Source organism: Belliella baltica DSM 15883 (assembly GCF_000265405.1).
Taxonomy (GTDB): domain Bacteria; phylum Bacteroidota; class Bacteroidia; order Cytophagales; family Cyclobacteriaceae; genus Belliella; species Belliella baltica.
The window spans coordinates 228,185-285,855 of record NC_018010.1 but is presented as its reverse complement, the minus strand read 5'-3'; the positions used below and the strand labels follow the sequence as shown (position 1 = coordinate 285,855).

Annotated in this window: 50 protein-coding genes and 1 pseudogene (1 of these 51 cut by a window edge); 31 read left to right on the top strand and 20 right to left on the bottom strand. The window is 37.7% G+C overall.

Annotated features, from left to right (window positions below; genetic code table 11):
- Both BELBA_RS01325 and BELBA_RS01320 read right to left on the bottom strand, forming a co-directional pair.
- Positions 1–4,403, bottom strand: partial view of a CusA/CzcA family heavy metal efflux RND transporter gene (locus BELBA_RS01325; RefSeq protein ID WP_014770950.1) — the 5' portion only. Its footprint begins 13 nt before the window's first position; 4,403 of the gene's 4,416 nt are visible here — the first part of the coding sequence; it begins with the start codon at positions 4,401–4,403; its stop codon lies beyond the left edge, outside the window.
- A gap of 119 nt (positions 4,404–4,522) precedes the next feature.
- A complete protein-coding gene (locus BELBA_RS01320; RefSeq protein WP_041779176.1) occupies positions 4,523–4,915 on the bottom strand; it encodes a hypothetical protein in 393 nt (130 codons plus the stop codon).
- 162 nt (positions 4,916–5,077) lie between these two features.
- Here BELBA_RS01320 and BELBA_RS01315 point away from each other — a divergent pair, with 162 nt between their 5' ends.
- Complete coding sequence (locus tag BELBA_RS01315; RefSeq protein ID WP_014770852.1) at positions 5,078–6,316, top strand: IS256 family transposase; 1,239 nt, start codon at positions 5,078–5,080, stop codon at positions 6,314–6,316.
- A 196-nt stretch (positions 6,317–6,512) separates the two neighbouring features.
- Here BELBA_RS01315 and mobC read toward each other — a convergent pair whose 3' ends face one another.
- Positions 6,513–8,183 carry a conjugal transfer protein MobC gene (gene mobC, locus BELBA_RS01310; protein ID WP_425358377.1) on the bottom strand — a complete coding sequence of 557 codons (1,671 nt, stop codon included), beginning with the start codon at positions 8,181–8,183 and terminating at the stop codon, positions 6,513–6,515.
- Positions 8,184–8,351: 168 nt separating this feature from the next.
- Between mobC and istA the strand changes: the two genes are divergently transcribed.
- Genes istA through istB form a run of 3 tightly spaced genes read left to right on the top strand, consistent with a single transcriptional unit; the run spans position 8,352 to position 10,666 of the window.
- Positions 8,352–9,341 carry an IS21 family transposase gene (gene istA / locus BELBA_RS20045; protein WP_245531117.1) on the top strand — a complete coding sequence of 330 codons (990 nt, stop codon included), beginning with the start codon at positions 8,352–8,354 and terminating at the stop codon, positions 9,339–9,341.
- Between the two features lie 23 nt (positions 9,342–9,364).
- On the top strand, positions 9,365–9,907 hold the full coding sequence (locus BELBA_RS20040; protein WP_245531116.1) for a Mu transposase domain-containing protein: 543 nt from the start codon (positions 9,365–9,367) through the stop codon (positions 9,905–9,907).
- Between the two features lie 15 nt (positions 9,908–9,922).
- Positions 9,923–10,666 (top strand): IS21-like element helper ATPase IstB, encoded by a 744-nt coding sequence (istB, locus tag BELBA_RS01300; protein ID WP_014770947.1) that lies wholly within the window; start codon positions 9,923–9,925, stop codon positions 10,664–10,666.
- 21 nt (positions 10,667–10,687) lie between these two features.
- Here istB and BELBA_RS01295 read toward each other — a convergent pair whose 3' ends face one another.
- Positions 10,688–11,539, bottom strand: coding sequence for a gluzincin family metallopeptidase (locus tag BELBA_RS01295; RefSeq protein ID WP_014770946.1), 852 nt, complete (start codon positions 11,537–11,539; stop codon positions 10,688–10,690).
- A gap of 152 nt (positions 11,540–11,691) precedes the next feature.
- Here BELBA_RS01295 and BELBA_RS01290 point away from each other — a divergent pair, with 152 nt between their 5' ends.
- Complete coding sequence (locus tag BELBA_RS01290) at positions 11,692–12,948, top strand: alkaline phosphatase family protein (protein WP_014770945.1); 1,257 nt, start codon at positions 11,692–11,694, stop codon at positions 12,946–12,948.
- Positions 12,938–13,342, top strand: coding sequence for a group III truncated hemoglobin (locus BELBA_RS01285; RefSeq protein WP_014770944.1), 405 nt, complete (start codon positions 12,938–12,940; stop codon positions 13,340–13,342). The genes BELBA_RS01290 and BELBA_RS01285 overlap by 11 nt, the downstream gene beginning before the upstream one ends.
- 88 nt (positions 13,343–13,430) lie before the next feature.
- Here BELBA_RS01285 and BELBA_RS01280 read toward each other — a convergent pair whose 3' ends face one another.
- The 4 genes from BELBA_RS01280 to BELBA_RS01265 all read right to left on the bottom strand — a co-directional run bounded on the left by BELBA_RS01280 (position 13,431) and on the right by BELBA_RS01265 (position 16,196).
- Positions 13,431–14,048, bottom strand: coding sequence for an NADPH-dependent F420 reductase (locus BELBA_RS01280; protein WP_014770943.1), 618 nt, complete (start codon positions 14,046–14,048; stop codon positions 13,431–13,433).
- Positions 14,049–14,420: 372 nt separating this feature from the next.
- Positions 14,421–15,020: a hypothetical protein gene (locus BELBA_RS01275; protein ID WP_014770942.1), complete on the bottom strand. Its 600-nt coding sequence runs from the start codon at positions 15,018–15,020 to the stop codon at positions 14,421–14,423.
- Positions 15,021–15,155: 135 nt separating this feature from the next.
- Complete coding sequence (locus BELBA_RS01270; RefSeq protein WP_014770941.1) at positions 15,156–15,497, bottom strand: hypothetical protein; 342 nt, start codon at positions 15,495–15,497, stop codon at positions 15,156–15,158.
- A gap of 69 nt (positions 15,498–15,566) precedes the next feature.
- Positions 15,567–16,196: a Uma2 family endonuclease gene (locus BELBA_RS01265; protein WP_014770940.1), complete on the bottom strand. Its 630-nt coding sequence runs from the start codon at positions 16,194–16,196 to the stop codon at positions 15,567–15,569.
- A 142-nt stretch (positions 16,197–16,338) separates the two neighbouring features.
- Here BELBA_RS01265 and BELBA_RS01260 point away from each other — a divergent pair, with 142 nt between their 5' ends.
- Positions 16,339–17,193 carry an alpha/beta hydrolase gene (locus BELBA_RS01260; RefSeq protein ID WP_014770939.1) on the top strand — a complete coding sequence of 285 codons (855 nt, stop codon included), beginning with the start codon at positions 16,339–16,341 and terminating at the stop codon, positions 17,191–17,193.
- 139 nt (positions 17,194–17,332) lie between these two features.
- Here the strand turns inward: BELBA_RS01260 and BELBA_RS01255 are convergent, their stop codons facing one another.
- Together BELBA_RS01255 and BELBA_RS01250 are read right to left on the bottom strand one after the other, a co-directional pair.
- The gene (locus BELBA_RS01255; RefSeq protein WP_014770938.1) at positions 17,333–17,887 is read right to left on the bottom strand and encodes an REP-associated tyrosine transposase; all 555 of its coding nucleotides are present in this window, start codon (positions 17,885–17,887) and stop codon (positions 17,333–17,335) included.
- Between the two features lie 227 nt (positions 17,888–18,114).
- Entirely contained in the window at positions 18,115–21,063 is a 2,949-nt protein-coding gene (locus BELBA_RS01250; protein WP_014770937.1) for a DNA polymerase III subunit alpha, read from the bottom strand.
- Between the two features lie 289 nt (positions 21,064–21,352).
- Between BELBA_RS01250 and BELBA_RS01245 the strand changes: the two genes are divergently transcribed.
- Complete coding sequence (locus BELBA_RS01245) at positions 21,353–22,258, top strand: mechanosensitive ion channel family protein (protein WP_014770936.1); 906 nt, start codon at positions 21,353–21,355, stop codon at positions 22,256–22,258.
- Positions 22,259–22,264: 6 nt separating this feature from the next.
- Here the strand turns inward: BELBA_RS01245 and BELBA_RS01240 are convergent, their stop codons facing one another.
- Positions 22,265–23,041 carry a CDP-alcohol phosphatidyltransferase family protein gene (locus tag BELBA_RS01240; protein ID WP_014770935.1) on the bottom strand — a complete coding sequence of 259 codons (777 nt, stop codon included), beginning with the start codon at positions 23,039–23,041 and terminating at the stop codon, positions 22,265–22,267.
- A gap of 251 nt (positions 23,042–23,292) precedes the next feature.
- On the opposite strand from BELBA_RS01240, the gene BELBA_RS01235 reads away from it, so the two are divergent.
- Genes BELBA_RS01235 through BELBA_RS01220 form a run of 4 tightly spaced genes read left to right on the top strand, consistent with a single transcriptional unit; the run spans position 23,293 to position 26,016 of the window.
- Positions 23,293–24,153, top strand: a complete 861-nt coding sequence (locus BELBA_RS01235) for an ABC transporter ATP-binding protein (protein WP_014770934.1) — start codon at positions 23,293–23,295, stop codon at positions 24,151–24,153.
- A complete protein-coding gene (locus tag BELBA_RS01230) occupies positions 24,146–24,943 on the top strand; it encodes a hypothetical protein (RefSeq protein WP_014770933.1) in 798 nt (265 codons plus the stop codon). The genes BELBA_RS01235 and BELBA_RS01230 overlap by 8 nt, the downstream gene beginning before the upstream one ends.
- Position 24,944: 1 nt before the next feature.
- Entirely contained in the window at positions 24,945–25,322 is a 378-nt protein-coding gene (locus BELBA_RS01225; protein ID WP_014770932.1) for a GntR family transcriptional regulator, read from the top strand.
- Positions 25,309–26,016 (top strand): hypothetical protein, encoded by a 708-nt coding sequence (locus tag BELBA_RS01220; RefSeq protein WP_014770931.1) that lies wholly within the window; start codon positions 25,309–25,311, stop codon positions 26,014–26,016. Before BELBA_RS01225 ends, BELBA_RS01220 begins: the two co-directional genes overlap by 14 nt.
- A 174-nt stretch (positions 26,017–26,190) precedes the next feature.
- Here BELBA_RS01220 and dinB read toward each other — a convergent pair whose 3' ends face one another.
- Entirely contained in the window at positions 26,191–27,384 is a 1,194-nt protein-coding gene (gene dinB, locus BELBA_RS01215; RefSeq protein ID WP_041779460.1) for a DNA polymerase IV, read from the bottom strand.
- A 277-nt stretch (positions 27,385–27,661) separates the two neighbouring features.
- Here dinB and BELBA_RS01210 point away from each other — a divergent pair, with 277 nt between their 5' ends.
- From BELBA_RS01210 to BELBA_RS01170, 9 genes are all read left to right on the top strand, one after another.
- Positions 27,662–28,360, top strand: coding sequence for an XRE family transcriptional regulator (locus tag BELBA_RS01210; protein ID WP_014770929.1), 699 nt, complete (start codon positions 27,662–27,664; stop codon positions 28,358–28,360).
- Between the two features lie 165 nt (positions 28,361–28,525).
- On the top strand, positions 28,526–29,017 hold the full coding sequence (locus BELBA_RS01205) for a methylated-DNA--[protein]-cysteine S-methyltransferase (protein WP_014770928.1): 492 nt from the start codon (positions 28,526–28,528) through the stop codon (positions 29,015–29,017).
- A 113-nt stretch (positions 29,018–29,130) separates the two neighbouring features.
- Positions 29,131–29,592, top strand: coding sequence for a GNAT family N-acetyltransferase (locus BELBA_RS01200; protein WP_014770927.1), 462 nt, complete (start codon positions 29,131–29,133; stop codon positions 29,590–29,592).
- Between the two features lie 110 nt (positions 29,593–29,702).
- A complete protein-coding gene (locus tag BELBA_RS01195; RefSeq protein WP_014770926.1) occupies positions 29,703–30,329 on the top strand; it encodes a 7-carboxy-7-deazaguanine synthase QueE in 627 nt (208 codons plus the stop codon).
- 8 nt (positions 30,330–30,337) lie between these two features.
- Positions 30,338–32,257: an OmpA family protein gene (locus BELBA_RS01190; RefSeq protein WP_014770925.1), complete on the top strand. Its 1,920-nt coding sequence runs from the start codon at positions 30,338–30,340 to the stop codon at positions 32,255–32,257.
- 538 nt (positions 32,258–32,795) lie between these two features.
- Complete coding sequence (locus BELBA_RS01185) at positions 32,796–35,774, top strand: SusC/RagA family TonB-linked outer membrane protein (RefSeq protein ID WP_014770924.1); 2,979 nt, start codon at positions 32,796–32,798, stop codon at positions 35,772–35,774.
- Between the two features lie 11 nt (positions 35,775–35,785).
- Positions 35,786–37,141 carry a RagB/SusD family nutrient uptake outer membrane protein gene (locus BELBA_RS18960; protein WP_014770923.1) on the top strand — a complete coding sequence of 452 codons (1,356 nt, stop codon included), beginning with the start codon at positions 35,786–35,788 and terminating at the stop codon, positions 37,139–37,141.
- A gap of 201 nt (positions 37,142–37,342) precedes the next feature.
- Entirely contained in the window at positions 37,343–37,879 is a 537-nt protein-coding gene (locus BELBA_RS01175; RefSeq protein WP_157466041.1) for a hypothetical protein, read from the top strand.
- Between the two features lie 89 nt (positions 37,880–37,968).
- Positions 37,969–38,388: a 6-pyruvoyl trahydropterin synthase family protein gene (locus BELBA_RS01170; protein ID WP_014770921.1), complete on the top strand. Its 420-nt coding sequence runs from the start codon at positions 37,969–37,971 to the stop codon at positions 38,386–38,388.
- 169 nt (positions 38,389–38,557) lie between these two features.
- On the opposite strand, the gene BELBA_RS01165 is transcribed toward BELBA_RS01170, so the two are convergent.
- Together BELBA_RS01165 and BELBA_RS01160 are read right to left on the bottom strand one after the other, a co-directional pair.
- Complete coding sequence (locus tag BELBA_RS01165) at positions 38,558–39,658, bottom strand: trans-sulfuration enzyme family protein (protein ID WP_014770920.1); 1,101 nt, start codon at positions 39,656–39,658, stop codon at positions 38,558–38,560.
- A gap of 185 nt (positions 39,659–39,843) precedes the next feature.
- Entirely contained in the window at positions 39,844–40,323 is a 480-nt protein-coding gene (locus tag BELBA_RS01160) for a DUF4293 domain-containing protein (RefSeq protein WP_014770919.1), read from the bottom strand.
- Positions 40,324–40,430: 107 nt separating this feature from the next.
- On the opposite strand from BELBA_RS01160, the gene truA reads away from it, so the two are divergent.
- The 7 genes and pseudogenes from truA to BELBA_RS01125 all read left to right on the top strand — a co-directional run bounded on the left by truA (position 40,431) and on the right by BELBA_RS01125 (position 47,124).
- Positions 40,431–41,183 carry a tRNA pseudouridine(38-40) synthase TruA gene (gene truA, locus BELBA_RS01155; RefSeq protein WP_014770918.1) on the top strand — a complete coding sequence of 251 codons (753 nt, stop codon included), beginning with the start codon at positions 40,431–40,433 and terminating at the stop codon, positions 41,181–41,183.
- A 12-nt stretch (positions 41,184–41,195) separates the two neighbouring features.
- Positions 41,196–42,968: an ABC transporter ATP-binding protein gene (locus BELBA_RS01150; protein WP_014770917.1), complete on the top strand. Its 1,773-nt coding sequence runs from the start codon at positions 41,196–41,198 to the stop codon at positions 42,966–42,968.
- Positions 42,969–43,129: 161 nt separating this feature from the next.
- Positions 43,130–43,708: a hypothetical protein gene (locus BELBA_RS01145; RefSeq protein ID WP_014770916.1), complete on the top strand. Its 579-nt coding sequence runs from the start codon at positions 43,130–43,132 to the stop codon at positions 43,706–43,708.
- A 1-nt stretch (position 43,709) separates the two neighbouring features.
- Positions 43,710–44,222 (top strand): GyrI-like domain-containing protein, encoded by a 513-nt coding sequence (locus tag BELBA_RS01140; protein WP_014770915.1) that lies wholly within the window; start codon positions 43,710–43,712, stop codon positions 44,220–44,222.
- Between the two features lie 116 nt (positions 44,223–44,338).
- A complete protein-coding gene (locus BELBA_RS01135) occupies positions 44,339–44,881 on the top strand; it encodes a hypothetical protein (RefSeq protein ID WP_014770914.1) in 543 nt (180 codons plus the stop codon).
- A 99-nt stretch (positions 44,882–44,980) separates the two neighbouring features.
- Entirely contained in the window at positions 44,981–46,006 is a 1,026-nt protein-coding gene (gene hemE / locus BELBA_RS01130; RefSeq protein ID WP_014770913.1) for a uroporphyrinogen decarboxylase, read from the top strand.
- Positions 46,007–46,365: 359 nt separating this feature from the next.
- Positions 46,366–47,124, top strand: a pseudogene (locus BELBA_RS01125) (DUF6733 family protein).
- A gap of 49 nt (positions 47,125–47,173) precedes the next feature.
- Here the strand turns inward: BELBA_RS01125 and BELBA_RS01120 are convergent.
- Entirely contained in the window at positions 47,174–47,977 is an 804-nt protein-coding gene (locus tag BELBA_RS01120) for an MOSC domain-containing protein (protein WP_014770912.1), read from the bottom strand.
- 507 nt (positions 47,978–48,484) lie between these two features.
- Here BELBA_RS01120 and dnaK point away from each other — a divergent pair.
- Positions 48,485–50,401, top strand: a complete 1,917-nt coding sequence (gene dnaK / locus BELBA_RS01110) for a molecular chaperone DnaK (RefSeq protein WP_014770910.1) — start codon at positions 48,485–48,487, stop codon at positions 50,399–50,401.
- A gap of 449 nt (positions 50,402–50,850) precedes the next feature.
- Here the strand turns inward: dnaK and hemB are convergent, their stop codons facing one another.
- From hemB to BELBA_RS01090, 4 genes are all read right to left on the bottom strand, one after another.
- Positions 50,851–51,822, bottom strand: coding sequence for a porphobilinogen synthase (hemB, locus tag BELBA_RS01105; RefSeq protein WP_041779458.1), 972 nt, complete (start codon positions 51,820–51,822; stop codon positions 50,851–50,853).
- 29 nt (positions 51,823–51,851) lie between these two features.
- Entirely contained in the window at positions 51,852–52,358 is a 507-nt protein-coding gene (locus BELBA_RS01100; protein WP_014770908.1) for a TlpA family protein disulfide reductase, read from the bottom strand.
- Positions 52,359–52,468: 110 nt separating this feature from the next.
- Positions 52,469–53,680, bottom strand: coding sequence for a porin (locus BELBA_RS01095; RefSeq protein ID WP_014770907.1), 1,212 nt, complete (start codon positions 53,678–53,680; stop codon positions 52,469–52,471).
- 264 nt (positions 53,681–53,944) lie between these two features.
- The gene (locus tag BELBA_RS01090) at positions 53,945–54,595 is read right to left on the bottom strand and encodes an HAD family hydrolase (RefSeq protein ID WP_014770906.1); all 651 of its coding nucleotides are present in this window, start codon (positions 54,593–54,595) and stop codon (positions 53,945–53,947) included.
- A 202-nt stretch (positions 54,596–54,797) separates the two neighbouring features.
- On the opposite strand from BELBA_RS01090, the gene BELBA_RS01085 reads away from it, so the two are divergent.
- The gene (locus BELBA_RS01085) at positions 54,798–55,946 is read left to right on the top strand and encodes a hypothetical protein (protein WP_014770905.1); all 1,149 of its coding nucleotides are present in this window, start codon (positions 54,798–54,800) and stop codon (positions 55,944–55,946) included.
- Positions 55,947–56,064: 118 nt separating this feature from the next.
- Here BELBA_RS01085 and rocD read toward each other — a convergent pair whose 3' ends face one another.
- Positions 56,065–57,342: an ornithine--oxo-acid transaminase gene (rocD, locus tag BELBA_RS01080; protein WP_014770904.1), complete on the bottom strand. Its 1,278-nt coding sequence runs from the start codon at positions 57,340–57,342 to the stop codon at positions 56,065–56,067.
- 89 nt (positions 57,343–57,431) lie between these two features.
- On the opposite strand from rocD, the gene BELBA_RS19810 reads away from it, so the two are divergent.
- Positions 57,432–57,599: a C1orf53 family protein gene (locus tag BELBA_RS19810; RefSeq protein WP_014770903.1), complete on the top strand. Its 168-nt coding sequence runs from the start codon at positions 57,432–57,434 to the stop codon at positions 57,597–57,599.
- Positions 57,600–57,671 lie beyond the last annotated feature (72 nt).

The window sequence follows — 57,671 nt, the reverse complement described above, 5'->3', positions numbered from 1 at the left end:
AATTGATATTGCATATCAATGGTCTGCTGGTTAAACTGATTGATGTACTGTAAATGGTTTTGTTTAATACGGATGGCACTGTTGAGAATCGTGATGTAATTGACATAATCTATTTCGCCTTCCTTGGATGCCAATTGCGCTGTGGTAATTTGTTGTTCTGCCAACAATAGTGCGCCTTCTTCGTAATATTGCAAAATCTTCTTTGTTTTTTCAAGGGATTTGGCCAATTGCGACACGCGACTTTCTGTAACAGCCTTTTGCTCCAAATACTGATTCTCTGCTACCATTGCGTCTGCCTTGGCCGCCTTTACCCTTGACTTCTGGGGAAAAAACCACAACGGAATACTAATACCTGCCTGATAGGTGTAGAAGCCTGAAACATCATCCACAACCTGTCTGCCATACGATAAACTGAATTTCGGCAGGAATTGTGATTTCTCAACACCTACGTTTGCCTTGCTTACTTCGGCATTTTGCAACGCATATTGAAGCAAAGGATTATTGTCTACGGAAGCCGAGTCCAAAGTGGCCAAAAAATCCATCGGTTCATAGGTTTGACCAACCGTTTCAATTTCTTGTTCGATGCCCAAATATTGTTTCAATGCCCTTTTTGCGATTTCTATATCATCATAGGCTTGTTGCCTTAAGACTTGAATCTGCTGATATTCGGAAGAGGCGGCAATAAATTCCAGTTTGCCCGTTTCCCCGGTATCATAGCGAAGTTGGGCAGCAGTCTTAAAATTGACATAAATACTGTCCAATTGGTCTGCAAAACGCAACTGTGCCTTGTAATAATTAATTTGGTCATACGCCTGCATCACATTACGCACCAATTGTTGTTCACTGGCCACATAAAACTTTTCTCCCAAGGCAATACGCTCTTTGTAAAACTTCGATTTTGAAAACCCGGAAAGCAAATCAATGTTGCCCTGTTGCACACCAACGGTTGTCTGCACTCCAGAAAGATTATTTCCATATTCTTCTTTGCCAGTGAAAACTTGAGTGCTACCAAGGTCAAAACTCGTTCCCTTTAGTGCCTTTTCCCGTTCAATAAATGCCTGACTCTCCTTAAGCGATGGATAATTCTGCTTTGCCATCGCAATAGCCTCATCTACAGTCAAGGTTTTTGGAATTGTGCCATTTGGACTGGTGTTTTGGGCAATAGCAGTTCCCGAAGCCATCAAACCACCAACCATCAATAGTACGGTTACAATGTTCGTGGATTTGTTGATGTAGCTTACATCTCCACCAGTATTGTTTCGTTCCTTTCTCGATTCAAGCCAAAAATAAAGAATAGGTATAACCACCAAGGTCAGAAATGTTGCCGTAAGCATTCCACCAATGACTACTGTTGCCAAGGGGCGCTGTACTTCTGCACCACCAGAGGTGGAAACCGCCATGGGTATAAAACCCATAATTGTTGTAATGGCTGTTAATAAAATTGGACGTAAACGTTCATGTGTAGCTTCGTATATACGTTTTTTTATATCTGTCATTCCACTGTCTTTTAGTTCATTGAATTTGTTTATGAGTATGAGTCCGTTTAATACGGCAACTCCGAAGAGCACGATAAACCCGACTCCCGCAGAAATACTGAAAGGCATTCCACGAATCAACAAGACGAAAACGCCACCAATGGCTGCCAAAGGCACTGCCATATAGATCATCATAGCTTGTTTAAATGAATTCAAAGCAAAGTAGAGCAGAACAAATATTGTTAATAGAACTATTGGGACTACAATCATCAATCGGTCTGAAGCACGTTGAAGGTTTTCGAAAGAACCTCCGTAGGTTACAAAATAACCTGGTGGCAGTTTCACGTCCGTTTCCAATTTTTGTTGAATTTCCTCGACCATCGATTTTACATCGCGTCCACGAACATTGACCCCTACCGAAATACGACGGGAGGTATTGTCCCTTGAAATCTGCATCGGACCTGGCTTATAGCTGATATCTGCAACCTCCTTTAAAGGTACTTGTGCACCGTTTGGCAGGTCTATGAAAAGGTTTTTTAAGCTATTGATGTCTTGTCGATATTCCTCTGCCAAACGAATGACCACATCGAATCGTTTTTCCCCTTCAAAAATGACTCCTGCCTGTTCTCCAGAAAATGAAGCACTTACATAATCATTCAGCTTGTCAACGGTTACACCGTATTGTGCCATTTTTGCCCGGTTATACACCACTGTCATTTGTGGCAAACCGCTTGTAGCTTCTACATTGAGGTCAGCCGCTCCGGGAACGGTTCTGATGACCGCTGCGATTTCCTGTACCTTGTCTGCCAAAACGCCTAAATCTTCTCCGTACAGTTTGATTGCCACGTCCTCACGAACCCCTGTAAGCAATTCATTAAAACGAAGTTCTACAGGTTGGGTAAACACGAAATTTACGCCGGGAACTACTGAAATTTTTTCCTGTATTTTTTCTATCAGTTCTTCTTTACTATCTGCGGAAGTCCATTTACTCTTATCTTTTTCAAGAATAATATAACTATCGGCAATATCCATAGGCATCGGGTCTGTCGGTATTTCGGCCACACCAATCCTAGAAACTACTGTTTTTACTTCCGGAAACTCATTGATTAACTTCTGAAGTTTCTCTGAAGCCTCAATAGATTCTGTAAGACTGCTCCCCGGTTTTATCAATGCTTGAAATGCAATATCGCCTTCATCAAATTTAGGGACAAATTCTGCTCCCATATTGCTGAAAATAAATCCTGAAATCAAAAGCAAGGAAACCGCGCCTATAACCACACCTGCCCGAAAGCGAAGTGCAAAATTTAATATAGGCAGATAGATACGATTCAGAACATCCATAATTTTATCACTGAACCTATCAATCTTGTTTTCAAACTTGGCGAACCAACTATTTTGATTTTTAGCAGGTTTTAAAAATAATGATGACATCATTGGCACGTAGGTAAGACAAAGGATAATCGCTCCTAAAACGGCAAAACCAAATGTAAATGCCATTGGCCGGAACATTTTCCCTTCCACACCGGTCAAAAAAAGAATCGGTGTAAAAACTATAAGAACAATTAGTTGACCGAAGAAGGCAGAATTCATCATTTTACTTGAAGAATCATAGGCGATTTCATCCATTTCAGCTTGGTTGATGGCGGTTGTGGATTTTTTCATCCGTTGATGAATGTGGAAAACCGCTCCTTCCACGATAATCACCGCTCCATCTACAATAATTCCAAAATCGATCGCACCCAAGGACATTAAATTTGCCCAAATGCCAAATTGTTTCATCAAAATAAATGCAAATAATAGACATAAAGGGATTATCGAAGCTGCTATCAAGCCACCACGGAAGCTTCCCAAAAGTAAGACCAAAACAAATATGACGATTAGGGCTCCTTCTATTAGATTGTTTTTAACGGTACTTGTGGTTGCCTCAATAAGTTCACTTCGGCTTAAAAAAGCATCAATATAAACACCTTCCGGCAGGGATTTTTGAATTTCTACAATACGCTTTTCCACATTTTCAATCACGTCGCCTGGGCTTTCGCCTTTCAGCATTAAAATTTGTCCACCAACAGTTTCGTGTCCATCTTGGGTAAACGCACCATAACGCACTTGATTACCATAGCCTACTTTTTCCGCGACATCACGTATTAAAACCGGGCTTCCATTTTGTGTGGTTACAACCGTGTTTTCCAAATCGGCAATACTTCGTGCCAGCCCTTCGCCACGGATAAAATTGGCTTGGTGGTTTTTTTCGATATAAGCTCCACCAGTATTGGCATTGTTCACTTTAAGGGCCTCAAAAACCTGATTCATTGTAATGCCAAAACTTTTTAGTTTATCAGGATTTATGGCAACTTCGTATTGTTTTACATAGCCTCCAAAGGCATTGACCTCAACGACTCCGGGGACTAGTGCCATTTGGCGTTTAACAATCCAATCTTGGATGGTACGAAGCTCCATTGCGTCATATTTGTCTTCATAGCCTTCTTTTACTTTTAAGGTATATTGAAAAATTTCGCCCAGACCTGTTGTTATGGGTGCCATAAAAGGTGTGCCGAAACCTTCAGGGATTTCTCCAGCAACTTCGGTCAATTTTTCCTGTACCAATTGCCTTGGCAGATAGGTTCCAGCCTCATCCTTAAAGACAATGGTAACCACCGAAAGACCAAAACGGGACACCGAACGCAGTTCGATAACGTCTGGCAGATTTGCCATTGCCAATTCCACAGGGTAGGTAACAAATTGTTCTATATCTTCTGTCCCCAAGTTAGGGGCCACGGTTATTACCTGTACTTGGTTGTTTGTTATGTCGGGTACAGAACCCAAGTTTATAGTAGCCATAGACCAAATGCCCGTACCAACCAATGCCACTATAAATAAGCCAATAATAAATTTATTATTGATGGAAAATGAAATGATTTTGTTAATCATAGAAAATGTATTAATTCAGTTTAAAACTTACGATGCGAATAGGTGCAACGTATTTATAAAGCAATGCTTACCTTGAGAAGCATTACGTTAGGATATAGCTATCCTTAAAAAAAACTGAATTATACTTGAGGGGGTTGGAAAAGGGATTCCAGATATCTGGAATTGAAGCTGAATGAATGTAAATTAAACTGCTTTGCCTCTGCTAACTTTGATTGCTTGAGTAGTGTAGCATCCGTATTTGCGATAAATACTATAGGATGACAGGCAGCGTGGTGGGAATGAAAAGGGGCATCCTTGTTATCCGTATTATTATGATGCTTTGAATTGTTTGCCTCTTTATCTACGTAATCCTCTATTACATATTCATAAAATGAATCTCCATAGACTTTATGTTCTTCATAATGTGTGAAAAAAGAAGAGATTTTAAGAATTTGCTCACAAACATCAAAATTCGCACTAATTCCTTGGAAAAAGAGCAGAGTGACCAATGCGATGTGAACAAATTTTTTCATACAGTAATGCAAAGGTATAGATTTTTTTATAAATATGGTTGCAATGACATAAATTTCTATTTAAAAATATCAATCACATACTGTTCAAACATGTTGGAAACCAGATTTTTAATAAAGAGTGTGAGACTGTTCATTTAAGTGTGTCTGCTAACTTTACACAAGATGAACAAGAAAAAGACAATTGAGGATTTATTAAATGATCCAAAGATGAGTGACCGTCTAAAAGAGCGGTTATACAGCAAGAAGGGCTTGCTGGGCAAAGAGAGCCCCTTTAGTGAGATTTTACAACAAATGGTGAATACCATGCTTGAGGGAGAGATTGAGAGTTTTCTATTAGAAGAGCGGGCCTCTGGCCATGTTAATAAGCGTAATGGCAGGACTCCCAAGCGAGTGGTGAGCGATGCCGGTTTTCTGGATATTTCTACTCCCAGAGACCGTAATGGAGACTTTGAGCCCGAACTGGTAGGCAAACGTGAACGTGAACTGAGCAGCGGCCTTGATGATCAGATACTGGCGCTGTATGCGCAGGGTAATTCAGTGGAAGACGTAAGACGTCTGCTGGAGGAGATTTACGGGGTGAGTATCTCAGCAGGCCGTATCTCCCAGATTACCGATAAGGTGCTCCCTGAGATTCAGGAATGGCGTACAAGAAGCCTTCAAAGCTTTTATCCCATCGTGTACCTGGATGCCATACACTTCAAAGTACGCCAGGAGGGCAAATACATCAGTAGCGCCTTCTATACAGTATATTCGGTGGATTGGGAAGGGAATAGGGACGTATTAGGTCTTTACATCAACTCGGGCGGAGAAGGAGCTAAAAAATGGGGCCTGGTAATGGAAGATCTTAAATCAAGAGGAGTAGCCGATATTTTGGTGGTCTGCACGGATGATCTACAGGGATTTTCCGAACAGATTCAGGAAGTGTTCCCTGCTTCAGTTGTCCAAAAGTGCATTGTTCATCAAATGAGGAATTCGCTGAAATATGTGGATGAAGCTGATAAGAAGGCTTTAATAAAGGACTTACGTCAGGTATACACCTCCACCACTGAAGAAGGTGCGAAAACAGCATTGTCAGCCTTTGAAGCCACATGGGGCAAGAAATATAAGTATATAGTACGGCAATGGCGTGACAACTGGACTGAGCTGATGGCATTCCTGGATTTTCCTGTAGGGATGCGGAAGATGATCTATACAACAAATCCGGTAGAGGCCCTACATCGGATCATGCGAAAACTGATAAAAAGCAAAGCTGCATGGGCATCGGAAACAGCACTGTTAAAGCAGCTCTATTTATCGATCAGTCGGAACGAAAAGTCATGGAAGAAAAATGCAAGGGGATGGACTTCCATCCAGCGTGAAATCATGGAGCTGTACCCGGATAGGGTGCCACAAAAAAACTGAATTTTCAGCCTACTGTCTTAGTTGCCTTAAGGCAACTAAGACAGTAGGCTGAAAGAAAGATTAAACCTTAGACACAGTTTAATGAACTATTCCAAGAGTGTTGTCATATTTATTCCCTTTGCACATTATAAACTCACAATTAACTTAATGGACAAATTTACGCTTTAAGTTTAATTACTCAGATTACTTACAGTATTTATTCCTGTTGCACCAAATGTTGCAAATCAGGGTCATTTTTTATTCGCTCCAATTCCGTTGCAATAATTAGAACGATGTCTTTTTTTATCTGGCGATAATTGCTTTCGATTTCTTGTTTCATTTTATCTTCGCCCTGCTCATCTATAAAAGATAAAATCTCTGGTATTTTTTGATACACTTTAGTTTCTGCGGCAACTTTTTCATTGTCCACAACAATTTCAGCGTGAAATATTTTTTGTTCGATACGTTCATCAAAGTTATCGGATACAGACCCCACAAACATACCTTGTGTTAGTGTTGAAATTTTGGAAGCTGGAATAAGACTATCTAATTGTGTAGAAATGGAAGTTGACGTATCATTTCGGTTGATTGATATACTTTGACGCTTTTGCAATACTTTCCCGAACCTTTCCGAAAGGCTCTTTGCAGTTTCGCCAACTACCTGGCCCGAAAATATATTGCCCACAGTGTTTTGGATAACCTTTGCTTCTTTATCGCCATAATCCCTTATCAATTGCGAAAAATCTTGAAAGCCTAAACAAACTGCCACCTTATTACTTCGGGCAGTTGCAATAAGATTATCTAATCCACGAAAATAAATAGTGGGCAACTCATCAATAATAACAGAACTCTTTAATTGCCCTTTTTTATTAATGAGTTTGACAATCCTTGAATTATACAATCCCAAAGCTGCCGAATAAATATTTTGACGGTCGGGATTGTTTCCAACACAAAGGATTTTCGGTTCTTTGGGATTGTTGATGTCCAGTGAAAAATCATCGCCAGTCATTACCCAATACAATTGTGGCGAAATCATTCTTGATAAAGGAATTTTTGCTGATGCAATCTGCCCCTGTAATTGGTCTTGTGCACCACTTTGCCACGCATCCATAAACGGCGAAAGATAATTTTCTAGATCAGGATATGAAGTAAGGATAGTGAATACATCCGAATACTTCTTGTTCAGTAATTCAATGGCGTGTGGAAAGGTGCAGTATTTCCCATTATCATAGATTTTGAGATACCAGATAATTGCTGCTAACAAAATAATTGGACTTTCCACAAAGAAATCGCCCTGCTTTTGTATCCAGCTTCGGTTGAGGTTCAGCATTATGGTATATGCTGCTTCGTAAGCGTCAGAGATGTCCGTCATAAAATCTGGATTGAGTGGATTACATCGGTGGCTCTTTCTCGGGTCGTCAAAGTTGATGACGTAAAATTTGGGTTGAACTTTGTACTTATCGCCGTGTTTCAAAAGATGGTTATAAGCAATAGTAGAAAGGTCGTCAAACTTGAAATCGTAGATGTACATTGAGAACCCTTTCTCAATCTGTTGCTTGATATAGTTGTTTACGATAGCATACGATTTTCCGGAACCTGGCGTTCCTAAAACAATGGTTGCCCGAAAAGGATTGACGATGTTTATCCAGCCGTTATTCCATTTGTTTTTGTAATAAAATTTTGTGGGAAGATTGACAGAATATTCATTTTCCATCAATTTGGTTTCCTGCTGAAAACTTTCGTTTTCGTTATTGAAAACATCTTCCATAAGGTTAGTACGGAGCAATCGGCTCATCCATACACCTGCCATCAGCAAGGCGATATAACCTAACGAAATAGTAAGGATATACAGGAATGTACCTATTCCCGGAGATAGCTTTAGCTGCAAAAAATGATGAAGTTGACCCCCTTCTGACGATTTAAATTGACCCCCAGCTGGTGATTCAAATTGACCCCCGGCTGGTGATGTAAATTGACCCCCGTCAAAAGTTATTTTTCTGGAATGGAATAAGAGGCTTTTAAGTCCTGTTAGGAGTGCAAACAATTAAGCATTCCCATGGCCAATCGCACTCTTACCATGAACAAGATCAAACAAATTTTACGAGGCCATTTTGAAGGCCATGGCTCCAAGCAGCTCAGCAAATTGACGGGAGTCTCCCGCAATACTGTCAAGTCCTATCTTAAAAGATTTCAACAAACAGGCCTTTCCTTTGAAGAGGTTAATCAGCTTTCCGATGAAGGTTTAGCTGAATTAATATTAGGTCCACCAGCCCCTGTGCAGCAAAGTGACAGGCTGGAAGTATTACTTCCTTTATTGCCTGGGATCGTTAAGAAGTTGCGAATAAAAGGCATGACACGTCAGCGTCTCTGGGAAGAATACCGACAGAAGCATCCTGACGGTTTTCAGGCCAGCCAGTTCCGCAAACATATTCGGCAATACGTGGGTAAGCAGGGGCTAACGATGCATTTTGAGCACCTAGCCGGAGATAAAGTATTCATCGACTATGCGGGTAAAAAGCTCTATGTCACTGATCCCGATACAGGGGAGCATTTTCCTGTAGAGGTATTTGTGGCTACGCTGGGCTGTACTCAATACACTTATGTGGAAGCCACTTACACCCAGAAGAAACCCGACTTCATCGGAAGCTGCACAAGGATGCTGGAGTTCTTCGGCGGGGTTCCAAGGGTAATCGTGCCTGACAACCTCCGGTCTGCAGTTACCAAAGGCAGCAAATACTCTCCAGTCCTGAACGAGACCTTTGAAACCTTTGCTGAGCATTACAACACCACTATCATTCCGGCAAGACCGCGTCAGCCAAGAGAAAAGTCTCTGGTCGAAGGTGCTGTAAGACTGGTATATCAGCGGATTTATGTAGCTCTTCAGGGAAAGGTGTTTTTATCCTTAGAAAGCCTTAATGAAGCACTTGTTCCTTTGGTATCCAACTACAATGACTATGCACTCAGAGGTGAGGAAAGTCGCAGGGAACAGTTGAGACACTTGAGCGGAACAGTCTGCTGGCACTTCCCGAACTTCCTTATCAGCTGATGAGTGTCAAAGTGTGCACTGTAATGAAAAACACCCACATATGTCTTGGGGAGGATAAACACTACTACAGTGTTCCCCATCAGTATATGGGAAAGAAAGTCAAAGTCCTTTTCAATGATGACCAGGTAGAGATCTTTTACAAGTATCATCCTATAGCCAAACACAAACGCGATAAAAGGAAGCATAAGTACACGACACTAAGGGATCATCTGGCCGGAAACCAGAAGTATGTATCCGATTGGAGTTATGAATTCTTTGTAAGTGAAGGCAATAAGATCAGCAAGGAGGTAGGGAAATTCCTATCCAGCCTGATGGAATCTATTCCCCATCCGGAGCAAGGTTATAGATCCTGCTCCGGAATCCTTCATCTTGCCCGTAAAGTGGGTTCACAGCGGATCACTGGAGCCTGCAAAAGAGCGTCAGAGTATGGTGTTTACACCTATCCTATGATTGAACAGATCCTTTCCAAAAATTTAGACGCAATCAGTTTTTCCGATGAACAGCTGGATGAGTCTTCCCAGATGCCCAAACACCACAACATCCGTGGCAACAGATACTTCAGTTAACAAACACCAATTCCAATGATACAAGAAACAATTGAAAAAATGAGAAAAATGAAGCTTTACGGCATGTCACGAAGCTTCAGTCATGCCACAGAATCCGGCTCTCTGTCATCCCTTACACCGGATGAACTGATTAGTCTGCTCGTGGAAAACGAATGGGATGACCGTCAAAACCGCAGGATGGATCGAAGCCTTCGTGGTGCACGTTTCCGATACAAAGCCACTGTCGAGGAACTGGATTTTCGTCCCGGGCGTGAACTGGACAAAAATCAACTATTGAGACTCGCAGACGGAGCATACATCCACAAAGGAGAAAACATTCTGATGACAGGAAGTACAGGCACAGGTAAGAGTTATCTTGCCTGTGCCTTGGGCAATCAGGCTTGTAGCAAGGGACACAAAGTCCTTTATGCGAATACGACTAAGTTGCTTACCCAACTGAAAATGGCTAAGGCTGATGGATCTTCTATCAAAGAGATGCTCAAACTCGAAAAACTTGATGTGTTGATACTCGATGACTTTGGGATACAACCCCTGGATGTTCAGAGCAGAATGTTGCTGATGGAGATTATAGAGGACCGACATGGTAAAAAGTCCACCATCATCACTTCGCAGTTACCGGTCAGTGCATGGTATGAAATAATCGGAGATCAAACTCTTGCAGATGCTATTTTGGACAGAATTGTGCACGATGCTCACCGGATAGAACTAAAGGGAGAATCCCTGAGAAGAAAACGTAATATTAATCCCGAAAAACAATAACTTTAACGCGATGTAAGTCCACTATTCCTGACCAAAAAAACTACTTAACTCCGGGGGGTCACTTTGCAGCGCTGATAGGGGGTCACTTTGACCGCTATATGCAGCATACTGAAGAAAAGGCATGATGCTTGGGTTTTGCAAAGTAAAAACCCATTTCCCTTCTTCCCCCGCCGCCTTCGCATCTTCAGCAGCAGCATCTATCTGTCCTTGTGGGAGACCGGCTAGGTCTGCTTCATTGTCAATAACTAATTTGAAAGCATTGGTTTCTGCCAATAGATTTTGTCCAAATTGTAAAGTAAGAGATGATAATCTGCTGTTGATTTCTCTAAGCTTTTCTTTGTCAGGTTCATTCAAATTTGCTCCATTTCTTACAAAAGATTTGTAAGTTTTCTCAAGAAGCATCTGCTGCTCTGCATTTAGTCCAAGTTCATCTTTTTTGTCCCAAACTGCTTTTACTCTTGCAAATAACTTTTCGTTCAAAGAAATATTGTCACTATGTGCAGAAAGCTCGGGAGCCATTTCTTTCGCAATAGCTTGAATTTCTTCATTCGTATTTGCAGAATTAAGATTTCCAAACACGCGAGAAACTTTCCCAAGAAGATCTCCAGAATATTCCATCGCCTCGATGGTGTTTTGGAATGTTGGTTCTTCTGAATTGTTGACAATAGCATCAATTTCAGCCTGCTGCTGCGTGATGCCTTCTCTCAAAGCAGGAGCGAAGTGCTCGTTTTTGATTTTGTCAAAAGGAGAGACTTCAAAAGGCGTATCGTAGGCCTCAAAGAATGGATTCATAGCTTCTGTTTTTTCGTCTGCTGAGCCACAAGCATAAAGCAAAGTGGCAGTTGCGGCTAGCGCAAGAATTGTTTTTTTCATAGGTGATAATATTTGGGTTACCTGAACAAATATATAAAAATTTAGCCTCCAATGAATCTGGAGTTTTTTGGATACAAATCTATATTTATACAAATGGATTGTCTTCCGAAAAAGCAAAGTATATCTTTGTAATTCAATAGATATTCTAAGAAATGATAAGAATTAGCTTTGTTTTTCGATGGATAGCAGGTGTGATTTTTTTCTGTTGCCATGCGAATGCTCAAGAAAAAGAGCCTTATGTGATTCTCATCTCCTTGGATGGATATAGGTATGATTATACTGAGCGATTTCAGCCAGAAAATCTTTTGAGATTTATCGAAAAAGGAACGTCGGCTGATTTTATGATTCCTTCTTTTCCTACTAAGACATTTCCAAACCATTACAGCATTGCGACTGGGATGAAGCCAGAAAATCATGGTTTGGTCAATAATGCTTTTTATGATTCTTGGAAAAAAATGGTTTATAACATCAGAGAAAGAGATATTGTGGAGGATGGCTATTGGTATGGCGGTACACCACTTTGGGTACTTGCCGAGCAAAATGGAATGAAAGCTGCGAGTTATTTTTTTGTAGGTTCTGAGGCAGATGTGCAAGGTGTAAGGCCAAGTTATTATCATAATTATGATGCAGGAATTTCAAATCTAACAAGGATTTCTAAGGTTTTTGAATGGCTTAATCTGCCCGAGGAGGATAGGCCAAGATTGATTACGCTATATTTTTCTGACATGGATGAAGTTGGACATGCTTATGGGCCGAATAATGATGAACAATTATCCAAGAGAATAAGGAAATTGGATCATCAGTTTGGAGCACTATTTGAAGGTTTAGAAAGTTTTGATTTGGATATTCAAGTCTTCATCGTTTCTGATCACGGAATGGTCAATGTGCCCAATCAAAATCTGCTCAATTTGGATCATATTACTGAAGGGATAGCAGCCAAAGTTGTCAATAACGGAGCAATGGCACATCTGTATTTGGAGAATCCACTTGATGTAGAAGAAGCATTCATCAAGCTTTCTCAAAAAGAAGGTCCATTTAACGTAGTTAAAGTGAAGGATAAGCAATATTATAAAAATGTTTCAACTTATGAAGATCGACTTGGGGATATCTTGATTATGCCTGATTTAGGATTTTATCTCGGAACTACTCCTGATATAGTGAAATATCAAAATCGATCTGGACTGTTGCAAACGGATGTTTTTGGCGAACATGGTTTTAGTCCAGAATACAAAGAAATGGGGGCAATCTTCTATGCCAAAGGATCAAAAATTAAAGAGGGAAAAACAATTAAAGCATTTCAAAATATTCATATTTACCCATTGATAGCACATATTTTGGGTTTACAAGTTCCACAGGATATTGATGGAGATTTTGAAGTTTTAGAAAAGATATTGAAAGATGATTATTGAGAAAAAAGCAATAGAAAGTAGGGTGGAGGTTTCTCTTTTGGTAAGGAGTTTTTATTCAAAAGTGAGATTACATGATGAATTGGGGCCGATTTTCAATGGGATTGTTGAGGATTGGGAACATCACTTAGAGAGATTGACTGATTTTTGGGAAATGGTTTTACTCCACACTGGTCCAGGAGCAGGGAAGTTTAATCCCGTTCCCGTTCACAAGGAAGTGGATAACCATGTTAATCAAACAATTGAACAGAGGCATTTTGGGAATTGGCTAGAACTTTGGTTTGAGACAATTAATTCAAATTTTGAAGGGGAGGTTGCTGATTATGCCAAGAATCATGCACGTAAAATGGCTCACATCTTATTTTTCAAAATTTTGGAAGGGAGAGGGCACCAATAGTTTTTAAAATTTTGAGTAAAAAAAGCGACCAAACACCTTTTGAAAGATTTCTGATCGCAATTAAGTAGTAGTTTGAGTCGGTTAATATTTATACTGAAATCAATTTAAAATGATAATCAGTTTGTTCTCTTTTTGTAAAGGATATTTCTCTTCTTAAATGATAAAAGGCCTCTAAGAGCAGTGCACTTTCGATTTTTCCAGCGTCAATAGCTTTGAAACCTATAAGTTCAATTAACTTTTTTACACGTAACTTATCATCGCCTTCTTCACCACAGTAATATGTTTCTTTAATCATCCCCAACATATCTGATTTTGGGTAGTCTAACCCAAGGTTATTGAAAGCTTTATAAATCAAAGGCTCACCACCAATACTCTCTTGGATAAAAGTTGTATTACAGTAAAAGTATTTATTGTATGCACTATTTGTACAATCAATCAATAACTTTCCTTTAAGATTAACTTTTTTTAAAGCTTCACAGACATTTACTAAGTTGTCATTGTCACAACAAATCATGATGATATCAGATTGTTCTATTGCTTCTTGGTATCCAAAAACTTTATCTAAATACATGTTTAGGATTTTCCACTCTACATCTTTTGCCTCGAATCCTTGACGCACTCCAAAGACAACCTTGGCACCTGTAGATAAATATTTATTACCCAAGGTACTCGCCAATTTTGTTCCTCCTATTATTCCTAAATTCATACGCAATAGTTTTTTCGCCGGGTGACGATGGTTCAATTTTAAGCTGGAATTCGAGTAAAATTTGGGTGCTTTTGATAAATTAAAATTGTCATAATTTTACTCGAAAGGACTGAAAATTAGAAAGAAAATGAGTATTAGCAAAATAAAATACTGAAAAAAAACAATAAAATACATGAAATACGATAGTTGCTATTTGAAATTCATTAAAACATACTTAAAATTCTGAGTGACACTTTTTGAAAATGATGTAATCGATTGTTTATAAGAGAATTGGTAGAGGATGAGAATGTTTTTGTCTAAAAAAACTCAACAAATGTATCTGCAAAATGCCGACTAATTTGTTGAGTTTTATATTTTTTGTTGGCAGCGTTTTTACTCACATGTTACTTTGGGATTGAAAGAAAAATACATTCCGTTCGGGTTGTCTTTCCACACCCATACATGCAATTGGTAATTATCAAATGGTATGCCGTCTGGGTTGCCCGGTACAAAATCAAAAGCTATTTCCCCAAGCATCGGCACACCGTCACCTTCCCAAAGATCAGCCATGATAATATATTCTACCGCTACAAGTTTTAAATTCCCATTTTGCATCGGTTCATATACTAGAGCTTCTGGAATTAAGTGATTCATTTGCCCATCTACTTCGTCAGAATTGACATAGTGATAACCCATAGCACCCCATTCCGAATGGGATACGCAATGCGATCCTAATTCATAGCCTGTTTCCATAGCGGATTCGATTTTGTGAAATTTCGATGTGGCTTGTTTGATTTCTGCCAAAATTTGATTCTGTGCATTTTTTCTCAAGTTTTCACCTCCATTTTCTTCAATAGCTAATTCTCCTTTTTGGAGTTCTGACAATTTGCTATTGAGATCATCGGCATCTTGCATAGCACAGTGGCTAAAAAGCATAAGTGACAGTATTGATAAAACTGTCATTAGACGGACTTTAAAGTTCGATTTTTTCATAATGTTATAGAGTTTAGTATGTAATAAAAATCGAATAAATTCGTAAAATCACCTTCACTCTTTTGGGTGAAATCTATCTGGAATTCATTTAATTGATAAATTTCTTAAATGTTTATGGAGAAAGATATTGAGAAGTTAATTGCGACTATTGATCGTTGTGATGTTTATTTCTGGTATTGATTTAAAAAAAATAGAAGCGTCATTGGGTACAGGTTTGTAAAGATCTGCTTCTTTTCCGGTTAGACTGAAAATTAAATAAACTGGAATAGGCTCTTGTTGGACTGTTTTATATGATTCGGGGAGGTTTACTGGATAATAAAGGTTGTTTTCATATTGGATTATAAATTGGTAACTACCTCTAGTTGCTACATTGATAACTACTTCTGCATTTCCTTTTTTTAAAATTCCATTATCCTCTACGCAAGAACCCAAAAAGATGCAAATCAATATAAGTAAAAAGAGAGAAATGTTTTTCATAATAAACTAGACGAAAAAGAAAGTTGAAACGCTACAATACTAGATTATTTCCTTTTACTGAAAGAAATACTATAACAGATTTTCAAAAACTTCTGTCAAATCCAACTCAAATCCTTCTATTGCTTTAGATTTGACGATATCACCCATGGTCAAAATCCTGGAAGTGCTGTACTTACTCTCTACCAAAGTATAAATGACCAAAGTGCATTCATTAGGGTGGATAACCCAATATTCTTTCACTCCTGATTCTTCGTAAACTTCGTACTTGTTTTGAAGTTCCTTTTTATTATTGCCAGGAGAAAGGATTTCCACGACTAAATCCGGTGCTCCAATGCAGCCTAGTTCATCAATCTTTGCAGGATCACAGATTACACATATATCCGGTTGCACAACGGTGTTGATATCTTCATGTTTTTTGGACTTTACTGGTAGCCTAACATCAAAAGGAGCAATAAATGCTTCACATTGCTTACCTTTTAGAAAATTGAAAAAGGCCGAAAATACTATGCCAGCAACCCTCTGATGATTAACTCTCGGTGCAGCTGCTTGCTTGAAGATTTTGCCTTTGATCAGCTCAACCATCTCTTCCATCTGCCAAGTCAGGTAGTCAGCATAAGTATAGTTGCCACCTGCCTGACCGGTAGGTAGGTAATCTGTCGATGGTTCTTCAACTTTATTTTTTAAATCCTGCTTGTCCATAAAGTAAAAATACTGATTATAAGGCGAAAAGGAAATATTTTACGTTGCATAAGCACGAGTTTTTGCATTATAAAGTTTATAAAATTTCATATCTAAGGTCTTTATACTGCACGCCTTCGTATATTCATCTTAAATATCTATTATGCAATTTTACAAGCGTTATTTACTTTTCATAATTCTTTCTATCGCTACTTTTTCCTGCTCTTTCAAAGGAATTAATAGGAGTAAAGAAATCACTTACATGGAAAATGGGTTTTTGGAAAACCTGCCAGAGAAGCATTTGAATGTTTTTGCACCTAAAAAGGCAGATGGGACGAATCCGGTTTTAATTTTCATACATGGAGGAAGCTGGGATTCCGGCAATAAGGACATCTATAATTTCTTTGGGGCAAGATTAGCAAGGAAAGGGATAGTACCTGTGGTCATCGATTATCCCCTTAGTCCAGATTATCAAGTACACGACATGGCCAAAGCATCCGCGCAAGCAGTGAAGTGGACAAACGAAAATATCCAAGATTATGGAGGTGATTCCAATAGGATTTTCGTCTCAGGACATTCTGCTGGAGGACATTTGGCGAGTTTGATTTCAGTGAGAGATGAATATTTTGATACTTTGGGTGTGGAAAATCCAATCAAAGGAACAATCTTAATTGACGCAGCGGGTTTGGATATGTATTGGTTTTTGAAAGAAATGAATTATGAACCAGGGACGAAATACCTCCAAGCTTTCACGGATGATCCCCAAGTGTGGAAAGATACTTCTCCAGTTTACTTTTTGGACGAAAAAGATCCGCCCATGCTGATCATGATGGGAGGGAAAACACTTAACAGCATTGAAAAGACTACTGAAAGGTTATTGAAGGAATACAAAAGGATAGAGACAGAACCCAAATTCTACCTTCAAAAAAACAAGAAACACGCCCCCATGATCATCCAATTTATCTACACTCCAAACAAGGCATATAAATGGATTGAAGATTTTATGGAGGGGAAGTGATTGGCTGAAAGTTGAAGGCATGGTTACATCTAGTAATGGTTCAAGTTTTTGGGCTTGGACCAAATCCATTACAGTCTTCAGACTGTGGAAAATGCAGTCTGAAGACTGTAATAATAATAGTCCAAGACTAAGTCTTGAACTATTCCACCAATATCACATCCATTAGCCTATCCGGCAACCCGGCATAATTGGCAGCACTGCTGTATAGATATTCTTCGGGAGACAGTACGATTCCCGCTTCCACAGGATTTTGATGGATGTAATTTAAACATCTTGTCAATTTATCGTTTGTATTCAGCTCAATAGGATGGCTGTGCTGCTGCCAAACTTGGAAGTTTTGGTTATTGGGATTAAATCTTCCTGCTTTCCCAAAATGCCAGAGTAAAAAATCTTTCCTGCTTTCTTGAGAATTGATCTGTATCTCTTCTATTATCTTGACAGAAGTGAATTTCTTTATGTCTCGGACAATTCCTTCAATTGGTTGATCTCCATTTCTTCCTATGATAAGATGTGCATGGCTTGACATGACACAATATGCACACAAATCCAATCCTTTGTTTTTTTGACAATATCTGATGGAGTCTAACAATATATCCCGATAAATCCTTCTGGTAAACAAGTCAATCCATTCAACGATGGTAAAGGTGACAAAATAAAGCTTGTCCTGATCTCGGATTTTATATTTTCTACTCATGGGGTAAAAAGTTTTGGTTCAAAAGTGTATTTGAATTTAGGCTTTTGGGTCGCTATTGTCAATAGGTTGCTAGTTATAATTTGGTGGGAATGGTTCAATGTTGTTTGGTTCAAGTCTTCAGACTTGGACCATCTCTTTTGCAGTCTTCAGACTGCTTTTGCTACAGTCTGAAGACTGTGAATTTTATGGTCCAAGGCAAAGTCTTGAACCACTCTACCTCCTTATCCTCACTCCCCCGCATTCCAATACGCCATTCTTTCGCAGCTTTCTACTTCGATGGTGTAAAAATCAAATTCTTGGGTCACTTTGCCTTTGATCAGGTAGATGCCACGGCCTTTGAATGGATGTCTTTTGACTACAGGAGGGAAGTGTACCGTATCAATCCAATCTCCTTCTCGATCTACAAAAGTCCCGAAGTTCATCACGTCGCCCTTTACAGTTCTGGTGTATTTGATCGTGACGAGATAGCCGATGATCTGCACAGATTTACTCAAATACTGTTTCATATCCCGAGCCTTGATGCTGGAGACAGTCTGATCTTTGACGAGATGGAAGGGGGAGTCCAGAGGGAATTCTAAGATTTCGATTTGATCTACGATTTCTTGCCTTACATCAGAATCTTCCAGGTCGGGGACTTCTAATTCCCGAAAGCCTGTTTGCTTAAAGAGTTCATTGGCTGTATTTACAGTTTTACGCTTATTGAGAATAAAATGCGCTTCCCAGAGTAAAGCCTGCTTGCTCTTTCCGGTAAACCGAAAGCACCCAATCCGAATTAAGATTAGCACTTGCTCCAAGCTGATACCCACCCGAGCTACAAAATCTGCTAAACCTAAAAAGAAACCATTTTCTTGTCTTTCGTTGAGTACTTTTTCGATACTGTTCTTCTCTAGATATTTCAGATGAACAAAGCCCAAGTACACCGTTTTTCCCTTAATCTTGGTTAGGTAGTTGCTTTCATTGATGTCCGGAGCTTGGATGTCAGCACCGTTCATGCGGAGTTCGTGGATGTAGAATTCTGTGTGATAGAACCCTCCAAAATTATTGATCACCCCGACCATAAATTCTAAGGGGAAGTAAGCTTTCAAATACAAGCTCTGATAACTCTCCACAGCAAAGGAGGCTGAGTGTCCTTTGGCAAATGAATAACCCGCAAAACTCTCTATTTGATGCCAGACCTCTTTGGTGATCTTCGGATCTCTTCCTAATCTTTGACAATTGCTGAAAAACTGATCCTTCACTCTCTCAAATTCATCTTTCGATCGGGATTTTCCACTCATCCCTCGACGGAGTACATCCGCTTCTGAAAGACTAAGCTCAGCGAAATAATGGGCTACTTTGATCACATCTTCTTGATAAACCATGATGCCATAGGTTTCGGGCATAATCTCTTTCATGACTGGATGTGCCATTTCCCTTCGTTTTGGATTGACGTGGCGGAGGATATATTCCCGCATCATACCTGATCGCGCTACACCGGGACGGATGATAGAACTGGCCGCAACAAGCTCCAAGTATTCATCTGCTTTCATCTTAGCTAACAGCATCCGCATAGCTGGAGACTCTACATAAAATGCACCAATGGTATGGGCGGTTCGAAGGAGATTTTTGATTTTAGGGTCTTTTTTGAATTGTTCTACTTGGCGAATGTCCACTTCTACACCCTGATTTTGATAGATGATTTCCAAGGCACTTTTGATATGTCCCAATCCTCTTTGTGAGAGAATATCAAATTTGTGTAAGCCAATATCCTCTGCAATATGCATGTCGATGTGTGCAAGCGGAAATCCCTTAGGTGGCATCTCTGTTGCGGTGTAATAATGAATAGGTTTATGGGAAATCAAGACGCCACAGGCATGGATGGTCAGATGTGAAGGCATGCCGTGGAGAACTTGACTGTACTTGATAATTAGCTTTCCATACTGATCGGGAATATAGTCGGACTTGGCGGCATGATAGATCAGTGATTCGATTTCTGTTTTTGGAAGACCAAATACTTTCCCGAGTTCCCGAAGCATGGAGTTGGCTTGGAAAGTGCTATAAGAGCCCAAGAGTGCGACATGTTCCTGCGTTCCTTTATTGTATTTGTCAAAAATATACTGCGTCACCTCATCCCGGTCTGTCCAGCTAAAGTCTAAGTCAAAGTCGGGAGGATTTTCCCTGTAAAGATTGATGAACCTCTCAAAGTACAAGTCTAGTTCAACAGGATCCACATCAGTGATATAGAGGCAATACGCCACGATGCTATTGGCTCCACTACCTCTGCCGACATGGTAGAAGTTTTTGCTATGGGCAAATTTGATGATATCATAATTGATCAGGAAGTAAGAGACGAAGCCTTTTTGCTGAATCAGCTCCAGCTCCTTTTCTATCCTCGATTTAATTTTATCATTTAGATCTTTGTACCTACTTTGAGCACCTTTGAAAGTTTCCTGCCTGAGGTAATCGTAGTCTTCCCAGTCTGAACCAAGGATATCTCTTTTGTTTTTTACTGCTTGAAAGTAGAAGGAAAACTGACATTGCTCCAGTAGCTTTTGGGCATTGTAGAGCAGGTAGCTATGATTTTCGCAGCGTCCAACCATATCTGCGTAGCTGTAGAGCATGTCGCAGACATTTCCTTGTTCTTCTACATCTAGCTTACTCAATAGCGTATTGCCATCGATCGCTCGGAGGAGGCGGTGGGCATTGAATTCGATCTTGGAGCTAAAAGTGGCAGGTTGGAGTAAGACTAATTTTTCTTTCTGACGAAACCAGCTTGATTTGCCGATTTTATTGAGTTGATAAGGGTGAACGCCGATGAATTCATTTTCCCGCAGGGTAAAAACTTTCTCAGAAAAAGGGTAAACGATAAAGCTGTTTTGAAATGAAGGGGCTTTTTCTTTGAAAGGCATTCCTTTGGTTCGGTGTTGGGAGAGGTGGAGGTTGAGCTCGTAAAATCCCTCTTGGTTTTTGGCCAAACCAATGTATTGCTGCCTCACTCCATTTCGAAAATCTATGCCGATTACAGGATGAATTCCATTTTTTTGTGCTTCCTTGATAAAGGGAAATACACCTGAGACTGAATTGATATCAGTCAGCGCTAGCGCATCTAGTTTTTTACTTTTGGCTTCGCTGACAAGTCCCTCAACAGATAAGGTGCCGTATTTGAAGCTATAATATGAATGGCAGTTGATGAACATTAGGGTTAATTGAATTTTTCTTCTTGAAAGATACCTCTGTGATATAGACCTTCCTTTGGTCGACGAAATCAATGGATATATACCTTCGGCGATATATACACTGTGGTAGGTATTATAGTGTAAAATGTTAATTATTTTAACATTTATATGTTTATAATTTAGCCATATTAAATTCATAGAAGCAAGTCTGTGAAGGAAATTGTCGATGAAAGTTTTTGGACTGCCAATAAAATGAGTGAAATTGTAAAACAGATAGTTAGCCTGTATAGAAAATCGTATTTTTAGGACTATGGAAGAGTGGATTAATTACTTAGATAGCATTGTAGAGCAGCAATTGCGATGGGATATTTATAAGACAATCTTAATTATCATTGTCTTATGGGGGATAAAAAAAGTGGCTTTTAGAATCATTGGGTCAAAAAGAGAAGAGACAGAACTCAAAAAGTTCTATCACTGGAGAAAAACCATTCAATATACAATCGTATTCTTGGGCTTTTTATTGATTGGGAATATTTGGATCAGCAACTTTCAATCGATCACGACATTTCTAGGGTTATTATCTGCGGGGATCGCTATCGCTTTAAAAGACATTTTTATCAACATCGCTGGATGGCTGTTTATTCTTTGGCGCAGGCCCTTTGACATTGGAGATAGAATTCAGATTGGTGATTTTAAGGGAGATGTGGTTGATACGCGAGTTTTTCAATTTAGTATTTTGGAAGTAGGAAATTGGGTAGATGCGGAGCAAGCTACCGGTAGGATAGTACATGTTCCCAATGGGATGGTTTTTTCATCTCCTCAGGCCAATTACAGTCAAGGCTTCGATTATATCTGGAACGAGCAGCAAATCAATATCAGTTTGGATTCTGATTACAAAAAGGCAAAGTTGATTTTGACTGAGATGCTTGATGAAATCTTCAAGAAAGAATATCGTGGAATTCAAATCGCACTAAAAAGAGCACAGCGAGAGCATTTTATTTCCTTTAGCCAATATACCCCAACGGTATATGCCAAAATCCACGAAAGAGGAATACAGCTTTCACTTCGCTATTTGTGTAATCCTAGGAAGCGTAGATTTTTTGAACATCTGATAACCGAAACGATCATCGATCGATTCAAAGACGAAACAGCAGTCAAAATTGTATATCCAACCACGTCGGTGATTTTGGAGCATGCAAAGAAGCGAGAAGATTGAAGCTTCTTATTTTGAGTTGAGAAATGATTTCCTTATTCCTATAAACACAAGAAGGAATACATTGTAGCCAATAAAAAACGGGATGATAAATTTAATTAGCCCAATTGAAAGAAGGACTGAAATAAGGAGAAGCTGGAAACCAAGTCCGTAGATGGAAATCATCGACATAAACCATTTTGGGAAAGCTGGTGCATCACTTGCGTTTTTATCGAGTTTGAAAATTAGTTTGTCAAACGCTCCATAAAGAATGTTGTAAGTGTCATAAAGGAAATCTACTGTGCTCTGGTTTTCTCTTGGAAAGGCCTTAGGACGTTCATTTTCAATAATTTTACTGGTTCGCTCTCCGCCTTCTGTATTATGTCTCAGAATGACGTAGTAATAATTGTATAAAGTTCCTTGAACTTGGATGCTGATAAATGCCAATAAAGTAATCCAAATAGAAGAATCTGTGACGTACCAAATCGCCGCGAGAAATAGGAAGTTGAGGAAAATATCAAAAATAGAATCCAAATAGCGACCAGTGTAGGACGGGCGATTTTTTGTCCGCGCTAATTCTCCATCAGCAGCATCCAGGATTGATTTGATGATTAAAAATAGCCCAGCTGTAAAATAGTAACTATTCAAAATGCAATAAATGGCAATTAATCCACTAATTCCAAACAGGTAAGTAACTTGAACAGGGGTAATGCTGGTATGCTGAACTCGGTTGACAAAAGCCCTTGCGAAAGGTCTTCCATAGTCGGAGACATCGACAAACTTTTCATCAGAAGATAATTTGGACATGATTTATTTGCTGCACTCCACTTAAAACCTTGCATATTTTAAGCCCTGCTTGTTGATTAAATAATATGTATAGTTTTTAGAACCTGCAATTTTCAATTATTGTTCAAAGACTATTTTATTTAGTTGTGTGAAACCGTTTCTAAACTCTGAATTTCAATGCTTAAGAAATTTTTTTCGAAATTAATTTTGACTTATTAAAATAGATGTCTATGTTAGTGTCATAATATACTATGACAGTAAAACAATAAGATATGATATCAATAAAGAAGTTGAGTTTTTCTTATCCAAAAAAGCCCAGACTATGTGAGGAAATGGATCTGGAATTGGGAGAGGGTAAAATTATAGGACTCTTAGGGATGAATGGGGCAGGGAAATCCACCTTGATGCGCTTGATGGCAGGATTACTCAAGCCAGTTTCAGGTGAAGTAAAGTTTCAAGAGATTTCTACATTTGACAGAGCAGTCTCATTTTTGAATCAAATGATTTTTGTTCCTGAGAAAGTTTCAGTGCCGGAGTTTTTGAAAGTGAATGAATATGTAAGTATCTATAAGGATTTTTATACAGGATTTGATTTAGAGCGATTTGAAAAGTTACTCTCAGAGTTTCAGATTATCGGGAATCAAAGAATTTCCAACCTATCATTTGGTCAGCAAAAAAAGTTACAGATTGCGATTGGATTGAGTACAGGAGCAAAGTTATTGTTGTTTGATGAACCAACCAATGGCTTGGATATTCCTTCAAAAAGTACATTCAGGAGAGTGCTTTCAGGTAGCCTGCAAGAAGATCAGACCATGGTCATTTCCACACATCAGGTCAAGGATATTGAGAACTTGGTAGATCAGATCATTGTCTTGGATGAGGGAAAAGTGAAGCTTCATGCCGATTTGGAAGCCTTGGAAAATCAATTTGTCTTCTCCCAAGGACCACAAGCTCCTGAACAAGCTGTTTTCGTAGAATCACATCTTCTTGGAGCTCAATATATAACAAGACAGCTTGAAGGAGAACGTATTTCTGGTGGTAGCCCTGACTTGGAATTATTATTTAATGCAGTGATCGCAGGCAAATTGACCGGTGAATTTTTATCAACTCAAAATCAAGTAACACATGAATAGTTTATCCTTATCCAGAATTCTCAAGCTGATTAAGTTTGAATTTTTAATGCATAGGAAATTTTACCTGACCATGCTTATCGGAGCATTGTTGTTGATTACCTTAGTTTTTCTGATTGTATGGGATCAGACGCGAAGCTTTTCAGCAGGTTGGATACAAAAACATTATCAGTATATGTATGTATGGTATCTTTTAGCTGTAATTATATTTATCGTAGGTCAAAGTTTCAAAGATCTAAGAACCAAAGCCTCTTCCGAACGCTATCTTTTACTGCCAGCCTCAAATCTGGAAAAATTATTAGCTCAAGTATTCACGAAAGTTAGTTTAATATTAATTGTAATGCCTATTGTGTTTTGGTTAGGGTCACTTTTAGCTAGGGGAATTGGGCTTAGTTTGATGCGAAGGTTATTAAAAATAAATTTTTCCGAAAAAATTGAGTTTTTGAGTATTGAATCTTTATGGATATTGCCAGAAGGACAGTCTTGGGCTGCTTACGCATTATTTATAGGTATAATCTTTATTGTATTTTCTTCTATGTTTATGGGAGGAGTGTATTTTGGAAAATTGAGCGTGGTTTTCACACCATTGGCAAAAGTCCTTTTTGTATTAATTACTCTTCTTTCATCTATGGCTTTATTCAGTTGGCATAGAAATAATAATATCAATGTAGATGATCTGGAGGTTTTTGATGGAGTTCCTTTATTTGTTTTTGTACTTATTCTTTTACTTTTCTCGGGAAGTTTTTTGAGCTACGTGATTTCATATTACAAGCTAAAAGAAAGGGAGGTCTGATATGGAGTTTAGCGATGGTAAAACCATATTTATCCAAATTAGAGATCGACTCGTAGATCAGATTCTCACAGGGAAATTACTTCCAGGAGACAAGATCCCTTCTGTCAGAGAATTGGCAGTGGACTTAGAAGTCAATAGAAACACGGTCATGCGAAGCTATGCTTTAATGGAAAATGAAGGAATAGTGGATAACAAGCGAGGAATAGGTTTTTTTGTCTCTGATCATGCAAGAGAGCGCTTGATTCAGGATGAGAAAAAACTCTTTCTTCAAGAAGAGCTTCCCAAGCTGGTGCATCAAGCAAAAGTCTTGAAAATGGTTCCCGCTGACTTTAAAATGCTTTTAGATCAACTTAATGAAAATCAAAATGAAAACAAGTAATAAGTTATTGTTCTCCTTTTTGGGCTTTGCCTGGCTGAGTATTATGGTCTCGTTGATGGTTTCTTTCAAATACTCAAATCCCACTGGAGTTGTTATAACCAACCAAACATTTGTAGATGAAAGCCCAATATCTGGAGACTTCTCAGTAGTCTCTATTCAGGATTCTTGGGTTGTATCACTCGAGAATGATGGTGAGAAACGGGTTGAATATACTAGAATCAAAACTGATAAAAAGGGAGCGAAAGAACATGGTGATCCAGATCCTTACTTTTTGGAAGTAAGAGAAGATACCTTGTTTATTCAAGGGATGCAGCAAAAACCAAATGGAGGATATTCTCTTTACATCGGAGATAGTATTAAGTCTTTGGTTTTGGAGAATGTAAAGGAAGTAAATGTTAGAAAGGACATTAGTCTAGATAGCTTAATCGTTCAAGCTTCAAATTCGACCTTCAAATTACAAAAAGGCCATGGATTAAGTGCTCTGAGTTACTCTGGTATTTCAGATTCTCGCTTGTCAGTAGAAGGAATATCTTTTCTTTCCATTTATCTGCAGAATAGTAATGCAATTATTGAAGGTGACCTTGGTAAAATCTCAGGCGAGTTGATTGGAGCTGAGCTTTCTCTTCCACTCAAAACAGGAGGTATGAATCTGAAAAAGGATGATTATTCTAAAATTAGGGTGGCTAGCCGATAGATTTTCATTTAATAAAATCAAATACCATTTTTAAATAGAAATCAAGGGTACTTAAGACCCTTGATTTTATTTTTTAATTCTTTTTCAAATTCTCTAACCGAAGAAATACATGTTTATTTTCGATCGTAATCGAAGAATTACATGTTTATTTTCGATTATGATCGAAGAATTACATCAAATCCCCACTCCATTAAAAGGATTGAATCTCCGTCTGCCAACCTGCATGCCGATGGCGCGGCAGACGGTTTTGTCTCCATATTTGATATTTAGTCGATCAAGGGCTTGATAGAGCCTGATTTGTTCTTCGGAATCTTCGAATAGATTGATCTGATAGTTGCCATGCACCAAGCTGCTGAATCGCACGCCAATCAGACGAATCAGCATGCGGCGGTTATAGAGTTTTTTGAAAAGACCTTTTACTACAGTGATCAGCGTATGGTCTGTGGAGGTGTAAGGAACCCGCTGCTGTATGGTATGCGTATCAAAATCCGAATAACGAATCTTCACACTCACACAAGCGGTGAGTTGCTGCTTTTGGCGGAGCTTGGAGGCAAGCTGTTCCGTCATGGCGATCATGTTGGCTTCGAGCATCTTGACATCAATGGTGTCTTGTTCGAAGGTATTTTCGGAAGAAATAGACTTCGCTTCTGAGTAAGGAGTCACTAGAGAACGGTCTATGCCATTGGCTTTTTCCCAGATCATGCGTCCGTTTTTACCGAAGGTGGCTTCCAGAAGTTCGGAAGGCATGTTTTGTAGGGTCTGTACTTTTCTGACACCCATGTTATAGAGCGTATGGGATGTTTTCTCTCCGATCATTGGGATTTTTCGCACAGACAGCGGTGCCAAAAATGGCTTCTCAAACCCAAAAGGAATTTCTTTGGCATTGTTTGGCTTGGCTTCTCCTGTGGCTACTTTAGAGACGGTTTTATTTTCTGATAGCCCTAGAGAAATAGGAAGACCTGTTTCTTCGAGAATCCGCTGACGAAGCTCCTTAGCCATCTTGAAGCAGCCAAAAAACCTATCCATACCTGTATAATCTATATAAAATTCATCAATCGAGGATTTTTCGAAAAAGGGTACATCTTCTCGGATGATCTCTGTTACATCATGTGATTTTTGACTGTATTTCTCAAAATCTCCTCTAATAATCATGGCTTCTGGACAGAGTTGCCTCGCGGTACGCATGGGCATGGCCGAGTGTACGCCGAATTTCCTCGCTTCATAGCTACAAGAAGCGACTACGCCTCGGTCTCCTGATCCCCCGATGAGGATCGGTTTGCCATTGAGTTTGCTGTCATACAGCCGCTCCACGGATACAAAGAAAGAGTCGAGGTCCATGTGTACGATTTTTCTATTTTCTGGAGTCATTTTCTTTGGGATATAGGTTAAGAGCACCGTGAAAATCATTTTCACCGATTCTTTTTGAACAATTGTTAAATATTTTAACAATTTTGTGTCTATAATATAAACTGAATTTTTTAAATTTGAATCATTAAAAAATACCTTTGACAAGGAATGTCACGATTTGAAAAATGAACGGTTTTTCTTCAGAAACAAAGAGGAAAAAAATGTGATTCTCAAAAGCTTCTGATTCAAGTTATTCCTTATCAACATTTATAAAATCCATTAATCCTATATCACTACCATGCCTTCTTTAAATTCAAACATCAAATTTCTTCGAAGAGCAAAATCGCTCACTCAGGAAACCTTAGCAAATGCCATAGGGATCAGCAGATCCAAGTTGGCAGGTTATGAGTTAAATATCACTCCGCCCTTGGAGACTTTATTGGCATTTTCGGATTATTTTGGAGTGTCGGTGGATTTGTTGATCAGAAAAGATCTGAGTTCGCTTTCTGAGTACAAGTTGCGACAGGTTTTGGAGACAGATCAGTTTCTCAAAGGGAAAAATCTTCGAATTCTCACCACCACAGTGGATGTGGATGGTAAGGAGTTGATAGAAGTAGTTTCTCAAAAAGCAAAAGCCTCTTATTTGGCAGGTTTCTCTGATCCTGATTTTATTGAGGAATTGCCGAGGTTTTCTTTGCCATTTTTGCCTACAGATAAGAAGCATAGAGTTTTTCAGCTCGATGGGGATTCCATGCTACCGATTCCGGAAGGCGCTTGGATAGTGTGTGAATATATGGATGATTGGACTGCGCTGAAGGATGGGGAGAGATATGTAGTCGTCACAGAACAAGATGGGGTGACTTTCAAAATCGCTTACAATCAGATCAAGGAAAAAGAAAGGCTGTTGCTTTGTTCAAGCAATCCGATTTATAAGCCGTTCTATGTGAATATTTCAGAAGTAAGGGAATTGTGGAAGTATAGATTGGTCATTTACTAAGGTGATCTAAGACAGGGTTTTTAGATAGCTAATTCTTAAATTTTGTCAAAATCTACAAATAAGATAGGAAATTCTAAGACAAAACCGCTTATATTTCGTTGTTACATTATTGGCGTGAAAGTATTTATTGATCATTGAGTTTTAACCTTAAAAAAGACAGTAGATATGAGAGAGTATGCAGTGATGGAGACGCCTTTGGGCAATGTCAAAGCAGAAGTCTTTGACGGTTATTTAATTTCTTTACAATTTACCGATGAGCCTGAAACAGATACTTTCCTTGATGGAGTATTGATGGATGTTAGGATTCAGCTAGGCTTATATTTTCAGGGAAAACAAAAAACATTTGATATCCCTGTAGCGCTTGGAGGTACTGATTTTCAAAGGAAAGTATGGTTAGAAATCAACAAGATTCCTTTTGGTAATACAAAAACCTACGAGCAAATAGCACTGAATCTTGGAAATCCGAATGCTGTGAGAGCAGTAGGCTCAGCGATTGGTTCCAATCCTATCTTGATGATGCTGCCTTGTCATAGGGTAGTGGGCAAGCAAGGACAATTAACTGGTTATGCGGGAGGGATTTGGCGTAAGTCAGAACTCTTGGAACTAGAGAACAAGGACAAAGTGGGAAAGCAGTCAGTTTTGGGTTTTTCCAATTAAAGACTGTTTTACCTTCTAAAAAGCTTCATTAAGGACTTTATACAATCCCTTGATGGAGCTTTTTTTATTTTTAATTCCTAGAAATCCTTTATTTTTGATTTCGCTAGATCATTATGCAGGTAGTTCACATTATTCCTTACACGTCTGAATATCAAATTAATTTTCAAGAGATCAATCAATCTTGGGTTGAGAAGTATTTTTCTATAGAGCCATTTGATTTGGAACAGTTGCAAAACCCTGAAACCAGCATCTTGGGCTCAGGTGGAGCAATTTTGCTTGCAAAAGAAGGGGATAGGGTAGTTGGGACTGTTGGTTTGAAGTTCGTAGATGAAGGGCTTTTTGAAATGATTAAGATGGCAGTTGTTCCTGACTGTCAGGGAAGAGGGATTGGGAGGTTGCTAGCGGATGCGATCATTTTGGAAGCCAAGAGATTGGGCGGGAAGAAGCTTCAACTTTATAGCAATACCAAACTGATTCCAGCTCTTGAACTTTATCGGAGTTTAGGCTTTTCGGAAACAAAACCTGAGTGTGGCAAATACCTTCGATGTGATATCAAAATGGAACTTGATTTATGAATGCTTAAATCTATTTTACTTATCATGAAATAAGTTCTACCTTTGCAGTCCGAAAATCGGAGAGAAATTTTCAATCAGCGGTTCGATTACCCGCTTTACCAAAAATTATGATGGAAAAGAAAAAAGAAGTAGAAGCAGGGACGATGCTTCCAGTTATGGAAGCTTTTTATACAATTCAGGGAGAAGGTACTTTTTCAGGTCATCCGGCATATTTTATAAGACTAGGTGGATGTGATGTTGGTTGTGTGTGGTGTGATGTTAAAGATTCTTGGGAAGCTGCAAAGTGGCCGGTTTTGACAATCGAAGATATTGTAGCAGAAGCAAGGCAATACCCTGGTCGTAAAGTGGTCATCACAGGAGGAGAGCCATTGATGTACAATTTGAATCCACTGACGACTTTATTGAAAAAGGAGGGGTTTACCACACATATTGAAACATCGGGAGCGCATCCTTTTTCAGGGGAGTTTGATTGGGTCTGTTTTTCTCCAAAAAAATTCAAGGCTCCACATCCTAGTATTTATGAAGTTGCAAATGAATTGAAAGTGGTCATATTCCACAAATCCGATTTTGATTTTGCGGAAAAACATGCCTCTCAAGTAAATAAAGCCTGTAAATTACTGTTGCAGCCAGAGTGGAGTAAAGCGAAAATTTTCACCAATGAGATAATTACTTACGCAAAATCACATCCAAATTGGAATATATCCCTACAAACACATAAATTTATGGATATACCATAAGTTAGTTTATGAAGCAAGGGCTCCTTATATCATTCTTTTTATTGATTTCCTATGTAGGTTTTAGCCAGAGCTATACTATTTTTGATAAAAAAGCTATCAAACTTCATCAGGAAGGAGATGAGTTAATCCAAAAGAGGATGTACGATGAAGCCATCGAGAAATTCAAAGCTTCTATCAATAGAGAAGCTAATTTTTTGGAATCCTACCTGAAGTGGGGTAGAATTCTTTTGACGCAGGGGTTCCCAGATCAAGCCATTGAAATAGCTGATCGTGGGTTAAGAAGAAATATAAAAGGTTCTTCAAATTTGTTTGGTGAGATTGCTTGGTTAAAAACCCATTCTCACCTTAAGTTGGGAGATTTTGAAGCTGCGATTTTAGAATTTGAGCAAGCGCAGATGCTGCTGAATGTGGATTTCAAAAAGACACGTCCATTTAAGGAAATTGAAGAGCAAATAAATTTCATTAAGGTGGAGCTGGAGAATTCCTACGATATCAACAAGCAAAAACTTGCAGAACCTCTAAACCAATTTGTGCTGCAATACTTCCCCGTGCTTACAGCGGACAGTAAGAAAATGCTTTTTACAAAGCGCAACGGGCTTGAAAATTATGAACATGAAGATATTTTCGTGTCTTATTATGATGAGGATTCTCTCAAATGGGGATCACCTAGAAGTATTGCATCGAATATTAACTCAGCATACAATGAAGGAACTTGTACGATTTCAGCAGATGGGAAAATCTTGATTTTCACTTCCTGCCAAATGCCAGATTCTTTTGGTGATTGCGACTTGTATATCTCTTATAAAGTTAATGATGAATGGCAGCGTCCTATTAATATGGGAAAAAATGTCAATTCACGTGTTTGGGATTCGCAACCTTCTTTGTCAGCGGATGGAAGGATTCTTTTCTTCTCTTCAAATAGAAGAGGAGGTTTTGGTGGAAAAGATATTTGGTTTTCACTTAGGATGGCTGATGGAAGCTGGTCAGAAGCGAAAAATCTCGGAGAAAAAGTGAATACGTCAAAGGATGAAGTTTCCCCTTTTATATATTTCAATAATGAGATTTTATTTTTTGCTTCTGAGGGACATGTAGGATTCGGAGGACTTGACTTATTTATTTCTAGAGTAGTATCAGGAGATTTTGGAGATCCAGTGAATCTTGGTTTTCCAATCAACGATCACCAGGATCAGTTAGCCTTATTTATCACGGCTCAGCGAGACTACGCATATTATACGGAGACAGTCTTTAATAATGGAGTTCAAGAGCGGTCTTTTCTGTACAAGTTTAAGTTTCCGGATCAAATTGATTTAGGAGAGCGCTTGATGGTGACAGAGGGGAAGGTTTTAAATAAAAATACCGGAGAGCCAATCAAGGCCAAGCTATCTTTGGTTGATTTGGTTACAGATAGTACTTTGTATCAGTTTGAGTCCGATGGCAGGACGGGTGAGTTTACCATGCTTTATCCAGACAAGCCTGCTTCAGGCTTATATGTGGAGAAGCAAGGCTATCTACCAAAGATTTATAATGTAGATCGCGATAGTCTTCAAAACAAGAAGAATCTTGATGTTGAGCTGATCCCCGTAGGGGCAGGAGAGGAGTTTATTTTCGAGAACATATTTTTTGATTTTGACAAAGATGACTTGAAACCAGAATCCAGAAGTTCTCTAAGGCGTTTGATTTCATTTATGAATGATAATCCATCTGTTGAGATTTTGATTGCAGGTCATACGGATAATGTGGGTTCAGAGGTTTACAACAAAGACTTAAGTCTAAGAAGAGCTGAAAGCGTAAAGGAATTTTTGATTTTAAATGGCATTATTGAAGGAAGGTTGGGGACTAAGGGATTTGGATCGGCAAAGCCTGTATCAAATAATGATACTTCAGAAAATAGGGCGCTTAATAGGAGGATTACAATTTCAATTCTTTAGATAAGGATATAGTTATATTTTTTTTCAAATTTTATAATATTTCAATTTTTAGGTAAAATTTAGTTTTAAATACTGTCATACACGAAAACATTGATTTATTACACTGTTTTTAGCAGTAAAAATCCATTTTTATGTTGTTTATCTTATTTTTTCTAGTTTCAATCATAATTAGTAAAATTATATATTATATAAAGAAAATTTAATATAAATAGAATTAATGACTTATTTTTTTTAAAAAAATTAAAATATTTATATTTAAGATTTTAGTAATTTTCTAAATGATAACTTGACGATTATGGAAAAATGTTAATCAACGTTAAAAAAAAATTATATTTTGATTATCAAATGATATTAATGCTTTTTTTAATTTTAAACTGTTTAATCCGATTATAAAAGAATAAAATTTCATAAATATTGGAAATGCAATTTTTGGAAATGTGTTTTTCTAATTTTATAGTATGTAAATTTTTTAAATACCTTTGGATTATATCAAGTTAATGGATAAAATTGGGCTATCGTTAAACCAAAAAACAATAATATGAGGAAAGTTTTACTTCTAGGACTCACGCTCCTTTTCATAAGTGCTGTGGCATTTGGACAAAGTCGTGTTATTACGGGAACCGTTATTTCGGGAGAAGATAATTTACCTATACCGGGAGCTTCGGTGTTGGTAAAAGGTACTACCGTCGGTGTAGCAACTGACCTTGATGGAAAATTTTCGATCAATGTTCCATCTGATAAAAATGTATTAGTAGTTAGTTTTGTTGGATTAGAAACTCAAGAATTAACTATTGGGAATCAGTCCATCATTTCAGTTACGTTAAGACCAGATATGAAATCACTTCAAGAGGTGATTGTGGTTGGTTATGGTGAAATGACCAAAAGAGAGGTTACTGGAGCAATCGCTTCCGTGGGCTCTGAAGACATCAAAAACCTTCCAGTTGCTGGTCTTGATCAAGCGATTCAAGGTAGAGCAGCAGGTGTATTGGTAAGCTCTGCTTCAGGTACTCCAGGCGGTGCTATTAGTATCAACGTCAGAGGTACAGCATCTATCTCTGCTAGTAATGAACCTCTATATGTAGTAGATGGTATGCCTATTTATAGTGGAAACACTTCAAGTATTGGCAGGGGTGGACAGACTACAAACGTACTTTCTCAAATTAATCCAAATGACATTGAATCTATTGAAGTATTGAAAGATGCTGCCTCAGCAGCTATCTATGGTTCAAGAGGTGCAAACGGTGTTGTATTGATTACTACCAAAAGAGGTAAGGCTGGTAAAGCACAAGTAGATCTTTCTATTTATAGAGGTATTCAGGAGCCCACCAATAGAGTAGAGAACGTAACGGGTTCTCAATGGAGAGAGTTGATGAATGAATCAAGAATTAATGATGGGAATGCACCAATTTTTACACCTCAACAGGTTGCTGACGCTCCTGATGCAGATTGGTTTGGTTTGATCTTCCAACAAGGGACTATTGAGGATTATAATGTTTCCGTAAGAGGAGGCTCTGAAAATACCCAATTCTTTGTTTCTGGAGGTCTATTTAGAAACGAAGGGTTTATAAAAGGTTTTGACTTTACAAGATACTCTACAAGTCTTTCTGTAGATCATAAATTCAGTGAGAAAGTTGATTTGAAATCAAATTTGAGAATTGTAAATACAAGACAGGACTTCAGAAATAATGACAATAATATTTTTGGGGTATTCAGTGCAGCAACTTTGGCAAGACCTGACTTTGAGCCATTTTTAGAGGATGGTAGCTATAACCATGCTTTTAGTACGTTAATTGCTCACCCACTTGCTTTAGCTCAGGAGGTAAAGAATGAATTGAATGAATACAGATTACAGCCAAACATCGCCGTTGGTTACAAAATCATTCCTGGTTTAAGGTTTGAAACTTCCTTCAGAGCTGATATCATCTACGGAAGACAAGATACCTATAATCCAAACACGGTAAGAAGTGGATTTGCTACCAATGGTACAGGTACGCAAGCAAATAATTTGTATACTACATACTTGAACGAAAATATATTGTCTTATTCAAAAACATTTGGAGATGATCATTACTTTGATGCAATCTTAGGTCAATCTTACCAGAGATATATTGAAGAAACTGGATTTGTAACAGGTATCAACTTCCCAGGTCCAGATTTCAAATACATTACCTCTGCTGCTGAGGTGAACTCAGGTTCTTCTTTTAGAACAGAATATGCACTTCTTTCTTATTTCGGAAGAGCTAACTACCGTTGGAGAGATAAGTTATTGGTTTCTGCCAGTTTGAGAACTGATGGTTCTTCAAGATTTGGTGAAGAAAATAGATATGGTGTCTTCCCTGCTGGTTCGGTAGGTTATATCCTATCTGAGGAGAGTTTCTTGAAAAATTCAGAAGTTGTGAGTTTGTTAAAAGGTAGAGTGAGTTATGGTGTGACAGGGAATCAAGATGGTATTGATAACTTCCAAGCATTGAATCTATATTCTGCAGGTGCTAATTATCTTGCATCCCCAGGTTTTGAACCTTCTCAGTTACCAAATTCAAGATTAAGCTGGGAAGAGAGTAGTACTTTGAACTTTGGTTTGGATATGGGTTTCTTAAATGATAGGTTTCAAGTATCCGCTGAATACTTTATTCAGAACACAACCAACCTTCTACTGAATAAGCCAATCCCAAATACATCTGGGTTTACTTCAATAACTGAGAATATTGGTTCAATGAGGAATAATGGTTTAGAGTTATCCCTATCTGGTAATATTATTAACAAGGGAGGCTTTAATTGGAATTCACAATTCAATATTTCATTCATTAAAAATGAAGTAACAGCACTCGTTGATGAAAATACTCCAATCAATTCCTTGCAAAGTAGAGCAGCAGTAGGTCAGCCTTTGGGTGCATTCTTTATGATCAAATCTGAAGGTGTAGATCCTGAAACTGGTGATCTTAGATTTGTAGATTTAAATGGTGATGGTAATATTACTCCTGATGATAGACAGTATGTTGGTAAACCAAATCCTGATTTCTTTGGAGGTTTTAATAACACCTTTACTTACAAAGGGTTTGATCTAAATGTCTTCTTCCAATTTACTTATGGATTTGACGTAATCAATAGAACTGCTCAATTTAATCAAAACTTAGGTTTCTCCGCATGGGGTATGTCTGAATTGGCTCTTCAGAGATGGCAGCAACCAGGTGATATTACTAATATCCCTAGAGCCACTGCACTGGATCCGAATAGAAATAACAGAGTTGATTCTGATAGATGGTTAGAAGATGGTTCTTTCCTTCGATTGAAAAATTTATCTATTGGTTACACACTACCTGGAAATGTTCTTCAGAGTATTGGGGTTAGACAATTCAGAATCTATGCAATGGCTCAGAACTTGATCACCTGGACCAATTATACAGGATGGGATCCTGAATTGAATTCCCAGCCTGATGCGAACATTGCGAGAAACTATGATTTCTTGACTTTCCCGCAGGCTAAAACATTTACTCTAGGTCTTAATGTAGGATTTTAAAGTTAAGAAAAATGAAAAATATATTTAATAAAAGATTATTAGGGTCATTGCTAGGTGTTGCTATGATTGCTTCATCTTGTTCAGATGATTTATTGAATCTGGAACCAGTGGATTCACTGTCTTCAAATGCTGTTTTTGTAAATCAGCAAGGTGCAAATGCTGCTGTTCTGGGTATGTATGGTGGCTTAGCAGATGGTGATAACCTTGGTTTTAGAATGAACGTGGTTGGCGATATTGCATCAAACGATGTTTCGCATACTGGCTCTTTCAATACATGGAGAGATCTAGATTTGAAAAACTGGGATGCTGTGAATGGAGAAATTGGTGCGATCTGGGCTTCTGCTTACAATAGTATCAATAGAGCAAATAATATCATTGCGCAAGTAGATGGTATAGACATGGCTCAGGCACTAAAAGATCAGTACAAGGGTGAAGCGTTGTTTGTTAGAGCTTTGAATCATTTTAACCTTGCAAACTATTTTGGTGATGTTCCTTTGATAACTACACCTACAGCTGCTCCAATAGATGATTCTTACTTTGTCTCTAGAGATCCAAAGACTACTGTATATACTCAAATCATTAGTGATCTAAATGCTGCTATTGGGTTTTTACCTGTCTCATATGCGACAAATAATGATACTAGACACAGAGCAACAAGAGGTGCAGCGCAAGCGCTTTTAGCTAAAGTTTATTTGTATGATGAGAATTATGCTCAAGCTGAGACATTGGCTTCTGAAGTTATATCAAATAGTTTGTACAGTTTAGTTCCCTTCGAGAGTATGGTTGCGGGAAAAGGAACTCAAGAAGCAATTTTTGAATTATTCTTCGATGCAAACAATCAAAATCCTGTTACTTGGTGGTACGGAAGGGATAATGGTGGTCGTTTTGAATTCGGTGCAACTGAAGATCTTTGGAATTCTTTTGAAGCAGGTGACCTAAGAAGACAATCATCCATCCGAGAAGAAGCTCCTGGTGTTTTTGTTAATTTTAAATATAGAGACAATACAACAGGTACTGATGGAGTTCATATACTAAGAATTGCAGATATGTATTTGACTAGAGCAGAAGCTCGAATTAAAACAGGAAATTTCTTAGGAGCTTCTCAAGATATACAATCTGTTAGAAGAAGAGCATTTAACGATAATACTTTAGTTGTTGTCCTTCCTACAAATGAAGAAGCGGCAATGGATGTTTTATTAGATGAGCGTAGATTGGAATTTGCTTTTGAAGGTCATAGATGGCATGATATGGTTAGGACTGGAAGAGCTGAAGACGAATTTGGAATCCCTTCTTGGAGGACTTTAATGCCAATTCCTCTAAACGCCAGAGATGTTAATCCAAATCTTACTCAAAATCCTAATTATTAATTTGTTAAATTGGAGCCAAGGATTTTCCTTGGCTCTTTTATTTGAAATATTATGCGGATCCTACTAACTATATTTTTTATATTATTTAGTCTTTCATCATTTTCTCAAACTGCAATTGGGAATTCTGAAGGAAGTCAAACATTTATTGATCTTAAAGATAATTTTGCTACTTATATTGGTCTTCAACCTAAAAGTGAAGGAGTGAGTGGTACACCTTTTCTTTTTAAAGATTTAAAAAAAGCTAAAATTGTAATGATTACTGGTAAAGTACATGATGATATTATGGCAAATATTTTACCAAATAAAGCTGAATTATATGTTCAATTAAGCCCTAGCAACATCGTTATACCTGATATTTCATATATTGAGTCAATTTTGTTTATTGAGGATAATACACTTTACATACCCTTTGAAATAAATAACAACAGGGTATACATTCAATCGGTTTTTGAAGCAAACGGGAAAAAGTTTTTTGCTTTCACTGAAAAAAAGTTTGTCAAAGCTAATGTTGGAGGAGCATATAATTCAGGTCCAAAATTCGACGAATATAAAGAAATTATTACCTACTATCTTTTTGAGGACAATGAACTCTTAGAAATTAAAAAAGGAAATTCTGGAATTAAGTTGTTAGCTGGAGAAAGCTGGAAAGAAGCTAGAGATTTTGTGAAAAAAGAAAATATTGATTTTAATGATGTGAAAGACATGGTTAAATTACTTTCTTTTATTGAGAAATTATAACCTAGTTCTGGAACTTGTCTTTTCCTTATTAATCTTAATTCTTATTTCACAATCTTTTCCCTAAATTTGCAAGCCAAATTAGATTAGTAATGATACACGTTTGCAGAAAGGAGCATTTCAATGCCGCACATAAGCTTTGGAATCCTAAATGGTCAGAGGAAAAAAATTTAGAGGTCTTCGGACCTTGTGCAAATGCCAACTGGCACGGTCACAATTTTGAACTTATTGTGACTGTTAAAGGAATTCCTGATTCTGAAACTGGTTTTGTGGTAGATCTCAAGCAACTCAGCAATGTGATCCGTGAACTCGTTATTGAAAAAGTCGACCATAAAAATCTGAATTTAGATGTTGATTTTATGGAAGGAAAGATGGCAAGCTGTGAAATCTTGATCATGGAGTTTTGGAAAATCCTAAAACCTGCTGTTGATGAAATCACTCCTCATGGTAGCTTGTATAAACTCACACTATATGAAACTCCACGCAATTTTGTAGAATATTTTGGAAAGTAAGCCTCAAAAAATATAACTAGAAACCCTTTCAAATTCTAAATTTGAAAGGGCTTCTCTTTTAATGTAAATATTCTATTGGAACTACTGTTTACAATCGACCGTCGGTAAATAGTCCGCAATCTTTCAGCTTTCTAGCTTACTTAATTACTTCATCGCTGATAATTTGTCATTATTTTAATGCTTGATCTAAATCTTCTAAGAGATCATCTAAATGCTCTAAACCTACCGAAACCCTTATTAAATTTTGAGGGGTTTTAGTGTCAGGGCCTTCAGAAGCTGCTCTCCTTTCAATCAAGCTTTCGACTCCACCAAGACTTGTTGCATTGGTAAAATAGTTGAGTTTTGAAATGACTTGATCAGCTTTTTCAGCTCCGCCTTTTACTAAAAATGAAAGCATTCCGCCAAATCCTGACATTTGACTTGCTGCAGTTTCATGGCCTTGATGATCCTTTAATCCTGGGTAATATACCTTTTCCACTTCCGGACGATTTTGCAAAAAAGTAGCAATTATTCCTGCGTGTTCTGCATGACCTTTCATCCTATAAGGAAGGGTTTTTATACTTCGTGTCAACATGTAGCAGTCAAATGGAGAAGGTACTGCACCACCTGATATTTGTACATTTCTTATCTTTTCCCAAAACGCATCTTCTGTTTTACTGATTAAAGCTCCCCCCATGATATCACTGTGTCCGCCAAGGTATTTGGTAGTACTATGCATGACAAGATCAGCGCCAAGTAAAAGTGGGTTTTGAAAAACAGGCGTAGCAAAAGTATTGTCGCAAACTACCGTGATATTTTTTTCCTTAGCTATAGCGCAAATTTCCTTAATATTTGAAATTTTTAAAAGTGGATTAGAAGGTGTTTCTACCCAAACTAAAACAGTCTCTTTTTTGATCGCTTTCCTTACGTTTTCAGAATTTGTCATATCTACAAAATCTACCGAGAGAATTCCCTCAAACATTCCAGTTAATTGATTTCTAAGGCCATGATACATATCGTCAGGAGCGATGATATGGTCGCCAAGATTCAAGGCTTGAAAAACTGACATGCCTGCAGCATTTCCTGAGGAGAATGCAGCAGCAACCTTTCCGTGCTCCAATCTTGCCAAAACATTTTCTAAGGTATTTCTATTAGGGTTTGCAGCTCGAGCATAGATGACAGATTCTTCATGGTGCTCAAAAGTTGTGGCTAATGTAATCGGCTGAACGGCAGGCCTGTGTGAATCGCTGATCTTAGTTCCTGCGTGGATGGCAATTGTTTCCAATTTCATGGGGAATATCTTTAAGTTTCACTTGAAATTAAAGGTAAGTTAATTTGAGAACTCACTCAAATAAAAAAGCCGAAAAGAAACTTGAACTTCTTTTCGGCATTTTTTAAGAAAGCAATAAGGTTCACTCTAAGAACTCTTTTTTATCAAATAAACCATTGTAATTAAGAGTAATCTCAAATAAATATTTATCTGATTCTATCCACAGATCTTACTAGCATTTCATCTTTTCTGATGAACCTGTTGGCAAGGAGATTCATGATCATTCCTCCAAATATGGCCCAAAATCCTAATACAAAAGCACCATTTACTTCAGGATTGAAACTGGCGTTTGCTTGATGACTTGTCCAAATAATCAGAGCAAGTGTCACCACCATGACAATAGAGTTGATCATATTGAGAAACATCTGCTTTGTTCTGTTTTTATATTGTGTCAAGCTAAATAGCGCCAAAGCTGCTGCTACTATGGCTAATATTCCCAAATAAATATTTCCATCAGACTGAATTATTTCTTGAGTTTGGATGTCAATTTTGTCAAGACTCCAAGCAGAAAGTGTTAGCATCATGCTTTGGTCAGGATTCACTTGCTGCCAAATAGGGAAGCTTGTTACTAAAATCATTGCAATAGCAACTAGAAACAGAAATACGGTTTGAATTCTTTGTATCATGTTATTTTTAAATTTTGACAAAGAAACAGGGTAATTTCATGAATCGCAAGGATTAGTCATTTTGGCATTTAATTTTGAATGGGAATGGTATCTTTGCAACCGTTACAATGGATATAAAAAGATACTTTCTAGAAATTGCCTATAAAGGCACAAATTACCACGGTTGGCAAACACAGAAGAATGCTGTTTCTGTTCAAGGTGCGATTGAAAATGCGCTTTCAATTCTTCTTAAAACCCCCATTATTATCATGGGTTCAGGAAGAACAGACACTGGCGTTCATGCTACACAGCAGTTTGCACATTTTGATTTTGAGGGGGAATTGAATCAGTTTGGTTTTCTCAAGAAAATAAATTCACTACTTCCCAAAGATATAGCCGTATATTCACTTCGGGAAGTGAAACATGAAGCTCACGCTAGGTTTTCTGCCACCATTAGAAGTTATGTTTATAAAATAACAACAAGGAAAACTCCATTTGAGGAAGAATTGTCTTGGCATTATTTTCGGGAATTGGAAATACAAAAAATGAATGAAGCTGCTCGTTTGCTTTTAGACCATGAAGATTTTCAATGTTTTTCTAGAGTCAAAACAGACGTCAATCATTTTGGTTGTAAAATAAAAGAGGCTTACTGGGAACAAATTGATCACGAATTGTTATTTCATATAACGTCTAATAGATTTTTGCGAGGAATGGTAAGGGCAATTGTGGGGACTTTGACAGATGTTGGTGAAGGGAAGCTTTCTACAGCCAAGTTTAAGTCTATTTTAGAAAGTAAAAATAGAGATCAAGCAAGCTCTTCGGCACCAGCTAGAGGTTTGTTTTTGTGCAAAGTACACTATCCTCAGGATATTTTCATTTAAATAAAATTCAACTTGAGCCTCGAACAAGAAAATGTAAAAAGTGGTGAAATCCTTGACACGAAGGTGTTGAAAAAACTTTATGAGTTTATTCAACCTTATAAAGTTAAGTTTTACCTACTCATATTTTTAACTTTGGCGCTGGCAATACTAGCTCCGACAAGACCCTATTTTATACAAATAGCTATAGATGATTATGTGGCTTTAGGAGATAGGGCAGGATTAATTCAAATCATCTATCTGCTGGTAGGCTTGATGATTCTTCAAGCTTTTGTTCAATTTGTCCATACTTACCTTTCTGGATGGATTGGTCAGGTGATCATTAGAGATATTAGAATAAAGCTTTATAGACATTTGTTGAAAATGAGACTAAAGTTTTTTGATAATACCCCAATAGGAAGGTTGGTAACAAGAAATGTGTCTGATATAGAGACTTTAGCAGATGTTTTTAGTGAGGGCTTGGCTGCGATCATAGGTGATTTATTGCAGTTGGTTACGATTTTGGCAGTTATGTTTTATATTGACTGGCAGCTTACATTGGTGAGTTTGTGTACACTCCCTTTTTTGATCATATCGACTTACGTTTTCAAAGAGAAAATTAAAGTAGCTTTCAATGACGTAAGGAATGCAGTCTCTAATCTAAATTCATTTTTACAAGAACATATTACTGGGATGAATATTGTGCAGATATTCAATCGTGAAAATAGAGAATATGAAAAATTTAAAGAAATCAATATAGACCACAAAAAAGCACACGTAAGATCAGTTTTATATTATTCTATTTATTTCCCCGTCGCTGAAATTATCCAAGCTTTTGGAATTGGTTTAGTCGTTTGGTATGGCGCGACAGGTGTTTTTGATTTGGAAATTCAAGTTGGAGTGTTGATTTCTTTTATTATGTACTTGCAACTTTTTTTCCGACCAATCAGAATGATAGCGGATAGATTCAATACCCTTCAGCTAGGAGTAGTGAGTTCTTCAAGAATTTTTAAATTGCTTGATAGCAAAGAAAATATAGCAAATGAAGGCAGTTTTAACCCTGAAAAAATCAAAGGCAATATCTCTTTAAAAGATGTTTGGTTTGCATATAATGATGAAGAATACGTTTTGAAAAACATCAATTTCGAAGTCAAACATGGTGAAACTATCGCATTGGTAGGTGCAACTGGGGCGGGGAAATCATCGATCATCAATTTGATAAGTAGATTTTATGAAATCAATAAAGGATCAATTCAGATTGATGGGACTGATGTAAAAGACTTTGAACTGGGTACATTGAGAAGGCATATAGGAGTGGTTTTGCAAGATGTGTTTTTGTTTTCAGACACGATTTATTATAACATTACTTTAGGAAATCCAGATATCAGTAGAGAACAAGTCATGCATGCTGCTAAATTGGTGGGTGCGAAGAAATTTATTGAGCGTCTGCCAGGCGGTTTAGATTATAATGTGATGGAGCGTGGAGCTACACTCTCTGTTGGCCAAAGACAGTTGATATCCTTTGTTCGTGCGATGGTTTATAACCCTGAAATTATCATTTTGGATGAAGCTACATCATCAGTAGATACAGAGACAGAAGAATTGATTCAGAAGGCAATTGATAAAATGATGACAGGCAGAACATCGATTGTCATAGCACATAGATTATCTACAATTCAAAAGGCCACTAAAATTATTGTACTACATCAAGGTGAAATCAAAGAGATAGGAACGCATGAAGCCTTGTTAGAGTTAGATGGCTATTATGCTAACCTTCACAAAATGCAAATGAAATCCATGGTGATTTAAGAGAGTGATTAGTGAATAGTTGATTCAGTTTTTAAAGAACAGATCAAAAGCGTTTTAAAATATATTTTATAAGAAAATAGTCAGAATAAAATTAAATGGGCAACAGCGGATTGTATGCTTACGTTAAAGTTTGAAATACTGAACTAATAAATGAATAAAAAGTGAAAAAGTTACTGATTTTTGCCATAATGTTGGCGCCAATTTTTGCAAATGCTCAAGAAGATGGAGTAGGATTAAGGTTGGGAGAGCCATTATCAATTACTTACAAAAAATTTCTCGATGACAATATTGCCATTGAGGGGATGTTTGGTAGAGCAGGGATTAATAGCAATCAATATTATCAAAGATCTTTTTATAATAATAGGCCTTCTCCAAATGCTTTTTATACAAGTCATAGTACAGGTAGCTCTTTTGCCTTTAATCTTAGAGGTGCTTATCACGAAGATATTACGGATGATTTGAACATTGAAGTAGGTTATTTTCTTGCATATGCTGGGGCTGGTATACAATTGAGATCAACAAGAGTAGATTATGCATATACGGACGGGGCTGCAGGAATACTTTTAAGAGATAGTAGAAGAAATATTGACTTCGGGCCTGAGCTTTTCGGAGGTGGAGAGTATTATTTTGATGATATTCCGATTAGTGTATTTGCAGAAATAGGAATGTTTGTCGAGTTATTGGATAGGTTTGGGCATCTGAAATTACAAGGTGGCCTAGGAGTTAGGTATTTATTCTAAGATGAAAAAGTGGGTTATTGGGATTGTTATCCTTCTTTTTTTGCTTGCAATTGGCGTTTTTCAATTCAATAGATTAGGAGGGTTTAAAGAAATTGAAATTGAATCGGTTACTTCGTTTAATCTGAATTTGCAGGGCTTAACCTATAGAGGAACGCCCCAAGATGATAAATTGGGGCAAACTTTTGAGCAAATTGGGAGATTAGCAAAGGAGAAAAAAATCCCGCTTTACACTATTTATTCTGTAGAACCCGCAGGGAAATTAGATACTATGGAAGTTTTTGTTGGAGTGGAATTAGAAGAAATCATCCCTGATCTTGAAGTGAAATCATTTCAATTAGATCAAGTGATTTTAGCAAAAATAAATGCGCATAAATTTGTGATGCCTGGCCCTAATAAGGTGAAAAGTAAAATGATTGATTTCTCTAAAACGCTGAGCCTCAAATCTCCAACTACTTTTATTGATAAAATTATCTCCACTAATGAAGTTCATGTAATCGGAATTGTAGAAGACTAAATTGATTTTGCTAAAATTATTGATACAGTTTTAGCAAATAGGTTTTTAAGAGTTGAAAAAAACTTTATCTTCTCTAAGTTCGTCTTAAATTATTATTCACCTTAACTCACATTATTATGAAAAATCTGATGAAAGTATTGTTGGTACTTGGTTTAGGTACCTTTTTTGCCTGTGAAGGCCCTCCAGGCCCTCCTGGATTAGATGGTAGAGATGGATTAGATGGTATAAATATTCTTGGGGAGGTTTTTGAGGAAGAAAATATAAATTTCAATGCTGCCAATGGGTTTAGATCAGATTTTTATGAATTTAACCCTCCTATGGAGCCAAGTGATAAATTGTTGGCATTTATACTTTGGGATGTAGTAGACGGCACGGATGTATGGAGAGCACTACCTCAAACAAATTTTGATTTTCAAGAAGGGATATTTTCATATACTTATTATTTCACTAGGTTTGGTTTTAGCTTTGCCATGGAAGGGAATTTTAATTTAGGGATTTTACCTCCTGAATATACTTCTAATCAGATCTTTAGAGTCGTAATCTTTCCTGCGGATTTCGCATCTTCCAACGCTCGGGTAAACTTAGATGATTACGATGCAGTTATGGAAATGCTCAATAAGTCAGAATCAGATGTTGTCAAACTTCAGCCTAAAAAATAGTTTGTAAGAAGCCTCCCTGTGAGGCTTTTTTCTTTTTAGTCTATTTTGAATTTTTCTCCGTATATCACAAAATAAAATTTCCTACCTTATCTTTGCCCCATGCAATTGAAAAACGACTTACTTATAAGGGCCGCCAAAGGCGAACCCGTTGAGAGAACTCCAGTATGGTTAATGAGACAAGCTGGAAGAATACTACCAGAATATAGAGCCGTAAGAGATAGTGTAAGCGGTTTTATTGAATTGGCTCAAACTCCAGAATTGGCTGCTGAAGTAACTATTCAGCCCGTGGATTTACTAGGAGTAGATGCAGCGATTATTTTTTCGGATATTTTAGTTATTCCCGAAGCCATGGGATTGCCTTACGAAATGGTCGAAAAAAGGGGACCTTGGTTTCCAAAAGTAGTGAGTTCAGCTTCAGATTTGGGAAAATTAAGGATTGCTGATGGAGTAGATGATCTCAGCTATGTGATCGAAGCAATCAGAATTACGAAGAAAGCTTTGAATGGTAGAGTGCCTTTGATCGGTTTTGCAGGAGCGCCATGGACGATATTTGCCTATATGATAGAAGGTTCGGGTAGTAAGACTTTTTCAAAAGCTAGGGCCATGTTATATAAAGAGCCGGTTTTATCCCATCAGTTGCTTCAAATGATTACGGATAGTACTATCAATTATCTCAAAGCACAAATAGCGGCAGGGGTCAATCTTGTGCAACTTTTTGATAGTTGGGCAGGAATTCTTCCTCCAAATCATTATGAAGAGTTTTCTTTAAAATATATCTCCCAGATCTGCGATGCGGTCACGGAAGTCCCAAAAACTGTTTTTGCTAAAGGTGCATTTTTCGCAAGAGAACAAATGGGGAAATTGAATTGTGAGACAATTGGCCTTGATTGGAATATGGGGATTTCAGAATCTAGGAAGATGATTGGAGCAAACAAAACGCTCCAAGGGAATCTTGATCCAGCAGCGCTGTATGGCACAGACAAAGAAGTAGAAGCGGCTACTATCATGATGCTTGATCAGTTCAAAGGAACTAGGCATATTGCTAATTTGGGTCATGGTGTCTATCCTGATATCAATCCCGAAATGGTCAAAGTATTTATAGAGACAGTGAAGGCTTATAAGTAAACCTTGATTTAGAAAGTTGTTGAGTGAGATTAGATATTAGAAAAAAGAAATAAAAGACAAGAAAAAAGAAGAAATACAATCTCAAATAAGATAAATTAAAAAGCTCCAAGGGTTACTTGGGGCTTTTTTTATAACTTTTTACGAGCCATTACGAATTTGTTTGCATAATTATCAATTGATTTCTTTAAAAATTCTGCAATAAATGATTGAATTGGTTGAAAATTGTATCATAAAAATGAATTAATATTTCATTTTTTTTAATAGTAGTTAAATTTATTACCATAAATCATTCATAATACATTAAAAATGTTTTTTGAGGGTTTATTTCAAACCTATTTCTAACAAAACCTATCAAACAAATGAAAAACAGATTTACTTCTATGATCACAAAGACATTTGTAATGACAATGCTTTGTGCAGCTCTAACTTATTCTCCATCGTTTGCTCAAGAGGAGGATGATAAATTCAGCATGACTGTAACGCTCAACTCAGATCAGTTTTTTGGATTTTATCCTTTTTTCTCAGGTTCTTACAATCTCAATGAAAAAGTTGATTTAACCTTTTACGGGATTCTTTGGTCGGGTTGAACTGGTGGAGTGCAAGGAACAGGAGGAGGCTGGGGGAACTGGACTGAATTTGGTGTCGGAGTCGGGTTTGAACCTGCTGAAGGTATCAGTGTAAGTCCTCAAATTGGTATCACGGGTGGTAACTTACTTTCTTCTGGAGCAGCTGGGCCGTCAATCTTTGGTGATGGTATTGTTCCAAATTTGACTATTGGTATCGACAAAGCAAAAACAGAGGGCGAGATTTATGCAGGATTTTATGCGCCATTTAGAAATGAAGCACCTGTAAATGGTACAACTTTATCTTTTCTTCACTATTGGGTGAATTATGGGTTTAAAGCATCAGACTTTCTTTCTATAGGAGCTCATTATGAGCATTTAATCAATACAGGAGGATCAAATGTGGAGAGTTCTACAGACTTTTATCAATGGTTAGGTCCATATATTCAGTTTAGCAAGCCATCAGGTGGTGCATTCGCAAGATTGGCTTTTGGTACTGACTTAGTAGAGGGAAATGATTCCTTTTTCAAAGTCACTACAGGATTTAGCTTCTAAAAATTAAAGATTCTGAAATAAAAACTCACTTTGAATAAAGGGTGAGTTTTTATTTCAATTTTATCGTTTTCAATGAATCACCAATTTTCACTTTTACCCCTTTCAACAACAACATATTCTGCCCAAACATGACCTTTCCATCAACCGTTCTATAAGTAGCCAATGTCCTTAGCGGCTCTTTGCTTTTGCTTGCGTCATCTTGGTTTATTGTGGTCATGACGCAGCGTGCACAAGGTTTTGTGATTTTGAAAAGGGCATCTCCAATTTGGATTTCTTCCCAAGTATCTTCAATAAACTCTTCTCCACCTTCAAATACAAAATTCGGTCTAAACCTGTCCATCGGAACTGGATTTTCTAGTTTCGCATTCAAATCGATCAAGGAAGATTGCCCGATTAGTAAATAAGGCATCCCATCTGCAAAACTTACAGATTCCCCATTAACAGCATATTTTTCTTTTAACTTTCTCTGAGTACTATCAGGCATAATGACCAAGTCACAAGGCATTTCAAGTTGCTCAGAAAACCATTTGCTGATATTTTCATCCACCAATTGAGCCTCGATAGTATCTTCCCAAATGGTTACTGATTTTCTTAAGGTGCTTTTTGGCTCAAAAGGAATTGAAATGTTGATTTCACTATTATTTTTGTCAGTCACAACTAGACCATCTGAGTTGAGGCTTACTTGTAGAAGAGCCATTTTTGGAAAAGTTCTTTGGGATAAAAACATACCAGACTCGTCCACCAGCATCCATCTTCTGTCATATCGAATTCCTTTTTCTTCTAAAATTGCTTCAGTCAAACTGATGCCGCTCAAAGATTTGATCGGGTATATATAAATGCCGCTTAAATGCATGTTGATAGAATGAAGTAAATAAGTCTAAAATTACAATCTTTTAAATCTTTCCGGGATTTCTGGGGAAAAGAATCTAGTGAATATTTTCTGAAACTGATTTTCTTGTTCCATTTTCAAAAATTCTATTGGATTAATGATTCTACTTAAAAAATTACTTTGTGAAGGTTCATAAGAAAAAAACAAAACAGTCATCAGACAGATTACAAAGGCAAATCCCCATCTTAATCTCTCTATTTTACGTTTTTTTAAATTACTTTGAACCATAATACTAAGATACGGATATTCATAAAATGGTTGCATAGGAATTTATATTATGTTCAATCGCTAGCAATTTTTGTCATAAATTTTGTATAATTTAAGAAAATGATGTCAGGTTTGTACTTTTGATCTGACAAATCAAACTGACAATCTGACGTAATTTTTTACTGTAAGACCCTTGGCACAACCCTTGTCAATAGGTGAATTGTAGTTTAAATTCTGTAATCAAAATAATAAAAATATAATATCATGGGAAAAATCATAGGTATAGACTTGGGTACTACGAACTCTTGTGTTGCTGTAATGGAAGGTAACGAGCCGGTGGTGATCCAAAACTCAGAAGGTAGAAGAACAACTCCTTCTATCGTAGCATTCTTGGACAATGGAAATGGAGAGAGAAAAGTAGGGGATCCTGCCAAGCGTCAGGCCATCACTAACCCTGCCAATACCATTTCTTCTGTTAAGAGATTTATGGGTAAGAAGTTCTCTGAAGTTTCTGAGGAGAAAAAACACGCTTCTTACAAAGTAGAACAAGGAACCAATGACACTGTAGCTGTAAAAATCGGTGACAGATCATATACTCCACAAGAACTTTCTGCGATGATTCTTCAGAAAATGAAGAGCACTGCGGAGGATTTCTTAGGGCAAGAAGTGACTGAAGCTGTCATCACTGTGCCAGCTTACTTCAACGATGCAGAGCGTCAGGCTACCAAAGAAGCTGGGCAGATTGCAGGTCTTGAAGTGAAGAGGATCATCAATGAGCCTACGGCAGCAGCCTTGGCTTATGGCATGGACAAGAAAAACCAAGATATGAAGATCGCAGTGTATGACCTTGGTGGTGGTACATTTGACGTGTCTATCTTGGAATTGGGTGATGGCGTATTCGAAGTGAAATCTACCAATGGTGATGTCCACCTCGGTGGTGATGACTTTGACCAAGTGATCATCAACTGGCTTGCCGACGAGTTCAAGTCAGAAGAACAAATCGATCTAAGACAAGATCCAATGGCACTTCAAAGATTGAAAGAAGCTGCTGAAAAAGCTAAAATCGAATTATCAAGCTCTTCTTCAACAGAAATCAACTTGCCATACATCACTGCAACGCAGTCTGGTCCTAAGCACTTGGTGAGAACCTTGAGCAGAGCAAAATTTGAGCAGCTTTCAGAGGATTTGGTAAGAAGGTCTATGGAGCCTTGTAAAAAAGCACTTCAGGATGCGGGACTTTCTGCCTCTGATATCGATGAAGTCATCTTGGTAGGTGGTTCTACAAGGATTCCTAAGATTCAAGAGGAAGTGGAGAAGTTCTTCGGCAAGAAGCCATCTAAAGGCGTAAACCCAGATGAAGTAGTGGCAATCGGTGCAGCGATCCAAGGTGGTGTTTTGACTGGTGAAGTGAAGGATGTACTTCTTTTGGATGTGACGCCTCTTTCATTGGGGATAGAGACCATGGGCGGTGTGTTTACCAAATTGATCGAAGCTAACACAACCATTCCTTCCAAGAAGTCTGAGGTGTTCTCTACCGCTGCTGACAATCAGCCGGCTGTTGATATCCATGTATTGCAAGGAGAAAGACCTTTGGCTAAGGATAATAGAACGATTGGTAGATTCCAATTGACAGATATTCCACCAGCACAAAGGGGTGTTCCTCAAATCGAAGTGACATTCGATATTGATGCAAACGGTATCCTTAATGTATCTGCAAAAGATAAAGGAACTGGTAAAGAGCAAAAAATCAAGATCGAAGCTTCTTCAGGATTGTCTCAAGACGATATCGAAAGAATGAAGAGAGAAGCAGAAGCAAATGCTGCTACTGACAAAGCTGAGAAAGAAAAAATCGAGAAACTCAATGGAGCAGATAGCTTGATCTTCCAGACAGAGAAGCAGTTGAAGGAATATGGTGAGAAGTTGTCAGAAGGCAATAAATCCAATATCTCTGCAGCTCTGGAAACCTTGAAAACTGCACATCAGTCTCAAGACTTGGCAGGAATCGATGCTGCTATGGAAGGCTTGAACAAGGCTTGGGAAGCTGCTTCTCAAGAAATCTACAATGCTACGCAAGGTGCAGGAGCTCAAGCAGGCCCTGATGCTAGCGCTGGTGGATCTGCCGAAGCTGGGGACAGTGTGTCAGATGTAGATTACGAAGAAGTATCTGAAGATAAAAAATAAGCTAGTTTAGCTTTTAGTAAATAAAAAAGGCACCTGTATTTGATATGGGTGCCTTTTTTTTGACATGAGAAAAAAGACACAAGACACAAGAATCACTAGCTCTAGAGAGCCTATAGTATTTCATGGATTGTGTCACCTCGACGCTAGGAGAGGTCTCGTTCTAACAAAGTGTATTTGAGATATAAGAAACAAGATGTAGGATATGAGAATTCTGGAAAATCGAGTATATGTTTTCAATTGCCTCCTGCTTTAACTGGAGACCTAAAAAATAGACCAAAATTAGTAAGGAGGCTTTAGCCAAAAAATTACTAGAATCTAAAGGGGTTTGGCTAAAGCCTTAAATCAATAAATATCTTACTCAGTGGATGGGCTAAAGCACCATCCCGATTGATAATTTCAAAACCTTCTAATTTTCCAATCAGCTGCGGCGGACAATTTTTTCCAATATTTCAATCTCTCGCTATCAAGGCATACTCCTTTGCAAAATAACTTAAAATCACATTCGCTCCAGCGCGTTTGATGCTGAGGAGGGACTCTAGCATGGCTCTTTCTCCGTCTAGCCATCCTCTTTCTGCAGAGGCTTTGATCATGGCATATTCTCCGCTGACATTGTACGCTGCGATGGGTAAATTGGAATTGTCTTTCAATAGTCGGATCACATCTAAATATGCTAGTGCAGGTTTGACCATTAAGAAATCAGCTCCTTCTTCTGTATCCAAATCTGCCTCAATCATCGCTTCATAATAGTTGGCAGAATCCATTTGGTAAGTTTTTTTATCTCCGGACTTTGGAGCAGAATCAAGAGCATCTCTAAATGGACCATAAAAAGCAGATGCATATTTGGCGGTGTAGGACATTATTGATACATCTGTGTAGCCATTTTCATCCAAGACATTTCTGATAAAGCCAACTCTTCCATCCATCATATCAGAAGGGCCTAGAATATCTGCTCCGGCATGAGCCTGTGCAAGCGACATCTTTCCCAAGATCTCCAAAGTTTCATCATTAAGAATTTTGCCATTTTCCACCAAGCCATCATGGCCATCTGAACTATAAGGATCCATAGCCACATCAGTCATCACCACGATCTCGGGAAAAGTAGTCTTGATTTTATGGATGGCTTTGAGGTAAAAGGTCTCAGGGTTGTGGCTTTCTGTAGCGTACTTGTCTTTTTTGCTTTCAGGGTATGCAGGGAAAATATCAAAAGCCATGATCCCCAAATTGACACAGTCTTCGATCTCTTTCAGCATGAGATCCAAGGAGTATCTGTAGATGCCTGGCATGGAAGCTACTTCTACCTTTTGATTGACACCATCGATCAAAAACATCGGGAAAATAAAGTCTTTTACAGAAAGCCTCGTTTCTTCCACCATGTTTCTGATGGCTTGAGACTTTCTATTCCTTCTTGGTCTTCTTTGCATAACTGAACTTGTTTCCTGCAAAGTTAACATTATTTGGCGGAAGCCTGTTTGTCCAAGAAGGTCTTAATTTTTTGAATATTTGCAGGAGATGCACCTATGAAGACTTGTTCAACATCGCCGTCTTTGTTGATTAAAATGTGTATTGGAATGGCAGTGCCACCTCTTTGCTTGTCTTGTGCCTTGAGTAAATTGATGCTTCGTGTGTCGCCAAAACTTATTTCATAATCAAATTGAAAATCAGGTCTTCTTTTGAGGAAGGATTTGTATGTATTCATTGTTTCGTTTGAAAATGCCAAAAACCTTACATTTCTATTTTTGTATTCTTGGACGAGCTCGTTCATTTCTGGTATTTCTTTGATACATGGTCCACACCAAGTTGCCCAAATATTAATTACTGCCGCCTCCCCAGGAGAAAGTTCAGCAATGGCTTTATTCTTCTTCAAAGTATCATTCAATTGATCTTTGAAATTGTTAGTGTCATTTACTCCGGTGTTAACCAAAAGGAGATAAGTGAAAAATGTTAAGATGATTTTCATAGATGTGATTTATTTTTATTCACTAAATATATAAGCTTAGTTTGAAAAATAAAAAAAGCAGATGACTTTGTCTCCTGCTTTTAATCATATAAATACTAAACTTTGTTTTTTTAGAAATTGATCTGTGCTTGTAATCTCAATAAAGATCCTTTTTGCCGATTGTCTGGATTGAGTGAATTCTCAAAAGTTCTATCTGAAATGGTATACATGGTTACCAATTCAAAGTTTTTATGTGGCTGCCATTCTACACCTATTTCGAGTTCTTTCACCCGATATTTTGTTGCGTCTAGTTCATGTTTTTTCCCACCTTTGTAATAATGGTATCTTGTAAATGGTATAAAAATATCCTTTCCTTTTTTCAAGAAATAAGAAGCTAATACATAGCCACCTTCCAAAGGAGCATCATTTACGGTGTTAGTTTCTGGATCATATTCAGGGCCTCTTCCCCAATTGAATTCAGCTTGAATACCAAAAGGTTGTGGATAGAGTATAAAACTTGGTCCATATCGATATTCTCTAAATTCTGTTTGATCAAAGTTAGTTAAAGGATTTCTATTGATCACGAATTTACCAGTATATCCTTGAAAGGAAGTTTCGAAAATTTGACCCGATGGCAATTCAAAAGGATAGGTAAGTCTTGAAACTACGTGCAGTGAATTGTTTTTATCCGCTTGATTGGCGGTCTGTCCGTTATATAAGCCTAAGCCAAAAACACCATAATCGCCCGAACCTTTGAGTCCAGATGAAACTAGGTAGCTAAACCTTTTTCTTACAACAGAAGGCGCATAATAAAACATTACACCTATATCCCGTTCGTTTGCTACAGCTGAATTGAGGCCATCATTTCGGTCAAGTGGGATTCTGTTTTGACTAGATTGCAAATTTTCAAATCCAAAAGGTACTTTACTTTGGCCAATTCTTAATCTGAATTCTTGTTTTGTATCAAGTCCAAGATCAAAATAAGCATCTCGAATCTGGGCAAAATTATTTCCTCCTGAAGCTAAATCAGGTTGAATGTAGAAGTAAACTCTTTCATGGATTTGTCCATAAAAAACGAGTCTAATTCTACGGAAAAAGAAACCACCATTTTCTCCCCATGATCTATCACATTGATCACATTTGAGTTCAGGGTTTGTTTCAAATAATCTGTTATACCGCAATTGGGCATAGCCACGCAACTGAATGGACTCAAACCATCCTTTTTTCAAAGGAGTTTGAGTGGCTTCTGTCGCGGTAGAGTCTCTTTGGATGTCCCTTGCAAAAACATCCTTGGAGAAGACCATCGATCCGAGGATGATGATCATAGCGATTTTGATTCGCATACCGGAAAGTATTTTTAAATAAGAATATTGTACAGCGCCACAAAGGTGAGGAGCTAATATTTCTTTATGATGATGTAGAAATTAATTATTTGTTATGTAGCAGAGGGCATGAAAAGTGAAAAAATGATGAAATTCAAGATAAATCATTCGTATTCAATAGAAACAAGCTGAATAAGCTTGTTTCTATTGTTATCTAAATGTTAAGAAAATTGCAATGTTAAGTTTAGGACAAAAAATTGTTAAGTGATTTTGTGAAATTCCTTATCAAAATAGGCTTGTCACTTCTTTTAAATTTAGATCTAGATAGTTTTCAATATAAAGATCACAAGGAGGCAGTTCTTCTTTGGTGTGCGAAGATAATACACCGACTACTTTCATGCCAGCATTCAAAGCAGCGGAAACACCTGAGAAAGAGTCCTCAAATACGATGCAGTTTTCTGGCAAGACGCCAAGATTTTCAGCAGATTTAAGATAAACTTCTGGGTCAGGCTTGTGCTTGCTTACATGTTCACTGGCCAATACGGATTCCATCTTGTCTAATAATGATAGCTTTCCAGCGATCAGTTCAAGATTGGCTAAAGGTGCTGAAGTAGCTACTCCTGTAAGGAGTTTGTTAGATTTTAATTGATTCAGAAATTCCATAAAGCCACCGATTGGATTGACTTGTTTTGCATAGATTTCTCTGAATAAGCTTTCTTTTTCATCTTCTAGTTGTAACAATTCTTCACCTACTATTTCTCTACCAAAAAAATGACTCATGATATAGGAGTTGCTTTTACCATACATGTGGTCTGCAAATTCCGATTCTGTTGGATACATATTTCTTTTAGCAAAAAATGATTTGAAGGCTTGTGAGTGAAAAGGATTGGTATGACAGATGACTCCGTCCATATCGAAAATAATTGCTTTTTGCATGGAATTATAGGTTTTGATCTTATCAACTCGCAAAGGTAAAGCTTACAATCGGAATGTCACAGGATGTTTCTGAATTTGGTGATTGTTAAAGAATTTTAAAAACTGGGTTCTAGTAAATTTTTCCAATATTATTACATCATGAATTAAGTTTTTGAATTCTCAATGATTGTTTTAATTTCTTTATTTCAAACCCTCAATAGCCTTGAAGTCAATTCTGAAACTGTTTATAGCTACTTTATTTATTCATTCTACTTTTGGGTCAGAAGTTGATTATGTATTAATGCCTCTTGACCATAATGATGTCAATAGTGTTAAGATTAAAGGTGAATATTTATTTAAAGATGGTTTTGACTCCCGCAAAAAGACAGTCGTAGTCATGTCAGATGGCTTGGATAGATGTTTTACAAATCACTTTCAGCAACTTGGTTTTTCTGATAAATACAATGTTGTTTATTTTTTAGGTAGGTCAGGTTCTGATGAGATTAGTAGGCTAGTAAACTATAATGGGCAAACAAACTGGTCCAATGCCTACAAATGGTTGAACCTAGATCAGCAAGCAAAGGATTTAGAATTGTTTAGAAATGAGGTTTTGGGAGGTGAGAATTTCCATTTGTTTTCATATCCTAGTGCCTCAGGTATAGCACTTCATTACTTAAGTGTTTTTCCAAATCAGGTAAGTAAAGTATTAGCTATCAATCCTCTTCTTTTTGATTTGCAGAAGAATATGAATTTTCGTCCTTTTGAAATCGCAATTAGTGAGTTTTCACAAGATTTCATAAATGAAAAGTGGATGAAGTTTGCTTGGTATATGGGGCGGGAGAAGCCTCTTTACGAAGGTAAGATTGAAAGGAATGATATTCTATCTAAGATCTACCAGTTTAATTTATGGGGGTTCTTAATTCCTGATGTACCTGAAGTTAAATCTCTGAGTCTTGCTGTGAAGGTTCGTCTTTTTGAACATAGTAGAAATTATCTATATGACTTTGATGAATCCAAGCCTACTCCTAAAGTAGTCAAATGGATGAAGAAAAGTAGCAAGGAAGTTTGGGATGCTTTTGATCGGCAGCCGTCTCGGTTCATAGGGATGCATTATGATTTGCTTACACGGTTTACAGGGGAAATGATGATAGTCTGTTCTAGTCAAAATTTAATAATCAACCCAAAAACATTTGAAGGCTTAGCAGAATTTATCCAGAACCCTACCATGCTCTATATTAACGATGCCCATGCGTTACAGAAGTTTTATGGGCAAGCAGAATGGCCATTAGTTATACAAAGCTTTTTTGATAACGATGTACAAGGGAAAATCCAAGCCTTCAAAAACCTTCAAACCAAAGGATTGATTCATTAAAAAAGGAATGCAATGGATTTAAATTCCATAAACATTCCTTTTTAATTTTTTCTGGATATTTCGATATTATTTCAGCCTTATATCTATTGCATTTCTACGTTATTCAATGTAGGAAGATTTATTTTTTATCAAACTCCTTTACAACTTTCTCTATAATATCACAGCACTCATGCAATTGTTCTTCGGTCATCACTAAAGGTGGGGCAAAACGGATAATATTACCATGGGTTGGTTTGGCTAATAGACCATTGTCCTTAAGTGCTACACACATATCCCAAGCTGTAGAGCTGTCTTCGGAGTCGTTGACGACCACTGCATTGAGTAACCCTTTTCCTCTTACCAATTTCAATATGTTGTATTTATCCACAAGAATTTGCATCCTTTGACGGAAGATCTTTCCAAGTTTCCGTGCATTCAAGGCTAGTTTTTCGTCTCTAACTACTTCTAAGGCAGTCATGGCAACTTTTGCGCCTAGAGGATTTCCACCAAAAGTAGAGCCATGTTGACCTGGTTTGATCACATTCATGATGTCATTATTGGCAAGCACAGCAGAGACTGGATAGAATCCGCCAGAAATAGCTTTGCCTAAGATCAGCATGTCGGGTTGTGTATAACTTGTTTGTTTTTCACAGTTTGCCTCGCAGGTGCAGTTTCCACAAACGGCAAGTAAAGAACCTGTTCTTGCAATACCTGTTTGGATTTCATCAGCGATGAAAAGAACATTTTTGGCTTTGCAGGCTTCAGATGCTTTTCGGATAAAATCCTCAGCCGGAGTAAATACACCAGCTTCACCTTGAATAGGTTCTACGAGGAAAGCCACCACATTCTTATTTTCTAATGCTTTTTCCAATGCAGGAATGTCATCATAAGGAATTTTAACAAATCCAGGTGTGTATGGACCAAAATTCTTTCTTGCATTTTCATCGTTTGAAAAGGAAATGACGGTAGTCGTTCTGCCATGGAAGTTGTTTTCAGCAACGATGATTACAGCTTCGTTTTCAGTAACTCCCTTTTTCTCGTATCCCCATTTTCTTGCGATTTTGAGGGCTGTTTCCACGCCTTCTGCACCAGTATTCATGGGTAGCACTTTGTCAAAGCCAAAGTATTCTGTGATGTATTTTTCAAAAGGGCCAAGCACATCATTGAAAAATGCACGAGAAGTCAAAGTCAATGTGCCAGCCTGCTCGATCAGGGCATCTTTGATCCTAGGGTGGCAATGCCCTTGATTGACTGCTGAGTAAGCAGAAAGAAAATCATAGTACTTTTTGCCTTCTACATCCCATAGAAACACGCCTTCACCCTTGCTCAATACCACTGGCAGTGGATGGTAATTGTGCGCTCCATATTTATCTTCCAGCTCGATTGCTTGTTTACTTGAGTTTATTGTTTCCATCATAATATTTATATTTTTGCCGCTATATTTATAGAAGTGCAAACATGTAAGTGTAATATTACAAATATAACAAAAGCCTCAGATGATATAGTATGAATTCAAAAAAGAAGCCCACAGAACCAATGAAGTTGATGCCAGGAGATTATTATCTCAATGAGAATGGGATGATGGTCTTCACAGCACAATATCATTTAAGAAGGGGGTATTGCTGTGATAGTGGCTGTAAGCATTGTCCGTATAAGGATGAGTTGAAAGGTTAAATATTGTAAAGTTAGCTTTAAGGTAAAAGGGAATTTGTTTTGAATTCTTTGAATATGATGCAATGCTTTGTA

Excerpts from the sequence above, each read along its gene's own strand:
- BELBA_RS01090 (WP_014770906.1), bottom strand. The coding sequence starts at position 54,595 with ATGCAAAAAGCAATTATTTTCGATATGGACGGAGTCATCTGTCATACC.
- BELBA_RS01295 (WP_014770946.1), bottom strand. The coding sequence starts at position 11,539 with ATGAAAAAAACAATTCTTGCGCTAGCCGCAACTGCCACTTTGCTTTAT.
- BELBA_RS01245 (WP_014770936.1), top strand. The coding sequence starts at position 21,353 with ATGGAAGAGTGGATTAATTACTTAGATAGCATTGTAGAGCAGCAATTG.
- hemB (WP_041779458.1), bottom strand. The coding sequence starts at position 51,822 with ATGCAAAGAAGACCAAGAAGGAATAGAAAGTCTCAAGCCATCAGAAAC.
- BELBA_RS01200 (WP_014770927.1), top strand. The coding sequence starts at position 29,131 with ATGCAGGTAGTTCACATTATTCCTTACACGTCTGAATATCAAATTAAT.
- BELBA_RS01205 (WP_014770928.1), top strand. The coding sequence starts at position 28,526 with ATGAGAGAGTATGCAGTGATGGAGACGCCTTTGGGCAATGTCAAAGCA.
- BELBA_RS01255 (WP_014770938.1), bottom strand. The coding sequence starts at position 17,887 with ATGAGTAGAAAATATAAAATCCGAGATCAGGACAAGCTTTATTTTGTC.
- istA (WP_245531117.1), top strand. The coding sequence starts at position 8,352 with ATGGCCAATCGCACTCTTACCATGAACAAGATCAAACAAATTTTACGA.
- BELBA_RS01165 (WP_014770920.1), bottom strand. The coding sequence starts at position 39,658 with ATGAAATTGGAAACAATTGCCATCCACGCAGGAACTAAGATCAGCGAT.
- dnaK (WP_014770910.1), top strand. The coding sequence starts at position 48,485 with ATGGGAAAAATCATAGGTATAGACTTGGGTACTACGAACTCTTGTGTT.
- BELBA_RS01195 (WP_014770926.1), top strand. The coding sequence starts at position 29,703 with ATGGAAAAGAAAAAAGAAGTAGAAGCAGGGACGATGCTTCCAGTTATG.
- BELBA_RS01290 (WP_014770945.1), top strand. The coding sequence starts at position 11,692 with ATGATAAGAATTAGCTTTGTTTTTCGATGGATAGCAGGTGTGATTTTT.
- BELBA_RS18960 (WP_014770923.1), top strand. The coding sequence starts at position 35,786 with ATGAAAAATATATTTAATAAAAGATTATTAGGGTCATTGCTAGGTGTT.
- BELBA_RS01320 (WP_041779176.1), bottom strand. The coding sequence starts at position 4,915 with ATGAAAAAATTTGTTCACATCGCATTGGTCACTCTGCTCTTTTTCCAA.
- BELBA_RS01265 (WP_014770940.1), bottom strand. The coding sequence starts at position 16,196 with ATGGACAAGCAGGATTTAAAAAATAAAGTTGAAGAACCATCGACAGAT.
- BELBA_RS01225 (WP_014770932.1), top strand. The coding sequence starts at position 24,945 with ATGGAGTTTAGCGATGGTAAAACCATATTTATCCAAATTAGAGATCGA.
- BELBA_RS01280 (WP_014770943.1), bottom strand. The coding sequence starts at position 14,048 with ATGAATTTAGGAATAATAGGAGGAACAAAATTGGCGAGTACCTTGGGT.
- BELBA_RS01100 (WP_014770908.1), bottom strand. The coding sequence starts at position 52,358 with ATGAAAATCATCTTAACATTTTTCACTTATCTCCTTTTGGTTAACACC.
- BELBA_RS01160 (WP_014770919.1), bottom strand. The coding sequence starts at position 40,323 with ATGATACAAAGAATTCAAACCGTATTTCTGTTTCTAGTTGCTATTGCA.
- BELBA_RS01095 (WP_014770907.1), bottom strand. The coding sequence starts at position 53,680 with ATGCGAATCAAAATCGCTATGATCATCATCCTCGGATCGATGGTCTTC.
- BELBA_RS01120 (WP_014770912.1), bottom strand. The coding sequence starts at position 47,977 with ATGCATTTAAGCGGCATTTATATATACCCGATCAAATCTTTGAGCGGC.
- BELBA_RS01260 (WP_014770939.1), top strand. The coding sequence starts at position 16,339 with ATGCAATTTTACAAGCGTTATTTACTTTTCATAATTCTTTCTATCGCT.
- BELBA_RS01270 (WP_014770941.1), bottom strand. The coding sequence starts at position 15,497 with ATGAAAAACATTTCTCTCTTTTTACTTATATTGATTTGCATCTTTTTG.
- BELBA_RS01220 (WP_014770931.1), top strand. The coding sequence starts at position 25,309 with ATGAAAACAAGTAATAAGTTATTGTTCTCCTTTTTGGGCTTTGCCTGG.
- BELBA_RS01240 (WP_014770935.1), bottom strand. The coding sequence starts at position 23,041 with ATGTCCAAATTATCTTCTGATGAAAAGTTTGTCGATGTCTCCGACTAT.
- BELBA_RS19810 (WP_014770903.1), top strand. The coding sequence starts at position 57,432 with ATGAATTCAAAAAAGAAGCCCACAGAACCAATGAAGTTGATGCCAGGA.
- dinB (WP_041779460.1), bottom strand. The coding sequence starts at position 27,384 with ATGACTCCAGAAAATAGAAAAATCGTACACATGGACCTCGACTCTTTC.
- BELBA_RS01190 (WP_014770925.1), top strand. The coding sequence starts at position 30,338 with ATGAAGCAAGGGCTCCTTATATCATTCTTTTTATTGATTTCCTATGTA.
- rocD (WP_014770904.1), bottom strand. The coding sequence starts at position 57,342 with ATGATGGAAACAATAAACTCAAGTAAACAAGCAATCGAGCTGGAAGAT.
- BELBA_RS01250 (WP_014770937.1), bottom strand. The coding sequence starts at position 21,063 with ATGTTCATCAACTGCCATTCATATTATAGCTTCAAATACGGCACCTTA.
- truA (WP_014770918.1), top strand. The coding sequence starts at position 40,431 with ATGGATATAAAAAGATACTTTCTAGAAATTGCCTATAAAGGCACAAAT.
- hemE (WP_014770913.1), top strand. The coding sequence starts at position 44,981 with ATGCAATTGAAAAACGACTTACTTATAAGGGCCGCCAAAGGCGAACCC.
- istB (WP_014770947.1), top strand. The coding sequence starts at position 9,923 with ATGATACAAGAAACAATTGAAAAAATGAGAAAAATGAAGCTTTACGGC.
- BELBA_RS01275 (WP_014770942.1), bottom strand. The coding sequence starts at position 15,020 with ATGAAAAAATCGAACTTTAAAGTCCGTCTAATGACAGTTTTATCAATA.
- BELBA_RS01235 (WP_014770934.1), top strand. The coding sequence starts at position 23,293 with ATGATATCAATAAAGAAGTTGAGTTTTTCTTATCCAAAAAAGCCCAGA.
- BELBA_RS01140 (WP_014770915.1), top strand. The coding sequence starts at position 43,710 with ATGAAAAAGTGGGTTATTGGGATTGTTATCCTTCTTTTTTTGCTTGCA.
- BELBA_RS01315 (WP_014770852.1), top strand. The coding sequence starts at position 5,078 with ATGAACAAGAAAAAGACAATTGAGGATTTATTAAATGATCCAAAGATG.
- BELBA_RS01135 (WP_014770914.1), top strand. The coding sequence starts at position 44,339 with ATGAAAAATCTGATGAAAGTATTGTTGGTACTTGGTTTAGGTACCTTT.
- BELBA_RS01185 (WP_014770924.1), top strand. The coding sequence starts at position 32,796 with ATGAGGAAAGTTTTACTTCTAGGACTCACGCTCCTTTTCATAAGTGCT.
- BELBA_RS01230 (WP_014770933.1), top strand. The coding sequence starts at position 24,146 with ATGAATAGTTTATCCTTATCCAGAATTCTCAAGCTGATTAAGTTTGAA.
- BELBA_RS01210 (WP_014770929.1), top strand. The coding sequence starts at position 27,662 with ATGCCTTCTTTAAATTCAAACATCAAATTTCTTCGAAGAGCAAAATCG.
- BELBA_RS01170 (WP_014770921.1), top strand. The coding sequence starts at position 37,969 with ATGATACACGTTTGCAGAAAGGAGCATTTCAATGCCGCACATAAGCTT.
- BELBA_RS01285 (WP_014770944.1), top strand. The coding sequence starts at position 12,938 with ATGATTATTGAGAAAAAAGCAATAGAAAGTAGGGTGGAGGTTTCTCTT.
- BELBA_RS20040 (WP_245531116.1), top strand. The coding sequence starts at position 9,365 with ATGAAAAACACCCACATATGTCTTGGGGAGGATAAACACTACTACAGT.